Origin of the sequence: Legionella londiniensis (genome assembly GCF_001467825.1) — a bacterium.
GTDB classification, from domain to species: Bacteria; Pseudomonadota; Gammaproteobacteria; order Legionellales; family Legionellaceae; genus Legionella_A; species Legionella_A londiniensis.
On the sequence record NZ_LNYK01000016.1, the window covers coordinates 379917 to 423502 of the forward strand.

Here is a 43586-nt window from a genome sequence, read left to right on the forward strand (position 1 = left end):
CGTCTTCGGCTGGCAGGTTGCCAGGCACAACTACGGAGCCGGCAGGGATCCTTCCATAGGTAATTTCACCTGTTTTGCGATTGTAGATTCTGGTGCTTTGACCCAGATAGACACCCATTGATAATACAGAACCACGCTCAACGACTACGCCCTCGACCACTTCAGAGCGGGCGCCAATGAAGCAGTTATCCTCAATAATGGTGGGATTGGCTTGGAGAGGTTCAAGCACACCTCCAATGCCTGCTCCGCCAGAGAGATGCACGTTTTTGCCGATTTGGGCGCAAGAGCCGACTGTGGCCCAGGTATCTACCATGACGCCTTCATCAATATAGGCGCCGATATTGATATAAGAGGGCATCACAACGCTGTTTTTTCCAATAAATGCCCCTCGCCGTATCATGGCGTGGGGAACAATCCGTATCCCCATGCGGCGGAAATCTTCATCGTTGAATCCATTGAATTTAAGTGAAACTTTATCGTAAAACTGACAAAATCCGGCATCAATGACTTGATTGGGGTATATGCGAAAAGAGAGCAGCACGGCTTTTTTCAACCATTGGTGGACAATCCATTCACCCTCAATTTTTTCTGCCACACGAAAACGGCCTTGATCAAGTCCCATGATCACTTCTTCAACAGCATCAATGATTTCAGGGCTTGCTGAGTCAGGGGTTAGGTTGTGTCGGTTCTCAAACTGTTCTTCAATGATATGCTGTAATAAGTTCATTTTTTATCCAATATCTCAATTAATCAAGGCGAAGCTTGCATGGTAAGAAGTTTGAATGAGAATAATAGCGAGCCCTGATGAAATCAAGTCTTAGTCCTGTAGTCCGTATTAGCAAAGCGTAATACGGGGATTTGCAGCCGCCCTCCGGATTACGACTTCGTCTAATCCGGGCTTGTATCTTTAAATTGTAAGCAAGAAAGCTGCATAATTTGCTTTGAAGCTTTATGCATGCCAGCTATACTGCGAAAAATAATTCATCGTAGGTAAATCATGCAGTTATTGGTGACAGGGTGCGCGGGTTTTATCGGTTATCATTTTGCCAGGTTGCGGCTTGACAAGGGTGATACCGTCGTTGGCGTTGATAATCTGAATGATTATTATGATGTGCGTTTAAAACTGGCCCGGCTTGAGCAATTACGGGCGTATCAAAATTTTATTTTTTACTCTGATGACATTTGTAACCGTGAAAAAATACAGGAAATTTTTATAAAGCATCAACCCCAGCGGGTTGTGAATTTGGCAGCCCAGGCAGGGGTTCGCTATTCGCTTATCAATCCGCATGCTTATATTCAGTCCAATTTGGTGGGATTTACCAATATTATTGATGCCTGCCAAAAACACGGAGTTGAGCATTTGGTTTATGCTTCAACCAGCTCAGTATACGGCGCCAACGCAGCTCAACCTTATGCTGAGCAGGATTCCACCAATCACCCTCTGACTATTTATGCCGCTTCTAAAAAAGCGAATGAGTTGATTGCCCATTCTTATTCTCATTTATATCAGCTTCCTACCACGGGTTTGCGTTTTTTTACAGTCTATGGACCTTGGGGAAGGCCTGATATGGCATTTTTTTCTTTCACCAGGGACATTCTTGCTGGCAACCCGATTAAGGTATACAACTACGGAAAAATGCAACGCGATTTTACCTACATCGATGATATTGTGCAGGGGATTTCTCTGGCGCTCGATTCCCCTGCGGCATGCAATCCTGCCTGGTCTTCAATGACTCCAGATGCGGCAAGCAGCTTGTCTCCTTACCGTGTTTATAACATTGGAAATGGAAATCCAGTCAGCCTCATGGATTATATTCGAGCCATTGAAAAGGCGACAGGCAAAGAAGCGATTAAGGAATTTCTCCCCATGCAGGATGGGGATGTCTTATCTACGCACGCTGACACAACAAGCCTCATGAATCATTTTGGCTATGTCCCCAAAGTCAATATAGAAGAGGGCATCGAACGATTTGTTGCCTGGTATATCGATTTTTATGGAGATTCTTGAAGGGCATATCGGATATCTGCTTTTAAATCCTCAATATGCTCAATGCCTACAGAAAGACGGATAAACCCATCTTCAATACCCAATGCCCTTCTCTTTTCAGGAGGAATTGAGGCATGGGTCATAATGGCCGGGTGTTCAATCAGGCTTTCTACGCCGCCTAGGCTTTCAGCCAAAGTAAATAATTCGCAGCGGGATAAAAACCGCTTGGCGTCATTGAGATCTCCTTTGATAACCATGGATATCATTCCGCCAAATTCATGCATTTGCCTTTTTGCCAAATCATGCTGCGGGTGGCTTTTAAGGCCTGGATAAATGACTTTACTGACACGGGGCTGCCTTTCAAGCCACTCTGCAAGCAATAAAGCATTCTCAGAGTGGCGTTGCATGCGCAATGGCAAGGTTTTTAAGCTTCTTAAAACGAGAAAGCTGTCAAAAGGGCTTGCGATGCCGCCGGTTGAATTTTGCAAAAATGCCATTTGCTCGGCAAGCTCTGTGTTTTCGCCAGCGACCACTACACCGTTAACGACGTCGGAATGGCCGTTTAAGTATTTGGTAGCTGAATGTACAACGAGATCAAAGCCATATTCCAAAGGACGTTGTATCCAGGGTGTAGCAAAAGTATTATCCACCACCGTGATTAGCTTGTGCTGCTTTGCTAGCCGGACAATCGCTTCAAGATCAACCAGTTTCAACATCGGGTTTGATGGTGTTTCAATCCAGAGCATGCGGGTGTTGTCGCGAATGGCTTTTTCAAAATTTTCCGGGTGGAGAAGATCCACAAAAGAAAAGGACAGATTTGCAGTTCTTGTTTTGACTTTGTCAAATAAGCGGTAAGAGCCGCCATATAAATCATCCATGGCAATGACATGATCGCCTGAGTTCAGCAAATCAATCACCGTATTAACAGCAGCCATGCCGGAAGCAAAGGCAAACCCCCGCTTGCCAGACTCAAGGCTTGCAATGCAGGCCTCATATGCCGCCCTGGTTGGGTTATGTGTACGGGAATATTCATAACCCAGATGCTCGCCAGGAGCGCTTTGCTGAAAGGTAGAAGTCGCAAAAATCGGGGTCATCACAGCACCGGTTGCCGGATCAGGAGCCTGGCCTGCATGAATTGCCCTTGTATTAAAGTGTTTCTCATCCATAAAAAAATCCATTTACCAATAATCTGAGGGCAGGATAGCAATGTTTTAAAAAATGCTCAAATCAAATTTATTGCCAGTTTGCTACAATTAAAGAACAGATGACTGGCGCCGCTATATAGTTGAAAGCTATTTTAGTGAGGGATGAATGCGCAGGCAAGAAATAGACTACGAAAAGGTGGCAATAGCCGCATCGCGCATCAAAAAACGCGGGAAGGAACCATCTGTTACTGATATATGCAATGAACTGGGCCTTTTAAGTGCGACGCCGGAATTATCCACTTATTTGGAACGCTGGTATCACAATCAGCCTGAGTTTAAACGCATTAAAACATCGCCTTTGACAGAAAATATCAAGGTCAAGTCCAGCAAGAATGCCAAGCAAGTTGAGCTTGAAAAATCCCTTTCCCTGCTGCGTGCTACCCTGGAATCCACGGCCGATGGCATTATGATGGTTAACGGCAAAGGCCAGGTCGTTGACTGGAATCAAAAATTCATTGAAATGTGGCGCATTCCAAGTCATTTAATGGAAGCAGGGCCTGAAAAACTCAGTTTTGAATACATACTTGATCAATTGATTGATCCCTCAGAGATCATTGCCGATGTCCAGTTTCTCTATCAAAATCCAGAGTGGCAGGGGGAATTGCCCGAGCTTCACTTTAAGGACGGCCGCATTTTTGAACGGTATACCCAGCCGCAGCGGATTGGTTCAGAGATTGTCGGCAGGGTTTACAGTTTTCGCGATGTGACCCAAAAGCGCATTGCTACGGATGAATTGCTGATTCGAGAGCGGGCAATTGAGGCGAGTACCCATGGTGTTGCCATCATCGATGTTGCAAAACCCAATAAGCCGATTATATATATTAATCATGCCTTTGTCCGCATTACAGGCTACAGTGAAAACAACATCCTGGGTAAAAGCCTTGAATCCCTGCAAGGAACAAAAACAGATCAAGTCAGCCTGAAACGCATTGAGCTCGCCATTCGTGAACAGCGGGAAGAAAGCATTGAACTGGAGCTTTTGCGCCGTAATGGCGAAGCTTACTGGTGTGAATTGAGTGTGGCGCCGGTTAAAGATTCCTTCAAAAAAGTCAAGCATTATGTCTGTATCTTAAATGATATCACCGAGCGCCGGCAGATGGAGCAGCAGCTACTGGAGCAGGCAACCCATGACTCTTTAACCAACCTGCCGAACCGCGTATTGCTGTTAGACAGGGTGGAGCAGAGCTTGATACAGGCTAAAAAGAATAATTCCATGCTGGCATTTATTTTTCTTGATCTGGACCGATTTAAAATGATCAATGATACCCTTGGCCATTCCGTGGGGGACAGGCTGTTGCAAGCGGTTTCTAACCGCTTGTTGGTTGTTACCAAGGAGACGGATACAGTAGCGCGGTTTGGCGGAGATGAATTTATTATCCTGTTGCCGGATATCCACCGTGTGGATCAGGCCGAGCAAAAGGCGGAGGAAATATTAAAGACCTTGGTCAAACCGTTCAAAATTGGCCAGCATAATCTGAAAATAACCGGCAGTATTGGTATCAGCTTATATCCCAATAATGGCAATGATTATGAAACCCTGATGAAAAATGCCGATTTATCCATGTACCATGCCAAAGACAGCGGCCGCAATACTTACCGTTTATTTGATCCGGAAATGAATAAACAGGTTGTAAGCCATGTCCAAATTGATAATGCCTTACGCTATGCTTTGCAAAGAAAAGAATTCTACCTGGTGTATCAGCCTCTGATTGATTTAAAAAAACGTCGTGTCATTGGTACGGAAGCATTGCTTCGATGGCATAGCCATGTTATTGGCGCTGTCTCGCCATTCGATTTTATCCCCATAGCTGAAGAGAACGGCATGATTATTGATATCGGCACCTGGGTGCTTGAGGAAGCCTGCAAACAAACCATGATTTGGCATCAACTGGGTTTTAAAGATCTGATTGTCTCAGTCAATATTTCAGGGAAACAACTGCATCAATCTGATCTCCCAAAGCTCGTTAAGAGAATTCTATCTAAAACAGGCTTGCCTGCCCGCTGCCTCGAACTTGAACTGACAGAAAGCCTGTTGGTCGAAAATATCGAAAACGCGGTTGACATCATGCATCAGTTGAAGGGTATGGGCGTTAAGCTTGCCATCGACGATTTTGGGACAGGTTATTCCAGTTTGTCTTATTTAAAACAACTCCCTGTTGACCGCTTGAAAATCGATAAATTTTTCATTAAGGAAATGGTCAGCGATACCAATGATGCGGCGATTGTCAATGCCATTATCAACCTGGGCCACAGTTTAAACCTTGAAGTGCTGGCAGAAGGCGTTGAAAATGAATATCAAAAGGAATTCATTGAAAGCCATGACTGTGATTTTGCCCAGGGTTATTATTTTAAACCGCCGGATTCAGCAGACAGGATCACGGAATTTATCCAATCTTTTCAAAAATAAGGCGAAGTTATTTAATTTTATGGAGGAATGCCTTGTATAGTACAAACCATTTGTCCTTCCCGAAAAAGTGCTTTTTAGCCCGCGAAATGAACTGTCAACAGGCCTCAAGGGAGGAGCAATGAAAAAAATCACCATTATTGGAGCAGGACTTGCCGGAACCCTCTTGTCCCTTTATCTTGCCAGAAGAGGCTATGCGGTTGACGTGTATGAAGCAAGAAGCGATATTCGCCGTGTAGCCGATAATGGCGGCCGCTCCATCAATCTTGCCTTATCCTGCCGGGGGATAACAAGTTTAAAAGAAATAGGATTAATGGACGCGGTAGAAAAAATTATGGTTCCGATGAGGGCTCGAGCTATCCATGAAGAAAATGGCGAGGTGACGTTCCAACCTTTCGGCAGGCATAAGGATGAATATATTAATGCAATTCTCAGAACCGATTTAAACACCTTGTTGCTGGATCAAGCTTCTTCCAGTCCGTTGATTAAAATTCATTTTGACATGAAATTGCAGGAGATCGATGTTCGGCATAAGACCCTTGAATTGATGGATAAAGAAGGAAACCTTAAGCAAGCAGGGTATGATCACTTGATTGGCGCTGATGGCGCAGCATCGCTTGTCCGCGAAGGGTTGCAGAAAGCAGGCATTCTTCACTATCGCCGTGACTTTTTACCGCATGGATATAAAGAGCTTTCCATCAGCCGCGAGCACAGCGGTAACTTCATACGCGAGCATCTGCATCTATGGCCCCGTGATGCCTACATGCTTCTTGGCAACCCGAATCTTGATGACTCGATTACCGGCTCATTGTTTCTGCCCCTTGAAGGTAAAATTAGTTTTAAAAGTCTACAAAACGAAGAAGCGCTTCATTCTTTTTTTAAGCGCGCTTTTCCTGACGCCTATGACGCTATGCCCAATCTGGCGGGAGAATTTTTTTCCAATCCTACCGGAAATTTAAGCACAGTTCAGTGCTCAACCTGGTATTACAAGAATCAATGCTTGTTAATTGGCGACGCTGCCCATGGAATTGTGCCTTTTTTTGGCCAGGGAATGAATTGCGCCTTTGAAGACTGCCGCATTTTAGATGAAACGTTAGAGCGTTATCACGACGATTGGGGGCAGGCCTTGCCCGCTTTTTTTGCCAGCCGCAAGCAAAATACCGATGCAGTGGCTGCAATGTCAATGGATAACTATAGTGAAATTCAGCATGAAATTCGTGATAAAAAATTTAATTTAAAAAAACAGTTGCAGCAGGAGTTAATGCGTCGTTACCCTGAGCGTTATATCTCAAAGCACGTTCTGGTTATGTTTACCAATACGCCATATGCAAGGGCGCATGCCATCGGTGAAATCCAGGACAGATTTTTAGAAAACATTTCTTCAAATGCTGATTCACTGCAAGAAATAGATTGGCAGTATGTGGATAAGGCGATGCGTGAATATGATAAGAAACTGGCCGATTTAGGCGCATTTCCCACAGTGTCCTAACCCATCGCAAACTTGCCTCTTCCTCTTGTGGCGTAACTGACGAGGGAAGCAGGTGTCAAAAAATTGACGACTTGGCCAGGATGACTCAATTGTTTGGGAATCAAATTTAATTTTAACGTTATCCTGCGGCTGATCGATTTATTTTTTATGCTTTTTTCAACCATAATTTATTGATTTTATTAATTTTAAAAAATGATTGGCATGAAAAGTGCAGAATTAAAGGCGTAAACTCATTTTGCACTGGAGAAAATCATGAAAGCTATCGAAGCATATATTGAATCAAAACAACAGGAATTTATGGAGCATCCGTTTTTTGAGATCCTTCAAAATTTAAATACCCTGGATGAAATCAGCTGTTTTGTTCCGGAATTGACATTTTGGGCAATGACCTTTCAGGATATATTGCGCTTGAATGAAGAGCGGGTTCAAGATCCTTATTTGAAAAAAATTGCCCGCCACCATCGTCTGGAAGATGCCGGCCACGAAAAATGGTTTTTACAGGATAAAAAATATATGGGAAGCCTTGGCAATTCATATTGCTGCAAAGATGATGTAGCCTGGCTATACGGCAAGGAATCGCAAGTTACCCGTGATGCGGCTTATGCCATACTATCTGAGATATACAAAATCGATGATGAAATATTAAATATTGTCTTGCTGTTGACTCTGGAATCATCAGGACATGTATTTTTTGAAAAAGTGGCTAACCAGATTAAAAAAACAGGCGAAGATGAAAACCTGAAATATTTTTCAAGCACCCATTTGGAAGTTGAAATGGCGCACGCTATCTTTGAAGAAGAGATGGAGCGTAAATTGCATGAGCGCAAAATTTCAGTCAATACCAGGCGTGAAGCATTAAAGCTTGTGGATCGATGCTATGAAGCATTCAACCGCATGTTTGATGGCCTGGTTATTGTCTGCAACAGCCGCTTAAAAGCAGCTCAAGAAAGGAAAACAAAAAATGCCGCAACACATGTGGAATACAGAGAAAATCAAGCAGTGTGAGCTGGAAACCAACCAGGCCCTTTTGCGTGATGAGAAGGTGCTTCAAGAATTTAATCAGGACTTTGGCCGAACCCAAATTGGTTCGGCCGCTGCTGTTTATGTTGCCCAAAACTTGGATTCATTGCAAAAACTCCTCGCTTTTGCCTGCCGCGAAAAGTTGCCCTTAACCATCAGGGCAAATGGATTAAGCCAGGCAGGGCAGTCCCTTGCCCCGAAAGGTGCGCTGAGTGTAGATATAAGCAAGCTTAACTCCAGCGTCAGTTGGCAAGATGGCCAGTTAATAGCGGGCTGCAGCGCGTCCTGGAAAGATATCATACGAGCTTCATTACAGCGTCAGTTATTGCCTTATGTTTTTCCCTATAACACCAGCCTGACCCTGGGCGGAGTGTTATCCGTGGGAGGCCTTGGTTCTTCGACATTTAAAGAAGGTATTATTGCAGGCCATGTTGATCAATTGCAGGTAGTAATCGTTGAGGGAAAGTTGCTGCATTGCAGTGAAAGTCATAATTCTGAATTATACAGGGCCTGTCTGAGCGGCACAGGTCTTTTCGGCATTATTTATGATGCTGCAATTCAATTGCGCCCTTGTAAATCCAGAGTGCGTTCGCTGACTCTGAATTATGATGATTATGGTTTATGGATTGACGATCAGTTTATCCTGAAACATTACAGTGATTATCTTGAAGCTTTTGTAATCAATGAAAATCCAGGCCATGCCAAGCCTGTCTATGTGACTAATATCGCACTTGAATACGATGACATGCCGCCTGACTTCAATTTTATTAATAAACTGCGCCACAGGCGTTGCGGTGAAATGGAAGATAAGTCAATTTTAGATTACATCAACCGCCATGATCCGCGTTTAAACTTAATGAAAGAAAGCGGCGCCTGGTCATTGCTTCATCCCTGGTATGAATGCTATGTCGAAAGCAATGCATTATCCAGGCATTTGGATGAAGTCATTGCCTTATTGAGTGATTCTTTGCCAGGGATTTATCATATTTTCCCGGTAGCAAGAAAAAAACCTTATTTTTTTAAGCTGCCGGAAGGAGAAAGGATTTTAACCTTTAATGTGTTGCCTCCGGGTTTAAGGGAGGAGGAGGCAGCCAACGCAATGCAGGCATTACAAAAAGTGGATAAGTTATTACTTGGCCTTGGCGGAAAACGATACATCTCCGGCTGGTTTAGAGAAGATATGAAAAAGGATTACTGGATTACCCACTATGGGGATAAATGGATAGAGCGCCAGAAGATAAAAGCATTGTATGATCCCTGTAATATTTTTCGTACAAGGCTTTTCCCGGCTCTATAAAATATCAAAAAGAGTAGATTGTGTATAAATATTTAAACAAAGAATCATTTAAACCCATTGCTGTCCAAATAATTTGCGTGATTTTGCTTTTTTTGATTTTTTGGCAAATTGCATCCGGTATGAGGGCCGTTGCTCAATATCGGGATTTGGCAAGCGCAAAAAATATTGCTCTTGAGCAACCAATCAGCCAGGACAGTTTTGCAGTAGCCCCGGCGCTTAATGCGCCTCTCTTTGGCGAATACATTCCAGAAAAGCTGAACAAGATCCAGCAATCGATGCTGAACCTTGAAGTAGTGGGCATTATCCTTGCGGATCAAGAAGAAAACTCACAAGTTATCATTCGCATGAGTGATGGCGAAGAACAAAGCTTTCGCATGGGAGATAGCCTGCCTGGCGGTGCGCTTATTAAAAAAATTACCGAAGAAGGCATTCTTGTTATAAGAAACGGCACATTGGAGAGTTTAAGTTTCCCCAAAAATGAATTAATCTTTGAACCGCCTGCTAAAGCATTGGTTCATTAAGGTGGTTATTTATGCGTTTTAAATGGTTGATCCCTGTGTTTTTTGGTTTTTTTACTCTATATGGCTGCTCAATGACGCAGATTAATCTGCAAGAGGGCATTAAAAGCTTCCAGGAACAAAATTACAGGCAGGCTTTTATCCGTCTAAAACCTGAAGCAGAAAAAGGAAATCCAGATGCGCAGTATGCTGTCGGCTACATGTACTATTATGGAGAAGGGGTGACGGAAGATAAACAAAAAGCCATGTACTGGATAAGCTGTGCCGCAAAAGCAGGGCAGGCAGATGCGATTGAAGCCATGCACATCCTGCAAAATCCGCCGCCATTAACCAAATAACCTGTGTTATAGATCGGATGAGGCTTGAGGTCGTCATCCGATATGTGGATTTATTGATGCGTTCTTAGCAGAGGCGGGCTCCAGCAAGGATATGGCCGTATTATTTATTAGGGCCTTTCTTAACCAGGTCATCCAGAGCTTCTTCAACGGAGTTGATATTTTTCATGCTGTTAGTATCAGTAAAGAAAAATGTGGCTCTCAAGCTTGGAGATTTGCGGGTTGCCAGTGAGTGCACCAGGTGACCTGCGGCACGGGCTGCCATAATTGCAGCGCCTACGCCGGTTAAGGCCAGCATGATATTGGCAACAATCGGCTTCCAAACCTTGCGGTGGCGACTCATACTGCCATCCTCGCTGTGCAACATCTCCTTAAATTGATTCTGGAATAATTGGATATCGCGCTCATTTTTAAATGCATTTTTAATAGCTTTTATTTCACTAGGGCTACCATCCAGCCCATGAGCCTCAAGGCCAAGCCGCTCGCACAGTTTTTTATGTAAAGTTAAAATGGTCTTGCTTTTATCAACGCCTTCTTGCGCTAGTTTGTTACCATAGTCACGCATTTTTGCAAGGGCATGAATGAGTTTTTGAGCCGGTTTTTCAATTTCCTTATACAAGGCCTCTCCGCTAATCAAATCTTTTTTAAACTCCTCTATACCTTGACCGGTTTTTGCTGAGGTGATAAAAACCGCTGGCCGCTCTGAAGGTTTGGTGAATAGCTTATTTATCACTTGCTGCAAATCTTCATTGCTTTCCAGTGATAAATCATGTTTGGTACCTACCACAAGAATTTGCGCCTGGTCTTTGTTAGACTGACGAAACCACTCGATCTCTTCTTTTATCTTCTGTTCATCAATTTCTTTTGATAAATCAACGCAGTATATGCCAATGTTAGCGTTTTGGGCATAGACTCGAATTATGGGCTCGAAACGGGGGTTACTTGATGTGTCCCATAGTCCTAATCTTCTAGAACCAGTTTCAATGAAATCAAAGTCGACACCAACTGTGGGTTTTGGTTCATGAAATTCCTTTCCAGCTAAGCGATGAGTCAAGCTGGTTGTTCCAGCCCCCCAAAAATAACAGTTTAATGCTCCGCTCATGATAAATTATTTTTTAATCAGCATGCTAGTTATTTTAGCATAAAAAGATTAAGAAAACCTTATGCACTCATTTTGCTATTTTTTGTCATTCTCGCGCGGCAGCTTTGGTCGGGTCATTGACCCAATCTGCACATACTTGACTGGCTGTCTAATTGATTGGTTGCCTAGCTTAGTCCGGCATTGAGCAGTAAGGAAATCACATAGCAACAATAGATAAGCAGTAGAAGACCGCCTTGCCAGCGGCCGATTTTTCTTTTTTCCTGGTAATTGAACCATAAAAGGATGGCGGTGACAGCAAACATGACCGGTATGTCACGCCATAAAAGCACATGGCTGATGGCTTCGGGGTTAATGATGCTTGGGAAAATCAATACAGCAAGCAGATTAAAGATATTTGAACCCAAGATGTTGCCTACGGCAATGTCATCCTGCTTTTTGTAAGCTGCCCAAACTGAAGTTGCAAGTTGAGGGAGGCTTGTTCCGATTGCAATAACGGTTAAGCCAATCGTCAATTCATTAAGCCCCAGCCATGAGGCAAGATATGCCGCGTTTTCTACCAGAAAATGGCCGCTCACTGTCAGCAGAATAATCCCGAAAAAGAGACTGGCCATATTCATTTTTATTGAGCGCTTGCTGGCAAGCATCTTGTTGTATTCCCTATAGAAAACATCGCGTGCGGAGCTGCGTGCGAGGTAGATAAGATAACCAATGGTCAAAATTAAGGCAACCAAAAGCAGGCAGCCGTCAATAATGCCTAAATAGCCATCAATCATTAATGAATACGTAAAAAGCATGATCACAAAAATCAGGGGATATTCGCGTCTTAGCAGGGAAGATTGTAAAGTCAGAGGGCGCAGGAGCAATATAATCCCAAGAATTAAACCGATATTGGCAATATTTGAACCAATGGCATTGCCCAGCGCAAGATTGTTTTTACCCTCAAGCGCCGAAGTCAGGCCCACGATAATTTCAGGGGCGGATGTCGCCATGCCGACAATAGTTAAGCCGATAACCAATGGAGAAACCCGATAATATTGGGCAATGCCTGATGCGCTGTTGACCAGATGGTTTGCTGCCCAAAAAAGGCCGATAAAACACAATAGGGTGATAATGAGTGCACTCATAATAGTTCTCAGGTTAGCTGGTTTTATATCATACGTTATTCGCTCGACAACTCAACCATTTCAGGCTTTTTAGTGTTGATAAAATGTTGGATGATCCTGATAACCGGTTTTGCCAATCCGAGAGAGAAGATTTCATCGGCTCTGAAAAATCGCCCATTAACAGATGGATTGGGCGCGTGAAAGTTTACTGCGCATAAGGAAAATGCTTTTATATTGAGGGTAAAGTGTGTAAAGCCATGCCTGAATGCGGCTAATGCCCGCGGTTCATCAACGTGAAGCAAATAAGTTTCCAGAAGGTGGGTTCTGGCGCACTGATTTTCATCAATACTCGGCAAGCACCATAAGCCGCCCCAAATTCCTGATGGGGGGCGTTTTTCAAGAAAGATAAGATTATCTCTATTGTGGATGAGTAGAAATTGCTTTGTTAAGGCAGGTTTAATCTTTTTTTCTTTTTTTTTCGGTATGTTTTTGACTTGCTTTGTCAAAAAAGCCTGGCAGTTTTGCTGCAGAGGGCACAGCTCACAGGTCGGGTTTCTCGCAAGGCAACAGGTAGCGCCTAAATCCATAATCGCCTGGGTATAGTCAGCGCATTGTTGCGAAGGCATGCAGGCATCAGCAAGCTTCCAGAGCTTTTGCTTTACATGGGTGAGTTCGAGGGAGTCTGATATTAAAAAAAAGCGGCTAAGTACGCGTTTAACATTCCCGTCCAAAATAGGAGTGCGTTGATTGTAAGCGAGAGACGCGATGGCCGCGGCGGTAGATTCGCCAATGCCAGGCAGCCTTGTTAATTCAGATACCTTATCAGGAATGACGCCATTGTGCGTTTCGCATATCATCCTGGCTGTTTTATGGAGGTTTCGGCCGCGGCTGTAATAGCCAAGGCCAGACCATAAGGCGAGAACATCGTCTTCTTCTGCGCCTGCCAGGCTTCGGATGTCAGGAAACCGGTTGATAAAGCGGATAAAATAAGGAATAACCGTTTTGACCTGAGTTTGCTGCAGCATGATTTCGGACAACCAAACCCGATACGGGGTTCTGGGATTTTGCCAGGGCAAATCGCGCCGCCCGTGTTGCTGATACCAGGCGAGCAGGGGGAGCGCGAATTGTTGCAAAAGCGCCATAGCCTTAATTATTTATAAACGGCGATGCGATCATCAAACACAAAGCACGTGCCTTCCCAAAGGGATTGTTCTTCAGGAATTGTGTCAAGATAATTCAGAATCCCGCCTTTTAAATGATATACTTCCTTGAAACCAAGTTTTTTTAAATAGGCGGTTGATTTTTCACACCGAATGCCGCCCGTACAACACATGGCGATTTTTTTATCTTTTTTATCCATGAGATGCTTTTCCACATATTTCGGAAAATCCCTGAAGTTATCCGTTTGGGGATTAATTGCATTTTTAAATGTTCCCAACTGAATTTCATAACCATTACGGGTATCAATAAGCATCACTTGCGGATCGGAAATCAAGTCATTCCATTCTTCCGGAGACACGTAGGTTCCGCTTGATTCCAATGGATTTACTCCTTCTACGCCCATGGTTACAATTTCCTTACGGAATTTGATTTTAGCTTTAGCAAAAGGCACAAAATCATCAAATGTTTCTTTAAACCACAAGTCGTTAAAACGCAAATCCTCGCGCAGAAAGCTGTAGAAGTTTTCCATGTCAGAAGGAAGCCCGGCAACGCTGCCGTTAATTCCTTCTTCAGCGAGGATGATTGTGCCTAAAAGATGATTGTTGTTCATGGCTTCAAGCAACGGTGTTTTTAAGGCTTGAAAATCAGGAAGATGAACAAATTTGTAAAAAGAGGCAATAACGTAGTTTTTCATGCTTCACCTGGTTAATAAAAACTGCTCTGAAAAAGGCAGATAAGATACCATATTTTCAAGTATAGTGCTTTACATAACCTCTATAGATCCAAGGCCTGCGCATGAAAAAACTCTTGACTTCTACGTTCGGTTTATCCGCGGAATCCAGTGATTTTGAATCAAATGCTGGATCCCGCGAACAAGTCGCGGGACGTGGAACCAGGAGTCAAGTTGACCTCATCTAATTCAAGTTTGATTTTCATGCGTAGGCCCTGTCTATAGATATCCATTGCAGCCTGTATCAAGCTTCATGCGGGTATCCACTGTTTTCTTTTACATGACTCCAATCAATTTTTTAAACTGTTGATTCATTTCAGGCGCATCAAAAAAAGAAAAATCATGGCGCGCATTATGCGCAGGCCGCAGTGCCAGGAAAGCATCTTTCTTATTGCCGGCATTTTTTAATGCTGCCGTTTCTATTGTTGGATTATAGAGATTAAGAATGAAATCCTGCCAGCTATGTTGAGCTAAAGCCTTTGGTTGTTTTGGGCTTTCTTGATGTTTAAATTCCGGGGCGGACAATCCAAAAAACTGATGGATTTGCGCACTGGTTTGGACAACAGCCGCAATTTTGGCCTCAATGCTATGCCCTGCAATATGCGGCGTACAAATTTCGGCAAATTCGACAATACGCTCATCAACCTGAGGTTCTCCCGTGTATACGTCCGTGCAATAGGTAATGGGGGTTTTTGATTGCAGCAGGGCTTCTTCATGCACGATGCTTCCGCGCGCTGCATTGATAATGGCTGCGCCGGGCTTGATTTTAGCGAGAAAGTCCGCATCAATTAAATTGCGGCTGGGGTAAGGCTTGGTATCATGGAGATTTGCATGAATGCATAATAAATCGCAGGAAAACAATGCTTCTTTTGGGTAATAGGTTTCTTTGGGATTTTCTTCTGCCTTGATGGGATCGAAGCGCAGCACTTTGAAACCCAGCGTTCGCAGGCGTTTTGCGACCTCGCTTCCAACTTTTCCAGCCCCGATAATACCGGCTTTTCGCCCAGTAAGTTTTTTTGCCTTATCCAAATGAGCTATTGAGCTTACGACATAATCAGCAACGGCTACAGCATTTGAGCCATGGGCATTAAATAAAGCGATGCCGTTTTTTTTCAAATAATTGCTATCGATATGATCAATTCCGCTGCTTGCGGTAGCAACCGCTTGGAGGGAGGAGCCGTCTATCAGATCTGCTGTAACTTTCAGGGTCGAGCGGCAAAGCAGAACGTCTGCCTTTGGTAATAAGCTTTTCAACTCATCCTCATTTTTGTATCGCTCAAGAATGAGCGGCTTGGGAAATAACGGCCCTAATTCGGGTAAACTGGCATCTGCGAGTACTATCATAGATTAAACAGCATCTTAATGAGTGATAATGACCAATAAAGGGGAGGGCTGAGAATCCAGCCTAATACCCCTGTGATTAACAGGATAATCAAAATTAAAAAGCCGAACGGCTCAATACGAAGATATTGCATAGCCTGCCTCGGAGGCAAAAGTCCGGCCACAATGCGGCTTCCATCCAAAGGAGGAACAGGTATCAGATTTAAAATAGCCAGGACAAGATTGATGATGATACCTGCCTGGGAAGTCAAGAATAAAAATTGCGCAGGCATGGAATTTTGAGGGTTCAGCAAAATTGCCCCTTTTAAGCAAAAAGCCCAAAACAAAGCCATAATAAAATTGGCCCCGGGACCTGCAGCAGTTACAAGAATCATATCTCTTCTTGGGTTTTTTAACTGATTGTAGTTAATCGGTACTGGTTTTGCCCAGCCAAAAACAAACTGAAAGCGGGTTAAAACGCCAATAAGCAGGGGGACTATAACGGTGCCGACGAGATCAACGTGGCGCAAGGGGTTAATGCTTAGCCGGCCAAGCATTTTAGCCGTAGTATCCCCTAATCGGTTGGCTGCCCAGGCATGCGCAGCCTCATGCAGGGTGATAGCCAGTAAAACTGGTATTGCCCATACAGCTATCTTTTGAACAAGAGTCAAAGTCATATAGTTTCTCTAGTTGAAAAATGAAAAATAAGAAGAATAGCTGAGTATTGATACTCAAGACCATCTTTAATATCATGCCCCATATTCTACCCTCAATGCCGATTCTACAGCCAGGGATTAAACATTGCCAAAAATCAATCGCTATCTTTTGCTGACCGTTTTTTCATGTCTTTTATTTTTACCAGGGATAACAAATTTGCCTGTTATTGATAGAGACGAAGCGCATTTTGCCCAGGCAACAAGGCAAATGCTCCAAACCGGCCAGTTTTTTCAAATTCGCTTTCAGGAGAAAACCAGATTTCAAAAACCGCCGGGTATTAATTGGCTGCAGGCTTTAAGTGTGCAAATATTCAGCCATCCCGATGCGGCGCGAATCTGGCCTTATCGCTTGCCTTCAGCACTGGGCGCGCTGCTTTCGGTCTTGCTGACTTTTTTCTTTGCGAAACGGTTTGTCAATCGGCGCGCCGCTCTTGCAGGTTCGGCATTCCTTGCGTCATCAATGCTTTTGGTGATAGAGGCGCATATGGCTGTCATTGATGCTTCCCTGCTCGTTTCGGTAATTTTAATGCAGGGAGCCTTATGGTTTATCTATGATGCCGGCATGAACTCTAAGCCCTTGCATTGGCGATGGCCGCTTTTATTCTGGTTGGCCATGGCTTATGGATTTTTGCTGAAAGGGGTGACGCCTTTGATTGGTTTTCTTTCTGTGTTCACCCTTTGCATTGTAGAGCGCCGCATCGATTGGCTCAAAAATCTTCGCTTTTTCTCAGGTTTTGCTGTATTGATTGCATTCACCCTGATTTGGGTATTGCTGGTTAACGCGGCTGAAGACAGCAATTATCTCATGCAAATGTTTCATAAAGATCTCTTGCCCAAGCTTAAAGGCGGGCACGAATCCCACGGCAAACCTCCCTTGTTCCATCTTGCCTTGCTGCCGCTGACTTTTTGGCCTGCCTCACTTTTTTTATGGCAAGGGATTCGTTATGCCTATTATGAGCGCCGAAGCCCTGTGGTAAAATTTTTATTGGCCTGGATTTTGCCGATATGGCTTTTTTTTGAAATCATGCCCACCAAATTGCCGCAGTATGTTTTGCCCACATTCCCTGCAATAGCATTGCTTTGTGCACTCGCCATAACCACTGACTATGGCAAAGAAAAACCTGGGAAATGGTTGCTTTTTCTACAGGCATTATGGGTTTTGCTGTCTCTTGGGTTAGCGGTAGTCTTTTTAACCTTGCCTTACCTTTTGCTGCATCAGCTTACGCTTGGCGCAATAATTTTATTTATTTTTTTGAGCTTCATGAGTTTTATCTGCGGTTATCTTGCCTCCCACGGCGCATACCGCAAGGCGAGCCTTGGTATTTTGTTGACGGCGGCCATTGCTTTTCCAATTATCTTCTCAGGACTGCTGCCCCGACTTGAGCCCCTCTGGATATCGCGTAATCTGGCTTTACAAATTCCGGAAAACAAAATTTCTAAAGACAATCCCTTGCTGGTGGTCGGTTTTTCTGAGCCGAGCCTTGTGTTTTATCTTAATACCCATCATGTAAAATTTACCGATATCAATACCGCTTTAAGCTTGATGCGGCAAAATAAAGAGGCGCTGTTGCTTGTAGAGCGCGGCAAGTTCATCAAAATGCCTAAGCGGGGGATGGATGTTATAACAAGAATCAAGGGATATAACTACAGCAAGGGAAAAACAGTCAAACTATTACTTATTGGTCAAAATCCACCGGAGGATGATGAATCATGACTCCTTTTCAACGCTTATTTTCTACATTGACAAATCCTTGGGTTGCCACAATATACTGGGGATTCATTGCCATCTCTTTTATTTATTTTGATTTACCGGTGGCGAAATATCTTCATCAATTAGATCTAAGACATAATTTCCCGCTCCTGAACTGGCTGACCAAACTTGGTATTGGCGGCATCTATTTTGTTGGTTTTTTTCTTCTGGGATTATTTTTCCGCTATGTCTATCCCAAAAAACAATGGGAATATAAGGCATGGTTTTTGTGGTTTTGTGTTGTAATACCAAGCACCATCTGTCTTTTTCTGAAAGTGACTTTGGGACGCGCCCGGCCAGGCCTGTATTTTGATGACCAGCTATACGGGTTTTACTGGCTGCAAAAGAATGCGCCTTTTTGGTCTTTTCCTTCAGGGCATACCACAAATATCATGGGCCTTGTTTTTGGTTTAAGCATTATTTTTCCAAGGTTCGGTTACTATTTTATTGTGCCTGGATTTTGTATTACTTTGACTCGGGTTCTGCTGACCCATCATTATTTAAGTGATGTTTTAGCAGCGGCGTATCTTGCCATGTTGGAGATCGGGCTTTTTTATATCTGGCTTAAGCGTAAATATTGGCTGATTGCGAGGACTTGTTATTAGTTCCACTTAGCTTAAGGTGCATGATTCAGAAATTTCGGCTAAATTTTTTTCGATCTGGCGTGTCCGCTCCATACGCCCTGAACGGTCATAGAAAAACATAGCCCTGTTCTCTGGCGAAAACAATTTAGTCACAAGAAGCCTGATGCCAAGCGCAAGCCCAAGCGTGAATACGGCCGCTGCAATATTGATAATTAGAGACTTCGATGTCTCATGCTTCGACATCAAATCATCCTGGCTGTGTAAATGGATTAAAAAATCATCTTTGAAATTTTTTACTGCTTCCTGGCTTGGCGGGTTATTGCCATTGGCAAGCACAAACTCATCAACTTTTTGCTCAAGTTCCTGTGCCAGTTTTATGGCTACTTCACCTTCTATTTCCAGTTGCTCTTTTTTTAAATCCTCGCCATAATTTTTTAAGTCATTTATTTTTAAATATATTTGTTTCATAGCCGTTTGATAATTTGAACGGCAGTTTTCTAACGCCTCTAATGCCTCCTGATGAGAATTGCCTCTTTCAGGCTGAAGTGTTTCGCAGTGCCTGCCTTCTTCTTTTAGTTTGATGATCAAGCGGTTTAAGATAGGCTTGAAATTTAAGCCCGGGAAATGGGCATGGCCAATAAAATTCAAAATCGGCGCTTTGTCTCCTGTTTTGGCAAAGCTTGCCAGTTTTTCTTTTAATTGAGCGATGGCACTTTCTCTTACGCGCCTGTCAGCGCCGCTTAGCCAATCTTTAACAAGATATTTCCGGTTTCTTCTTGCCAGATAGTTATCAAGTTCTTTTGTGGTTGCGGCACACAGTGTATTCCGTAACACAAGATTATTTTTAACCTTAATTTCCCGCTCTAGATCGTTATATTGCCGAATGATTGAACCAAGTTGTTCTTCTCGCTTTTTATTATTCACTAAATGCGGCGATTGCAGTGCGGTTTCAAGATGTTTAAGCTCTGATTGGGTTATGGTGTTAATGAATTCGGTGGCTGAGTCAAGTTGTTTCCTATTGCGGTTAAGTTCGCTATTATCATCAGTAAAGGCAACTTTTCTTACTTCTTGTTCATAAAAGCGAAGTTGAGATGCATAATATTTCAGAACTTTATCTATATGCACATAAATTCCTGAATGACATTTGTCATCTTGTAATTCTTGAAGAGGCTCATTGAATTGCCGGATATCAAATCCATTAGATTGCAGGCGTTCTAATTTGCCTTTAATCAATTCCAGATGATTGCGAAACCTATCATATGCCTGAATTGTTTTTGTAAGCCCTGATGCTTTGGAGCTTCGGTGTTCGGTAGCTGAAGTGATGGCTTTTCTGAGATCTTCAGCCATCATTGCCGCATCCCTCAGCATGTTTTCAATATGTGACGCTTCTTGATTGGTGATGTCATTTCGGACCTTATCAAGGCGTTCCCGGGTACCTGCGTATAATTTTTCACAGTTTGCCTGCAAGGTTTTAAAAGCAGGCTGGTCAGCACATGTTTGTATGCCATCGCTTATTTCGGCAATATAGCTGCCAAGCATTTCCGTATCGGCAAGATGCCTGTCAAGATTTTCTTTAAGGCGCGCATCGCGCTCATGATCTTGGGCGCTAAAATTTTCAAGCTCGTCTAATTGCTGTTCGACTTTTTCATGGAGCTCTAAAAAATCACTTATTTTACTTAAGATCTGTATTTGATGATTGGCGCTGATGATTTGCGATTGATTGTCGTTATGTAATTGTTCATAAGTCTCGTTTTTGCCAGATAAAACCTGCATTTGAATACTTTTTAATTGCCCAAGAGTTGAAGCAATTGAATGAAGTGATTTTTCACTGGCGCGATAAGCTGCTACAACTTCTTTTAAGCTGTTCAAAGCCTTTAATTTCTGATGATATATTTCTAGTTTAAGGGCATACTCTTCGCCGCCATTCACTCCTGTAAATTGGTCGCGCTGCGGTGGGTTGAATTCTTCTACATGGGTTAGTGTATCTTCAAGTCCCTTTTTATCTTCAAGTAGAATATTCATCAGGTTTAAGGCCTGATCCACACCTTCATTGGTCATTAGTTTATTTAGATTAAATATGGATTGTATGCTTCCGGATGGTTGTTTTTTGTGAATCACGGCGGTCAGGATTGAATTTAAATTGGCTTGCGGCTCTTTAAGCAAATCAAGGACATTTTGAGCAAGTCCACGGCACAGATTACAGGCGTCCTCTATTTGCTTTTGCCTCTTTTGTAATGCTTTGGATTCCTCTTCCTTTTCTTGCCGTATTCGTTTAACCAGTTCTGGTTTGCAAGATTCCAGGAGTTGGTTTTGCCTTGCTTTTGTTAATGCCTTTTGAAGCTCAGTTGAAAAGAACTTTAATTGCCTGGAGGCTGATTGCAATCCTTCCTCACATTCAAAACACAATAAACCGCAATTATCTTGATAAATTTTGCAAATCTCTTCTTCAATACCGTCTTCCTTTTGTAATAACAATTTTGGGCAGGGGGCAGGATTTTTAATGTTCTCTCGTATAGCGCTCAATGCATTCTGAATAATTGTTAAAGTTCCCTGGTCTTCCTGCAATGAATTGAGTTGAAACTCCAAGTCCTCGGCGGTGGTTGTAATATCAAATTTTTTTGTAGTGATATTGTGTATTTTTTGAATCAATTCCTTGATTTTTTTGGCATAGTCCTCGGCTTTAATCGTATGCCCTTCAATGACTTCATGTTTCCATCGCTTAATCGCTTCTTTCTCTTCTTTTTTGAGCTGTTGTTGTTTTCGCTGCAGGATTTCTCGTGCTTCTGCTAAATTCTTGATCTGTTCAGCGATTGCTGCCTCAAGTGTTTTCTGCACGTTAATCACTTCGCATGCATTTTCTCCAATGCTCAGTATGGCTTCGGGAAGGGGGGATTGGCCGTAAGAAATATCAAGCTGATTTTGCTCATTTTCTTCGTATTTTTTTTTCAGGTTTTCATGCGTTGAGAAAAGAGAGGATGCATGGCTGGATTGATAGGCTTGCCTTTTTTGTTCAAGCCGGTACACTGCCATGCTAAGCTCATCGAGCAATTGTTCGATGTCTTTATTGAGGGAGTCCAGCGACTCGATTCTATTCTCATTCGAAACCGCGTCCTTACTTGCTTGCTCCATTAGCGTTGTATACCGTTCTTTATAGTCTGCTAATTGATTGGCTAATAAAGAGCGTTCCGCTTGAATGAATTCTTTCATTAACAATGTTTTGCTTATTTCACTTTTAACATATAAACTGCCGCTGTTTTCTTGAAAATAAGTTTTGATTTCTTGCGCTAGAAAATTAAAAGGAAACCTCTTGAATTCCTTGTAGGATCGATCTGCATCAATCCTATGGTTAAAAACTGTATAACAAAATGGTTTTGTTTCATGTTTGATGTGCTTTATTCTTAAGATAGAACTTTCAATTGATTTCGGATTAAAAAATGGAATCAATTCCTGTAATGACTCAGGAAGCTTATCAAGCTCCAGGATAAGCTCTTTGATTAGGTGATATATTTCAGGATGGGTAATTTTAATGTACGGATGGCCATCTAAGAATTTATCGCCAAGGTTTCGAGCGAAAACACCATAATCTTCTTCATCAGGCGGGTTTAAGATATCCGTTTGCAAAAATGCTTGATAATCATATTCTTCAATGCATTTTTCCAATTCTTTTAATAAATGATGATAATTTTCAACTTCCGGTATTTTTTTTAAATAATTCAGATACTCTTTTTTTCTAATTTCCAAGAGCAGATCGGATTTTAAATCCTGAGCCAGTTTTTGAGAATCTACAAAACTACGTATATTTTTAGTGAATAATGATTCCGCATTTTTCACAAATAAAGATAAGAGAAAAACGCGAGGAGAAACGAGGTTATTTGCCTCATCTGCGCAAGATTTTATTTTTAAACCCAAGATTGGGAATTCAGCCAGATATAGTTCACGTCCATTATCGAAGTAACTGACAATATCGGCCAGATTTTTCATAATTTTTTGTATGCAATTCACTTGATGTACCGCATACAACTCTTCAGGAGACAGGTTTGATTTATTTTTATTTAAATTAATTTTTTTTATTGCACTTGAAATTTTGTCAAAAATTTGTCCAAACCGAGAAGACTTAAAAGACACATATTTCATATTTGAGTGAGCAATTTCATTAAATGAGGAAGTATACAGCCTGCACCTTAAGTAAACCTTAATTCCATTATGTATTTTTTTACTGCTGGATGTAAGATGCGTTATAATGATTCATTTTTAATGCGCCAGGTGTCAGGAATGTCATCAAGAGACAAAAATCTTTCTATCATCATCCCTGTATATAATGAAGTCGATAATGTGTCGCGGTTGTACCAGGAAATTGAAGCTGTCCTTACTAAGCTGCCGCTTGATTATGAGGTTATTTTTGTTGATGACGGCAGTACGGATGGTACAAGGGAGCGTTTACAGCATTTAACCAGGCAATATCAAAATTTGCAGGTTGTATCTCATAAGAAAAATTACGGACAAAGTGCCGCTTTGCTGACAGGCGCGCGGGCGGCGCGTCATTTGTTACTTGTAACAATGGATGGAGATGGTCAAAATGATCCGGCAGATATCCCCTTGCTTCTTGAGAACTTGACCGATTTGAATACAATAGTACTGGGAAACCGCAAAAAGCGCGATGACAGCTTGCTGCGCATTCTTTCTTCCCGCATAGGGAACGGCATAAGACAGAAGCTCCTTCATGATGATTGCCCGGATACTGGCTGCAGCCTGAAGCTTTTTACCCGAGAGGCTTTTTTGTCTTTGCCCCATTTCAACCACATGCACCGTTTTTTGCCTGCCTTATTTAAAAGAGCAGGCTATAAACTGATTAATGTCCAGGTTAATCATCGTCCTCGCAGCTTTGGGGTTTCCAAATATGGCGTCATGAACCGTTTATTTGTGGGTATTCATGATTTAATAGGCATGCGGTGGCTTTTGAAACGCCCCTGTGCTCCGGAGGTATGTAACCATGAACATTGATTATATCTGGCTTTCTGTCGGCTTACTGGGACAGGCGATTTTTTCGGCGCGGTTTATTGTCCAGTGGCTGGTCAGCGAAAGGGAAAAACGAAGCGTTATTCCCGTTGCATTCTGGTATCTCAGTTTATGCGGCGGCATTACCTTATTGATTTATTCCATATACAAAAAGGATCCGGTATTTATACTTGGCCAGTCAACAGGGGTTTTAATATATTCCCGAAACTTGCTGTTGATACACAGAGAACGATTGGCGCGTAATGGTAACTTAAAGCAGGCATAAACCTGGCATGGGAAACCCCGTCTAAAATGGGTGGTTTCTGTCTGTGCGGAAAGGTGCGATATGGCGTTAAACCGTCAAAATGCTCTTGGTCGTTTGGCAGGTGAATACAGCGCGCTTGAGGGATGATTTCATATCAATGAATTCTTTCCCTATGCATGATATAGTTTATTTTATTATCAACTGGGATGCCTCAGCCATGAGAATTTTGCCAGGATTCATCCTGCTTGCCTTACTGGTGGTAAGTGCTGCTTTTGCAAGGCATGATATGCCCAATGATGCTGGTTTGGGGATTCAGCTTGCGCGGAATAGCGTTTCAACGCCGGAAATGACAATACAATCCCAACTGCAGGGGAATAAAAAAGACCCTAAGGTGTATGTTGATTTGTTTTTAACCACATCCTGTCCGCATTGTCGGCAGGCCGATGAATTTTTTACCGAGATAGAAAAACAGTTGCCCTGGCTTCAAGTCGACCGATTTTATATCGATAAGGATAAAGCGTCACTTGTTACCTTCGGGGAACGTTTAAGGCAAGAAGGTTCTCAGAATTTTTCGGTTCCGGCTTTTCTTTTTTGCGGATCCCATTGGGTAGGTTTTTCGGAATATGTGGACTCGGGGAAAAGATTATTAGACGCTTTGCATTATTGTCATCAGCAAATTATCAAAGAGGGATTGTTGACATCCGGGACCATTAATGTATTGCGCCAATGGAGTATGGCGAGCCAGTTTAATCTTGATCCGGCAATCACCAAATCTCCTGTAAAATTCATTACTCTTGCGGCGTTCACCGATGCATTTACGCCGTGTTCTTTATTTATATTCGCAGCATTTATAGCATTTCTTTGGCTATATACCGCAAGCAAGCGCGAACAATTAATCTCAGGAACCGCTTTTATCCTGTTTTTGGGTTTCATTCATTATTTAAACCTCGCATTCTTTAAGCGCTATTATTATCTGGTGCCTGAGCTTCGTTATGCTGCGGCCATTGTTGGCGTGCTTATCCTCTTTTTTATTGGTTACTATTATAGAAAAACCGTCCTTCGCGGCGTGCCTGCCAGGGTTTTGCCAGGCCTTTTCTTCATTCCTTTGACAATATTTGCGGTGTACGCCTACCAGCAAAACTGTCTGATGAATGTGGGATTAATGTTTCAACAATGGTTAATCAGACAAAATATTTCCGATGCTGCTGTCGCGATTTCCCAGTTTTATTATCAGCTATTATATGTTTTGCCTTATATCATCTTGCTGATTTTTTATGTCTTCTTAAGCCACAAGCCACGGATTGTTTTATACCATAAGGCGCTCAATATCGCGGGCGCGTTGATTCTTGCGATGATTGCAACCTTATTAATGGTTTATCCGCATTTATTGGCTAATTTTCTGGTTTCCTGCACGATGCTTATTTTTGCTCTGCTCATTGGCTGGTTGATTGCGAGGGTGTATGGAGGAAGATGATCTTGTGTTAAGATTCCTGCCAATTGCTGTTGATGTCGAAGCAGGCAAGATCTATCGCTGGTGCGGCTGCGGCAAGAGTCTTACCCAGCCTTTTTGCGATAGGGCCGATTGCAATCAATCCGTTGTTTTTCAAGCTGCGAATTCAGAGACCATTTACTTCTGCCGATGCAAGGAAACCAAAGATCCGCCCTTCTGCGATGGTTCGCACGCAAAAGTGATGTTTGAGTACCTTAAACAACATCATCATAAATAGCTTGATCTGAAAAGAATCATTTGGGATCATCATCGAAACTGAAGCAGTTAAATATCAAGCATGAGCAAATTAACCGATATTCCAGTAATTGTTGAAAGCGGCCATAAGTACAAAACAAGCCAGGGCATTGTAGCTATTAAAGACGGCATCAAACATCAAAATACTGAAGAGCCCAGGCTTTCCAAGCCAAAATGGCTGCGGATAGTAAATCACACTTCTGCCAACTATTTAAAGGTAAAAGAACAGGTTAAAGAGCATCGGCTGGCGACCGTTTGTGAAGAAGCCAAATGTCCTAATATCGCTGAATGTTGGTCGCACGGCACAGCCACCATCATGCTGATGGGGGAGGTTTGTACCAGAGCATGCCGCTTTTGTTCAGTGGATACCGGAAACCCCCGGGGCTTGCTGGATGAAAAAGAGCCTGAAAATGCCGCTAAAACTGTGTCGCTTATGAATCTTGACTACGTGGTATTAACTTCAGTAAACCGTGATGATTTGCCTGATGGGGGAGCGAAACATTATGCGGATTCTATCCGTGCAATTAAGGCGCTTTGCCCACAAACAAAAGTAGAAGCCCTGACTCCTGATTTTCAGGGAAATCTCAAGGATGTCGCCATGCTCCTGGACAGCGGGGTTGATGTATTTGCGCAAAACGTGGAGACCGTTGAGCGCTTGACTCATCCCGTACGCGACAATCGGGCCGGATACTGGCAAACGCTAAGCGTTTTAAAATTTGCCAAAGAACACCGCCCTGATGTTTTGACCAAAACGAGCCTGATGCTTGGGCTTGGCGAAACGGATGAAGAAATAATTCATACCATGGATGATTTGCGCGCCTCACATGTTGATATTTTGACACTGGGACAATATTTGCAACCAACTAAAAATCATCTGCCGGTAAAGCGTTATGTCACGCCCGAGCAATTTGCAAAATTTCGCGAAATAGGCCTTAAAAAAGGCTTTTTTGAAGTTGCCTCTGGTCCTTTGGTACGCTCAAGCTACCGTGCTGACCGCATATTCAAGCGAGACAATCTGGGCTTATAACAATTTTTTCTCAAGGAAGAACGAATGATCACTTTGCGCAATTGGGTTTTCCCGATTATGGGGAATCATCAATAGCCATAACCTGGCCGGTTTGTTTGCCTCACAGTATTGGCACGGTAACGCGGATAGTCCTGATGTTATTTTTTTGCAAGCACCACATCAATGATATGGCTATCTTCAAAAGGAAAAGTGAAGATTTTGCTGAATAAGCGTTTCAGGCGCTGAAGAAGAAAATTTTTAGGCAGCAAACGAATCGAGAGGCTATTTAAAAACCATGTACCTTCGATGCCAAATAAAGCCAGATCATCAATATTATTAAAAACAACAGGGATGATAATACGCTCATGATCAATCACTTCAAACTGATGCTCTGCAAAAACCTGCATCAATTCTTCCTGTCCCGCAGCCACCGTTGTATTTTTTAGAATAGCCTTATAATAATGCCCGACAATTCGGCTAAGCAGCGATTCATTGGCAATAAATTCAGCCAATTGTTTTTGTGCTAGAGGAAAAGAGTCATAGGTTGTGGTGATTAAAGAAAAATAACCATTCACTCTCGTGAGCAATTTAGCCTGTTTAAAGAGCGTGTTAATAGGAATATAGGCATTGATAAAGTGAGCAAGCACCAAATCTTGGCTGTGGTGGGGAAGGTAGTCGCTTGCTTCAGTGGCGCTTGCTTCTATTGTTTTTAAAGGCAAGAGGTTACGTGCGTGTTTTAACATTTCCGAGGAAACATCAATGCCTGTGAATTCAGCATCGCAAAGCAGCTCGCTTAATTTTTTTAGAAAGGCACCATTCCCAACGCCTAAATCTAAAACCTTGGCATGCGATTTTTGGGGAAGGGGGGTTTTTCTGATCTGCCCAATTGCGCATTCATGACTCTTGCTGATTGAGCCAAAACGATTGGCAACGGCATAATGACCGGCGATTTTATCGTACATGGCCTTTATGGTCATGCAGTTTTTCCAGGTTTGTTCATTCGCTGAGTATAACGTGTATTATGCTTAATGCGAATATCGTTATAATAAAAAAATAATTTAGATTTTTATTATTTCATATTGGCTCAATCTTGACTAAGGCATTGATCAACAATTGTAACCAACGGCCTCTGTGTTTATAATAGCGCGATGTTTATCAACCAGGACGGGTCAGCGGGAGTCCCTATGCAATTCATTGATTTAAAAACCCAAACAAGCCGCATTGAAAGCGAGCTCGTGGCACGTTTTCAAAGTGTGTTGAACCATGGTGCCTATATTATGGGGCCTGAGGTGACGGAGCTTGAAGAGGCATTGGCCAAATTTACCGGCGTTGAGCATGCGCTGGCAGTTGCCAGCGGTACCGATGCCTTATTAATCGCCCTTATGGCGCTTGGCATAGGCGCCGGCGATGAAGTCATTACAACTCCCTTTAGTTTTTTTGCTACCGCTGAAGTAATAGCGCTTTTGGGAGCTAAACCCGTATTTGTGGATATTGACCCAAATACCTATAACATCAATGCCGGCTTAATTGAAGCAGCGATTACTCCGAGAACCAAAGCAATCATGCCTGTGAGCCTCTATGGGCAATGTGCTGATTTTGATGCCATTAATGCAATTGCGGAACGGCATAATTTACCAGTTATTGAAGACGCAGCGCAAAGTTTTGGCGCGACATACAAAGGCCGAAAATCCTGCAGTTTGACAACCATTGGCTGCACAAGCTTTTTCCCCTCAAAGCCTCTGGGGTGTTTTGGCGATGGCGGAGCCTGCTTTACCCATGATGCCGAGCTTGCAAAACGGATGAGTGAAATACGAACTCATGGACAATCAAAGCGTTATTGCCATACCCGCCTTGGCATTAATGGCCGCCTGGATACTTTGCAAGCTGCGGTCTTGTTGGAAAAGCTGGCCATTTTCCCTGAAGAAATTCAATTGCGCGAAAAGGTTGCCGAACGCTATGCAAGGCTGCTTCCTGCCGGTTTAAAAAAGCCTTTTATTGAGTCCCATAACACCAGCGTATTTGCTCAGTACACCATCGAAGTTTCTGACCGTGAGGTAGTGCAGCAAAAATTGCAGGAAAGAGACATTCCCACTGCGGTTCACTATCCAATTGGCCTGCATGAGCAGCCTGTTTTTAAGGAATTATATCCTGAGCCGCAAAGCTTCCCTGTGGCTGAAAAGGCTGCAAGCCGCGTGATGAGCATTCCCATGCATCCTTATTTGACATTAGAAGACCAGCAAAAAATATGCAAAGCACTGGCTGAAGTGCTGATGAGAGAAGCGGAACCAGCTTAAAACAGGATTTGCGCGCCTTGCGTCGCGTTCATTTTACATAAAAAATAAGGGAACATTATGCTAAATAGCTTCATCGAAAAAGTTAATAATAAAGAAGCCATTATTTGTATTGTCGGGTTGGGATATGTAGGTTTGCCGCTCATGCTGCGCTTTGCCGATGTTGGTTATCGGGTTATCGGCATTGATGTGGATGAGCAAAAAAATGCATCCTTAAATCAAGGCAAATCCTATATCCAACATATTCCCTCAAGTGAAATTGCAAAAGTAAAAGGAAGAATCCATGCCACTTCCGACTTCTCTAAAAGCTTTGATGCAGATGCGGTCATTCTTTGCGTACCGACTCCTTTAAACAAATATCGCGAGCCTGATTTAACTTATGTCCTGCAGACTATGGATTCTCTGCTTCCCCATATCCGCAAAGGGCAGCTGATTTCCCTTGAAAGCACAACCTATCCCGGGACGACTGAAGAAGAATTAAAGCCGCGTATAGAAAGTACTGGCCTGACCATCGGTGAAGATGTTTTTCTTGTTTACTCCCCTGAACGCGAAGACCCGGGTAATGCGCACTATACAACGGCAACTATCCCCAAGGTTTGTGGCGGTGATACCCCTAATTGCGCTAAAGCAGGTCATATTTTATATTCCGCTATTATTGAAAAAGTGGTTAAGGTATCTTCGGCCAAAGTCGCTGAAATGACCAAGCTTTTGGAAAACATTCATCGCTCAGTCAACATCGGTCTTGTCAATGAGATGAAAATTCTGGCCGATAAAATGGGCATTGATATTTATGAAGTAATCGATGCGGCAGCGACCAAGCCTTTTGGCTTTGTTCCCTATTATCCGGGGCCTGGAATTGGCGGGCATTGTATTCCTATTGATCCATTTTATCTTACCTGGAAAGCACGTGAATATGGCCTGCATACCCGCTTTATCGAATTAGCCGGCGAAATCAATAGCGCCATGCCCCACTGGGTGGTCAATAAGGTAAGTGATGCGCTCAACAAGAGAGAGCTTGCCATCAAAAACAGTAAAATTTTAATTCTTGGCATCGCATACAAGCGGGATGTGGATGATATGCGCGAATCGCCATCAATTGAGATCATGGAGCTTTTGCAGGAAAAGGGTGCTAAAGTCGCTTATTCTGATCCGCACGTGCCTTTTTTCCCAGCCATGCGCGTGCACCATTTTGACTTGCACAGTGTATCTCTTACAGCAGAAGAATTACGCAATTATGACTGCGTAATCTTGGCCACAGCGCATCGGGCTTTTGACTATTCCCTCATTGCGGCAAATGCAAATCTTATTGTTGATACCAGAGGTGCATTTAAGCAGTTTAAACAGGACAATATTGTGAGTGCCTAAGATGAATAAGACCCCCTGGATTATTAAAGACAGAACAATCAATATTGCATTGGTAGGCTGCGGGCGCATTTCCAAAAATCATCTGCAGGCCATAGAGCAGCATAAAAACCGCCTAAACCTGACCGCTGTATGCGACACGGACAGGGAAGCCTTACGAAAAGCAGCAGATGAATATGGCGTTGATGCTTATAGCAACCTTGATGAGATGCTTCGCTTTGTCAATGCTGATATCGTGACCGTATGTACGCCAAGCGGGCTTCATCCCATACAAACAATGAAGATTGCAGAATCCGGACGCCATGTGATCACTGAAAAGCCTATGGCGACGCGTTGGCAGGACGGGCTTAACATGGTCAATGCCTGTGATGAAGCGGGTGTTCGTCTTTTTGTGGTAAAGCAAAACCGCATGAATGCAACGCTAAAACTTTTAAAAAATGCGATTGATGAAGGACGCTTTGGGCGCATTTATATGGCCAATATCAATGTGTTCTGGACAAGGCCACAGGATTATTATGACCAAGGCGGCGGTTGGCGTGGTACCTGGGAGCTGGATGGCGGCGCCTTTATGAATCAGGCCAGCCATTATATTGATTTAATTCACTGGCTTTTAGGCCCGGTACAATCCGTTCAGGCCATGATGGGAACTCTAGCAAGAAAAATTCAGGCAGAAGATTCAGGCGTTTTAAACATCCGCTGGCGAAATGGCGCTATGGGATCTGTGAGTGTCACCATGCTGACTTATCCTAAAAATTTTGAAGGCTCAATTACCATCCTCGGTGAAAAAGGCACGGTTAGAGTCGGCGGTTTGGCAGTTAATGAGATTCAGCACTGGGAATTTGCCGACAAGCGCCCCGAAGATGAGCAAATTCAAAATGCCAGTTATGAGACAACTTCTGTATACGGGTTTGGCCATCCGCTCTATTACGATAATGTCATCAACTGCCTGCAAGGCAAGGAAACCGCTCTGGTTGACGGCCGCGAAGGATTAACCTCGCTGGAGCTTCTGATTGCCGCCTATCGCGCCGCTCGCGATAACCAGACTGTGCATTTACCTTTGGAGTTATAAGATGACATCATACCAGGCACACGAATCAGCTATCATCGATGCGGGTGCGCAAATAGGGCAGGGCACGCGCATTTGGCACTGGGTGCATGTGAGCAGTGGGGCGAAAATTGGTGAGCGTTGCAGTTTGGGACAGAATGTGTACGTCGGTAACCGGGTGGTGATCGGCAATAATGTGAAAATTCAAAATAATGTTTCGGTTTATGATAACGTTACTTTGGAAGATGATGTGTTCTGCGGCCCAAGCATGGTATTTACCAATGTATACAATCCGCGCTCTGCAGTATCCCGCAAAGACGAGTACCGAAATACGCTTGTCAAGCAAGGTGCGACGCTGGGTGCAAATTGTACGATTGTTTGCGGTATCACCATCGGCAAATATGCGTTTATTGGCGCAGGTGCTGTGGTTAATCGCGATGTGCCTGATTATGCGCTCATGGTTGGCGTGCCGGCACGGCAAATCGGCTGGATGAGTGAATTTGGCGAACAGTTGGATTTGCCGTTACAAGGCATTGCTGAAACAGTTTGTACTCATACAGGGTTAAAATATAAGCTGAATCAGCAGCAGATAATACGTGAATAAGCGGCTTTGCTGGCATTAGTGCAGCCTACGCATAATGCGGGAACCAGAAAGCAAAAATCCCAGATTACGACTTCGTCTAATCTGGGTTACTGATCTATTACGTGCTGGGCAACATTCTCTGGATTTTGTAATACTATCAAACAATAATCCTCCCTATATTTATAAAGGGGGGATTAAGTTTTTAAACCAGTGACAAGTGCAGTGACTAAGCATTACTTATTTTTATTTGCCCAGTAAACTTTCCAAAAACACCCTTGCCCAAATATATTTCATATTCTGGGATATCTTTAAGTATTTTGGGATCAATTGAAGTTGATGCAATTTTCTTCCCATCTTGCCAGATGGCCATCTCATTCCCCTGGGCAACAAATTTAAGCTTAACAGGCTCATCTTTCCAAACAAACCCACCTACTATGCTACCTGGCATCTTTAGCCGGTGGAGTGCTCCGTATTCATCACGTTTACTTTTGCTTATTAAGCTAAATTTATATTTATCAATTGTATTTTCCCCAGTTTTCCAGGAAGTACCCATGAGCAGGCTATCCCCAAAGGGAATCATTGACGTAATTCTCTGGCCAAGCTGGTTACGTGTTGCTCCACTTGCGCTAGCTTCTTGCTCATAGGGATGAATTGGATTCATGGTCACTGAAGGTGATTTAAAAAGGCGGCCCATTGCTATCCATTTATTGGTATCGGGATCAAGGCGCCATAATTCAGCCCAAGGCCATACGCCTGCAAAAAGTTCGCCGCGATAAATTGCAGTTGTTTGTAATTCTCTGGCGCTAGGTGATGCATTTTCCGGAACTGGAGGCCAATTTTGGTGCGTGATAATATTTTTGCCATCATATTCAAGTAAAAAACCGCTTGGATATTGTCCCATCAGAAGGCGGTTATTATAGGTAATCATGGAGTATACTTGATAACTATTACCATCAGGATTTCGCAGGATTTTCCATTTTTTATTCTTAAATGAATAAATTCCGCCAGTGTTGGTGCACGCCACCACTTCACTATTTAATTGCCCATTACTGTAAATCAGTGAAAATCTCTTTGTGTTTAATGTAATTGCGCGTTCAATGCTGGGAAGAGATTCTGAATAGGGAGTCCAAGGAATGGCAATGAGCGAGGCATTTTTCTTTGAATGACGAGAAAGAAAAATATGTCCCTGAGCGTAGTATGAAAATTTGTATTCTTCATCATTTTTCTTAGACTCAGAGAGATCGAGGATAATTTTTTCATCATACAGTAACTTGTCATCTTGGAATGTAAGCGTTTTCCCTCTTAGGGTATAGATATTGTTCGATCCCTGCCTTAGATGTGTTTGTTCATCCACCCACGATTTACTTTTTTTATCAAATACAAGATCATCATGTTGAAAATATGCCATGCGAAGGTTGTTATTGATGCTATATAAATAACTCTGGGCATACATGTTTGAAGGCCTTGGAAAAGTTGAGAGTTTATGCTGCTTTTTAAATTTTTGAGTCCGTATAAAAAACTGCATTTGATACCGATCATTCTGAAAACGTGTATTATAGGTTGCCGGAAAACCTGCGCCGAACAGCAACTTGCCAGTTTTGACATCCCGCGCTTCAAAAAACGTGCCGAAATTTTGACCGAGATCCTGGCCAAAATTAACATCTACTTCAACAGTAATTTTATTAGAGCTTTGTGTGGATTCAATGTTATGACTAAAAGAAAGAACAGGGCTAAATATGAGACATATCGGTAATATTATTTTTTTCATATTTCCTTAACTCCATGGTGAAAAATCCAAATTGATTATTCAATACTAAATCATTCATATCGCGAAGGCTGGAATCCATAGCTCAGCTTCATTCCACACTTCGCTAAAGATGGATTCTCGCAGGGGCGACAAAATGGAGAGCATCAGGGTTTACCTGGGTTTGAGACAAACTGCCTTATAGCGCAAATTCAATTAGCTTTTTCCAAAATGATACCAATTAAATGCCTTAGATCCCCGGATCGTATATTTGTGCAAACTCTTGATGCGTTGTAATTATTAAAACTTTTTTTAATCCTTTGAAGAATTCTGTCAAAAGAAAATGGCTGTAAAAACCAGGCTGCCATGCACTCCGGGAACATCCACTTGTATAATAGATTTTTTTCATACTCAGTTTTTTCAGTGAAAGCTTTGTCCAATACAAATAAATCAATCATAGCTTGGGGAAGATTCATGCCTGCCTCAACGGTTAATCGTGTTGTTCCCCATATTTTGGGGTTGATTTCAAGCAAATAGTACTGGTTGTCCTTTGTTTTAATAAAATCAAAAAGAGCAGGCCCATTCCATTTGAGTTCCCTAATTAAGCCCTTGGCATATTCCATCATTTCTGGTTCATACGTGGTCAGGTTGATGATGCCGCCGCCGCCAAAATCCCGAAGCGTCATCACGCGCTGTTGGCTCAGCATCATGGCTGGTTTTCCCTCGTATGCGCAGAGGGCAACATCATGCAAACTGCCCTGGATGACTTCTTGAATAATGTATGGCTCATGAATATCAGAGCCTGGATCTTGAAAGCCAGTTAATTTATCAATTGAGGCTTGAAATTCACTGATTGTATTAAAAAATAAAACTCCATGAGACGCGTAGGAAATTCTCGGTTTTGCAATTATTGGAAAGCTCAGTTGTTTAATTTCTTCGATGGTTTCAGGTTTGTTTGCAAATAAAACGGTTTTAGGAACTGGTATACCTATTTTTTTACATAAATTGTAAGTTTCCCATTTGTCTGTTAATTGGCTGAATGTGTCATAATCCTCTACAAGAATTCTGGCTTTAACTTGGTTTTGCAAGTCTTTTTTAAAATAGGAAAGATAATTTGTCGCAGTTGTACCGGTGGGGAAAATGGCATCAATTTTGTGCCGGTTACAAATTTTAATTAAATCTTGAAAAAATTGGTTCTTGTCTTCCGCGGGATTGGCATATTCTTCTATCTGGGAGAGCCGTTTGCTGTAAAATAGATTTTTTTGCATCCATTTTCGGTAACCTTTGCTGTGGTTCACACCGCCTATAATGGTATAACTGGAATCAATACTGTTAATGACAGCAAGGGCATTACGACTAAAGCAGTTTAAAATTAAAATTTTCATGATGTCCCTTTTCGTAGTTTTGCAGGTATTTTAGGTAAAATTTCGTTTGGTTTTTCAAACAGGCTGTTGTATTAATTGTTTAATGCTTAGATTTATCCATTTCTAATTGTTTTGACTGGTATATAGTTTTGTTTTATCCATTTTGGATATTGATTCACTGCCAGATAATTTTTTTCTTCTTTTCCTCGAAAAATTCGACCGCGCGTATAAAGGTAAACATATAAGTTATTTGGAAGTATTAATTTGGCGTTATCTATGCGATCCACATCTGGAATGTAAGGAAATAAATGGTAATCAATCTGTTGATTAAGGCTCTGGTTTAGAAAATTTTGATTGGTTTGCCTGGTATAAAAATTAAAAGTTGGGTCAAAAATATAATTTTGGCCATCGATACTTGCCTCTATATAGACATGATCGCCTGTGCCTACCTGTTTTGCCGGTATCCCGGTAGAATTAAATAACATGTAGAGCAGCATTGCATAATCTTTACAATCTCCATGCTCTGCTTTAAGGTAAGTCTCAGGATGCATGTTCTGTTGATTTTCCCTTGCGTTGCGATGCCCTTTGGGACTGGAAACATATTCGTGGTAAAGGTTATGCACTGTATTCATTAAATAAATTCCTTTGGATAAATTTCCATCTATATGCCATGTGGAATTTAAATGATCTTTGTAAATATCATATTGCCTGATAGCCGAGTTTTTTAAATCTTCCCAGGTTTTTTCCTGGAAAGTAAATATCTTGTGCTTGTTAAAGATTTCAGGATATTCAGGAAAATACGCATATGAGTAAATACGCAGGTTTGCTGTTGCATCTACCAGTCTATTTTCAATGTATGCACCGCGCTCTCGTTCTTCGATAACGCGATTAACTTCTGACTTCCAGTAGGCAATTTTATCTTCATAATTCGAGTCAGGTTGGGAGGTATACAATTTTTTTATTAAATCTTTATTGAAGGTGAAAATGGCAAAACTAATGAACAGCAATGTTATTAGTAATAATAATAAATTCTTTTTCAATTTTATATCCATAACCGCCTTAAGGCTTTGAGAAAATGATTGATGCAATGATTAAAAAATATATTTAGCAGGTTTACATAAATTCATATTCACCAACTATTTCAAATATAATTTTGGCATGGCATTAATTACCCTTAATGCGTCATCGCAATCAAAACCAATAATACGGGCATATTCCAATAAAGATTGATAACGAGGCTGGTTTTCAATTTTTGCGGTTTCCAAAGCCTCTTGCCTCGTAATTAACCCCTCACGGATTTGGTTGCTGCGGAATGTGTCAATTTCAGAAAATCCGGCGACGGTATAATAAATATAATTATAAAAAGCAGCTGTACCATCCCCAATTCGCCAGCTTGAGCTTGTATCTGTAGCAAATTCCCAGTTGTACTCATCCTTTAAGGTATTATTAATCAGCGTTTCATCCCAATCCAGGTAATTAAATAACTGGACATAGTTGGTTCTATCTACAAAAAAGGAATGATATACTCCGGCGAGTGTGTCTAATAAAGAGCTATTAAAATAAGACCAGTTGGTCATGTATTCTTTTAAGTAGTAAGATATGATTTTTAATTTATCCCTGGCTGATATTTCATAATACCATTTACCTGCTTCATTCACGCCGCAAAAGCCGGTTTTAAAATTGGTTTTTTCCATTTGGTTACGGCAGTAAAATACAAGTTCTGTGTTTGTGCGCTTTCTGAGCTCGCCAGGGTACGATATATATTGTTTATCCCCGGCCATAAAGATAGGGACTGTTCCCAGAGAAGGTTTTTTGAGCCATGCGTGAATATTTTTTCGAATGTGGCTGCGTTTTTTCTTAATATCAGCAGAAATTAAAATATGCTCTATACCCAATTTGCCGCACATTCTGGCTTGGTTTCGTCTTGCTAAATCTGTTACCATCCCCCAGTCATAGGTAAATGCAATGGGTTTCATTTTTAACACATTGGTAATGTAATGAAGTCCATAAGAGCTGTCACGGCCTCCGCTAAAGGCTAATATGCAGTCTGGATCCCCATTTTTTTTGCGAAATGGCTCAACTCGTTCGAATAATTTTTTTTCTCCATGTTTGCTTATGGGGCGGTAATTTTCACAATAATTACATATGCCCTTTGCATTAAAGCGGATAAAAGGCATCGTTTCAGGCAAAATGCAGCGCTGGCATCTTCTTAGACTGTTCCTGGCTTCCTCGGCCTGAATGGAATGATCTTTTATATTGAGCTTTTGGATATAAGCCGATGCCTGAAAAGCTGGTTGTTCAATATTTTTTGCAAACTTAAAATGCTGCAAATTAAAATCATTGATGCCAAGTATATAACCTTCAAACGGTTTGATTTGCAAAACCTTGGCATCCAATTTACCTTGAAGAAATTTTTTTGCTTCTTCCAGAATATAGGACTCTGATGCAAATAATAAAATGTGGCGCGCTTCGTCAAAACAAATATAAAACGACCCGGTATTTGTGCTGAGAAGCAGGTAATCTTCATCGTTAGAAAAAGCTGCAAAGGATGCAGCACCTTCTATCTCGCTAAACACATCCTGAACAGCCTCAAAAAGATTTTTTTTCTGCTGGTAAAATTTATTAATCAATGCCAGTAAAACTTCAGAATCCACATCGCTATTGCGTTTAAGATCAGTATGTTTTTGCCATAAATCATCTACATTGACAACAATGCCGTTATGGATCCCTATCAAACCGTTATTCATAACCGGTTGATTATTATGATTATTAGCCTGAATGCCATTTGTTACCAGTCTTGAATGGGCAATAAGGGCAAATGGTTTTATCAGACGATTGTTTTGAGAAGCTTGAAGCAACACGTTGCCCATCAGCTTGCGATACTCGGCTGATTTAATCAGTTGACTGGCTGAGGTAGGCTGTTTGTAGATCTGTATATCTTCTGTGCGGACTGCAAATCCAGATGCTTCTTTTCCTCTTGATTCAGATAGTTTAAACATTTTTCGGATAAGATTATCCATCAATTTGGTGCTGAACTCAGAGCTTTGATCGGCTACAATTCCAAATATCCCGCACATAATTCCTTACTCATAATGAATTAAATCATGCAATCGCAAGAGAATGCTTGATCCAGTTTATTTTTGCAAGACTGAATTATGCCATAATAGTGAAAAAATACCATCCGATTATGCTTAGATGGCCAAGGCTACAACTGATTAGGCTGTGCGCATATTATTGTCTTGATTTGTACCAATCGCCTTTCAATATACGGGCGCAAGTTCGAATGATTCTTAAGATATCAGGCCTTGGATCGGATGGATCAAAGTCGCGGTAAAGTGTTTTATGCTTTTCGGAATAAGATTTAAACTGGCTTTTTAGCAGCAATTGTAAAAATGCCAAAGTGTACTGCGGAAAATAAAATTTATAGACAACATCGGCGGGATAAGGGATATCTTTTTTTAATTTTTCTTCCAATAAATAATTTCTAATTAAAACTGGAAAATTAACCCCCGCTTTAATAGAGAGATCCAATGTTCCCCATAATTTAGGATTAATTTCAATCAGCTTATATTGTTTGTCGCGAGGATCAAATTTAAACTCAATTTGCGCAGGCCCATGCCAGTTTAAAGATTCTAATAATCTCTTACTTAACTTTGCCAGGGATGGGTTGTGCGTTGTAATATTAAGCGCTCCTACCCCACCAGAGACAGGATACATCATTTTTCTGCATTGAGTTAATACAGTAATCACTTCACCCTTGGCAGATAAAGTGCATGCATCATGTATTTCTCCTGGAATATATTCCTGGATTAAAGGGTTTTTCCATTCAAACCCTGGGGTCTTATCCTGATTATCAAATAAAATCTGATAATAACGATACAATTCCTGCCTGTTATTTGCATAAAATACCCGATTGCGTACGCCAGAGCCTGAACGAGCCTTGATGACGACAGGGTATTGGATCTGGTTGGCAATGCTTGCTAAATCCTGTTCTTCATACTCGGAATAAGTGTTTGGAGTTATGATGCCGAGGCTTGCGCAATGTTGGGCAGTTTTTAATTTATCATTAGCTATGGCAAAGGAAGAAAATGGACTAACCATGAAACGGGTATAGGGTTCGAGCTCTTTGGCATGCTTTGCAACAGCGTAATAGGACGAGAGCCCAAAGGGTAAAATGAAAGCAAATTCCTCTCTGCGGTTTAATCCTATAATATCTTGAATATATTGATGGCTATCTACGGAGCTTGGCGTGATATCGGCAAACCGCCAAATCGCCCGACTTTTAAAAACTTTATCTAAAAAACCGTGTGAGCGGCCTGCCAGGATGCATTTGTCGCCATTTCTATATAAGCTTCGGATTCCAGATAAAACCTGCTGCCCCAGGTATTCCGGGATTAAAACCTTAACCATTAATACTTCATCTCTGGGTCAAGATAATACTTAAACTCCAATAAATTATTTGAAGGATCCTGAAGAAAAAAAGTATAGTGTTCTTCCTTTCGGCCAGGAAATCTAACAAACAAATCCTGAAAGAAATGCGCTTTATTCTCTTTGGCCTTACTGTGTAACTCATCAAATTTCGATTTATCAACAAATGTTATGCCGAAATGGCGTGGATACATTTTAGGTTGCGCATCAATTTCTTCCGGGGCTAAATGGCAAACCAGCTGATCGCCAAAAAAATTTACTGTAATGCGATCGTGATAGCGCCTGGCGAGCTTGCACCCTAATTTATTGATATAGAAATCCTGTGCTTCATCCAGATCGGAGCAGGGTATGGCCAGATGAAAAACCTGAATAGGGTCTCTCATAGTAAAACACTCCTTAATTATAATGTATCGGAACGTAAACCAAGGCGTAAGGTTTCAAGAGCAATGATATCATCAAAGGCAATATTAGCCAGGTTCACTTCATGGTTGATGTGTTTTATAAAATAAACCTGTAAATCCTTATTGGGTGCTTCAAAAATAAGAGAATTTAAATCAATTCCGGAATGGATGATTTCTTCAATCAAGCCATAACGCAACTCCCCATTACTGCGGCAAATGCCGCTGGCTCCTGATTCCCGCGCTTCAGTGATGACTTTTGAAGCGCCAGCATTTAAATCCTCATTGATAAACTCAATCCATTTAGCGGGGTGAAGTTCTTGCGATCGAGTTTGGTCTTTATATCCAACCTCACTGAACACTTCAAATTCAGATGCAAAGTCTGCGATAAACATCGCTTTTTCATGGTTGCTCATTTCTATTGTGCCATTAGATATCTCAACCAGTGTGCACCCAAGAGCTTTTGCATACTTTACAAAATCATCGATTTTTTTCTGTAAATAGGCTTTTTCAAAAAATGTGCCGCCCAGAAAAATTTCTATATTATTTTCTCTGGCTACTTCTGCTTTTTTAACAATATCCTTGGTGACATAGGCGGTTCCCCATCCAAATTTTATGTAGTCTATCAGATGGCCATGGCTCGATAATACATCTGTAAAATAGGCAAGCGGATACCCGTTATCAATCAGGACAGTGAGCCCCTTTGTTCTTGGTTTGCCTTGCCTTGAGGCTAGTTTTAAAAAGCTGTCCATTTTGACCTCCGGTTATATCACTGCATGTTCTTGGTAAGTTAATTCAACAAGTTGATTATTTAAAACCTCTACCTGGTTCATCATTTTAAGATTTCCGAATCGGACAAAGGATATCATGGCCCGAGTCCAGCTCCCATGAGCAAATATTAATAGCCGACCGATATGCTGATATTTTTCTAAAAAGGCTCGTATACGCAACTCAAGGTTATGAATAGACTCGCCTAAAATCAATTCCCTTGGATCATCAAACCATTTTTGACCGAGTTCTTTAATTAATAGTTCGCGCGATTTTCCCTCATATTTTCCAAAATTTAATTCGTTGGCCAGCGGTTCAACGGAAAAATTTGAAAAGCCATATTCCAGGGCTGTCTGCTGGGTGCGGCAGAGGGAGCTTGTTAACACCAAATCAAAAACATTACTTTTTTCTTCCAGGATTTTTTTCTGTTTCTGAACGGCAGCGGCAACATCCGGAGCCAAAGGTAAAATACTGAGATCATGGCTGCCTTGCAAGAGGCCTTTTTTATTCCAGTCAGTTTGTAAATGGCGGATAATATATAAATGCATAGGTTTTTTAACCACTAACACAAGCCAGGTATAGTTCTTTATCCTGATATTTTTGCAAGGTAGAATTATGCCACAACAGCGTAAAATTGCCATGATAAAGTTTGCATATCTAACCAAATGTCCCATCAATCCGTCTCTTCATATTTAATTTTTGCTTAGCACAGAGATCACTTTAAGATTAAAAATCACACTTTATGGCAAAATTAAAGTCATATTGTATGATATAATTAATATTATTTATATGCGCATGTGTTTGTTATGAATAACCATCTTGACAAAGACAGTAAATTAAAACAAAGCTTGCGCCGCAGATTAGATAAAAGTAAGAAGCAAGAAAATTTACCCGTTTTTATAAAAGATTTGGTTGTTTATCCGGAAAATCCAAGTTTTTCTTATGGTGAATCAAAGAGTCATACAAATCATTACTCATCTCACAGCATGATTAACCGCTTGGTTGATCATATCCAATCCTTAGCCGATATAGCCAACTGTTATCATAAAAAATCTTACTGTCTGCATTTGAATGACCGTAGTTATAAACTGAAAGAGGATAGTTTGAATAAAATCACCAGGCTGTCGTTAAACGAATTTTCATTGTATGGCAAAACGCCTTTGACTCAAGACGAGTTTAATTTGGTATGCAAGGAAGTTCAGAAAATAGCCAAAAATCTACAGGATAATGTTCATCTTGTATTAAGTTCTTTTTCAGTTGTCAATGAAAAAAAAGAGATTCTTAATGTTTCACTTTATGTGCAAGGAGGACAGGACTCTAAAATAGAGGTCATTAGCAAGTGCACTGCTTCTTCAATCGATGTCGTGTATAACAACACATCAACTTTTTCTCAGAGGCCTAGCGATCAGGTAGGCCGCTATGTAGTAGATGATAATGGAAGTCTTGTTCCTGTCTCGAATAGTAGTGTTTTCGAAATCCAAACAAAAGGTGGCGCCAAATATATTCAGGCCTTAGATGTCTGTCTCGATCATGCAAACCGGCATTCCAAAAAACAACTGCAATCCCAATTAACACGTGATAGAGTCGATGTAACGTATTTTATACCTGAGCAGGTTGATCATATTGTTACCTCCAATTCAATTCGGATAGAGAATTCTTCCCTGATTTCTCAATTCGTACTGCATGTTGACCCAAGAGTAGAAACAATCATGCCTGCGGCAATTGATTGTAATCTTGATAAAAATCTATTATCCGAAATGGAACTTTCTAATTACAAAAATATGAAGATTATGAATCAACAGTACGGATTAAAAGTGATAGCTCCTCCTTTTGGATCCAACTATAGCGTAAAAGTGCATGAAGAAAGGCAATTAAATAAATTTGTTCCTTTCCTGGCATCTTATATTGATAGAGAAAATTACAGAATTATGGAAGAACGTCTTGATACCATCATGATGATGCATTCCTCAGATGAAGTAGCTTTCGCTAAAGCGTATGCTGCAAAAAATTCGAAAGCGATTGCAGAAATTTATGCGAAATATCCTAATGTTGATTACGTTACCGTAGTTGAGAAAATCATAAGTGGACTTGATAAACAAGCCCGATCCGCAGCAAAAGAATGGTTTTATCAGGAAGTAATAAAAAACGAACTTAATAAAAGATTAAGTGCCAATATCCATACTGTATTGACCGCCTTACAATATGGAATTGATTTTTATCAGCCATTTGGGAGTCTGCATCTTGGCGAGCAAATTATGGCACAAGCGTATATGACAAGAGAGCCAAGAATAATTGCTGAACTTTATGCCAAGTTCCCCAATATTCACCTTATTGGATCAGTGAATAAAATAGCCGCCACCTTTTATCCACAAACCCAGGAAGACGTGAAGAAATGGCTTTGCCAGGAAATCATTAAAAATGAACTTAATAAAAGACTGGGTGCTAATACCAATACTATATTAACCGCCCTACAATATGGAATTGATTTTTATCAGCCATTTGGGAGTCTGCATCTTGGCGAGCAAATTATGGCACAAGCGTATATGACAAGAGAGCCAAGAATAATTGCTGAACTTTATGCCAAGTTCCCCAATATTCACCTTATTGGATCAGTGAATAAAATAGCCGCTACCTTTTATCCACAAACCCAGGAAGACGTGAAGAAATGGCTTTGCCAGGAAATCATTAAAAATGAACTTAATAAGGGACTGGGTGCTAATACCAATACTATATTAACCGCCCTACAATATGGAATTGATTTTTATCAGCCATTTGGGAGTCTGCATCTCCCGCCGTGTCAGGATAGTTGTCCGGTCTTCTATTCACAATAACTAGAGTCAGACGGCGGGTGGTTAGTAGGTTGAAGTGGCTA

General features: G+C 41.7%; 37 protein-coding genes (1 of these 37 only partly in view). 19 read left to right on the forward strand and 18 right to left on the reverse strand.

Annotated features, from left to right (window positions below; translation table 11 throughout):
• A protein-coding gene (gene dapD, locus Llon_RS07515; RefSeq protein ID WP_058529433.1) for a 2,3,4,5-tetrahydropyridine-2,6-dicarboxylate N-succinyltransferase crosses the window boundary here: on the reverse strand, positions 1 to 727 show its 5' portion. The gene continues 101 nt to the left of window position 1, outside the view; the window shows 727 of its 828 coding nt (coding positions 1-727); its start codon is at positions 725 to 727; its stop codon lies beyond the left edge, outside the window.
• Positions 728 to 997: 270 nt separating this feature from the next.
• Here dapD and Llon_RS07520 point away from each other — a divergent pair, with 270 nt between their 5' ends.
• Positions 998 to 2008 (forward strand): NAD-dependent epimerase, encoded by a 1011-nt coding sequence (locus Llon_RS07520; protein WP_058529434.1) that lies wholly within the window; start codon positions 998 to 1000, stop codon positions 2006 to 2008.
• Here the strand turns inward: Llon_RS07520 and Llon_RS07525 are convergent.
• Positions 1993 to 3153: a trans-sulfuration enzyme family protein gene (locus Llon_RS07525; RefSeq protein ID WP_058529435.1), complete on the reverse strand. Its 1161-nt coding sequence runs from the start codon at positions 3151 to 3153 to the stop codon at positions 1993 to 1995. The genes Llon_RS07520 and Llon_RS07525 overlap by 16 nt on opposite strands.
• Positions 3154 to 3298: 145 nt before the next feature.
• Between Llon_RS07525 and Llon_RS07530 the strand changes: the two genes are divergently transcribed.
• The 6 genes from Llon_RS07530 to Llon_RS07555 all read left to right on the forward strand — a co-directional run bounded on the left by Llon_RS07530 (position 3299) and on the right by Llon_RS07555 (position 10258).
• Positions 3299 to 5599, forward strand: a complete 2301-nt coding sequence (locus tag Llon_RS07530) for a bifunctional diguanylate cyclase/phosphodiesterase (RefSeq protein ID WP_058529436.1) — start codon at positions 3299 to 3301, stop codon at positions 5597 to 5599.
• A 118-nt stretch (positions 5600 to 5717) separates the two neighbouring features.
• Positions 5718 to 7085 (forward strand): FAD-dependent oxidoreductase, encoded by a 1368-nt coding sequence (locus Llon_RS07535; RefSeq protein ID WP_058529437.1) that lies wholly within the window; start codon positions 5718 to 5720, stop codon positions 7083 to 7085.
• Positions 7086 to 7337: 252 nt separating this feature from the next.
• Complete coding sequence (locus Llon_RS07540) at positions 7338 to 8090, forward strand: hypothetical protein (RefSeq protein WP_058529438.1); 753 nt, start codon at positions 7338 to 7340, stop codon at positions 8088 to 8090.
• Positions 8047 to 9402 carry an FAD-binding protein gene (locus Llon_RS07545; protein ID WP_083503286.1) on the forward strand — a complete coding sequence of 452 codons (1356 nt, stop codon included), beginning with the start codon at positions 8047 to 8049 and terminating at the stop codon, positions 9400 to 9402. The genes Llon_RS07540 and Llon_RS07545 overlap by 44 nt, the downstream gene beginning before the upstream one ends.
• A 20-nt stretch (positions 9403 to 9422) precedes the next feature.
• A complete protein-coding gene (locus tag Llon_RS07550; protein WP_058529440.1) occupies positions 9423 to 9923 on the forward strand; it encodes a type II secretion system protein N in 501 nt (166 codons plus the stop codon).
• 11 nt (positions 9924 to 9934) lie between these two features.
• Entirely contained in the window at positions 9935 to 10258 is a 324-nt protein-coding gene (locus Llon_RS07555; RefSeq protein WP_058529441.1) for a tetratricopeptide repeat protein, read from the forward strand.
• Between the two features lie 100 nt (positions 10259 to 10358).
• Here Llon_RS07555 and Llon_RS07560 read toward each other — a convergent pair whose 3' ends face one another.
• The 6 genes from Llon_RS07560 to Llon_RS07585 form a co-directional block, all read right to left on the reverse strand.
• Positions 10359 to 11357, reverse strand: a complete 999-nt coding sequence (locus tag Llon_RS07560) for an ADP-ribosylation factor-like protein (protein WP_058529442.1) — start codon at positions 11355 to 11357, stop codon at positions 10359 to 10361.
• Between the two features lie 164 nt (positions 11358 to 11521).
• A complete protein-coding gene (locus Llon_RS07565) occupies positions 11522 to 12481 on the reverse strand; it encodes a calcium/sodium antiporter (RefSeq protein ID WP_058529443.1) in 960 nt (319 codons plus the stop codon).
• Positions 12482 to 12516: 35 nt separating this feature from the next.
• On the reverse strand, positions 12517 to 13602 hold the full coding sequence (gene mutY / locus Llon_RS07570; protein WP_058529444.1) for an A/G-specific adenine glycosylase: 1086 nt from the start codon (positions 13600 to 13602) through the stop codon (positions 12517 to 12519).
• A gap of 8 nt (positions 13603 to 13610) precedes the next feature.
• Positions 13611 to 14315 carry an oxygen-dependent tRNA uridine(34) hydroxylase TrhO gene (gene trhO, locus Llon_RS07575; RefSeq protein ID WP_065238292.1) on the reverse strand — a complete coding sequence of 235 codons (705 nt, stop codon included), beginning with the start codon at positions 14313 to 14315 and terminating at the stop codon, positions 13611 to 13613.
• Positions 14316 to 14627: 312 nt separating this feature from the next.
• Positions 14628 to 15695, reverse strand: a complete 1068-nt coding sequence (locus tag Llon_RS07580) for a 4-phosphoerythronate dehydrogenase (protein WP_058529445.1) — start codon at positions 15693 to 15695, stop codon at positions 14628 to 14630.
• A complete protein-coding gene (locus tag Llon_RS07585) occupies positions 15692 to 16348 on the reverse strand; it encodes a site-2 protease family protein (protein WP_058529446.1) in 657 nt (218 codons plus the stop codon). Before Llon_RS07585 ends, Llon_RS07580 begins: the two co-directional genes overlap by 4 nt.
• A gap of 124 nt (positions 16349 to 16472) precedes the next feature.
• Here Llon_RS07585 and Llon_RS07590 point away from each other — a divergent pair, with 124 nt between their 5' ends.
• Both Llon_RS07590 and Llon_RS07595 read left to right on the forward strand, forming a co-directional pair.
• Positions 16473 to 18101, forward strand: coding sequence for an ArnT family glycosyltransferase (locus Llon_RS07590; protein WP_058529447.1), 1629 nt, complete (start codon positions 16473 to 16475; stop codon positions 18099 to 18101).
• Entirely contained in the window at positions 18098 to 18742 is a 645-nt protein-coding gene (locus Llon_RS07595; protein ID WP_058529448.1) for a phosphatase PAP2 family protein, read from the forward strand. The genes Llon_RS07590 and Llon_RS07595 overlap by 4 nt, the downstream gene beginning before the upstream one ends.
• A gap of 6 nt (positions 18743 to 18748) precedes the next feature.
• On the opposite strand, the gene Llon_RS07600 is transcribed toward Llon_RS07595, so the two are convergent.
• Complete coding sequence (locus tag Llon_RS07600) at positions 18749 to 22702, reverse strand: hypothetical protein (protein WP_131754653.1); 3954 nt, start codon at positions 22700 to 22702, stop codon at positions 18749 to 18751.
• Between the two features lie 249 nt (positions 22703 to 22951).
• On the opposite strand from Llon_RS07600, the gene Llon_RS07605 reads away from it, so the two are divergent.
• The 5 genes from Llon_RS07605 to lipA all read left to right on the forward strand — a co-directional run bounded on the left by Llon_RS07605 (position 22952) and on the right by lipA (position 26752).
• Entirely contained in the window at positions 22952 to 23722 is a 771-nt protein-coding gene (locus tag Llon_RS07605; protein ID WP_237758285.1) for a glycosyltransferase family 2 protein, read from the forward strand.
• Complete coding sequence (locus Llon_RS07610; RefSeq protein WP_058529450.1) at positions 23712 to 24002, forward strand: lipid-A-disaccharide synthase N-terminal domain-containing protein; 291 nt, start codon at positions 23712 to 23714, stop codon at positions 24000 to 24002. The genes Llon_RS07605 and Llon_RS07610 overlap by 11 nt, the downstream gene beginning before the upstream one ends.
• Positions 24003 to 24153: 151 nt before the next feature.
• Complete coding sequence (locus Llon_RS07615) at positions 24154 to 25455, forward strand: glutaredoxin family protein (RefSeq protein WP_131754652.1); 1302 nt, start codon at positions 24154 to 24156, stop codon at positions 25453 to 25455.
• On the forward strand, positions 25442 to 25708 hold the full coding sequence (locus Llon_RS07620; RefSeq protein WP_058529452.1) for a CDGSH iron-sulfur domain-containing protein: 267 nt from the start codon (positions 25442 to 25444) through the stop codon (positions 25706 to 25708). The genes Llon_RS07615 and Llon_RS07620 overlap by 14 nt, the downstream gene beginning before the upstream one ends.
• A 60-nt stretch (positions 25709 to 25768) precedes the next feature.
• The gene (gene lipA / locus Llon_RS07625) at positions 25769 to 26752 is read left to right on the forward strand and encodes a lipoyl synthase (RefSeq protein WP_058529453.1); all 984 of its coding nucleotides are present in this window, start codon (positions 25769 to 25771) and stop codon (positions 26750 to 26752) included.
• Positions 26753 to 26889: 137 nt separating this feature from the next.
• On the opposite strand, the gene Llon_RS07630 is transcribed toward lipA, so the two are convergent.
• On the reverse strand, positions 26890 to 27708 hold the full coding sequence (locus Llon_RS07630; RefSeq protein WP_058529454.1) for a class I SAM-dependent methyltransferase: 819 nt from the start codon (positions 27706 to 27708) through the stop codon (positions 26890 to 26892).
• 207 nt (positions 27709 to 27915) lie between these two features.
• On the opposite strand from Llon_RS07630, the gene Llon_RS07635 reads away from it, so the two are divergent.
• From Llon_RS07635 to Llon_RS07650, 4 genes are read left to right on the forward strand one after another with little or no spacing between them, the layout of a single operon-like run.
• Complete coding sequence (locus Llon_RS07635; protein WP_058529455.1) at positions 27916 to 29025, forward strand: DegT/DnrJ/EryC1/StrS family aminotransferase; 1110 nt, start codon at positions 27916 to 27918, stop codon at positions 29023 to 29025.
• A 57-nt stretch (positions 29026 to 29082) separates the two neighbouring features.
• Complete coding sequence (locus Llon_RS07640; protein ID WP_058529456.1) at positions 29083 to 30387, forward strand: nucleotide sugar dehydrogenase; 1305 nt, start codon at positions 29083 to 29085, stop codon at positions 30385 to 30387.
• A 1-nt stretch (position 30388) separates the two neighbouring features.
• Complete coding sequence (locus Llon_RS07645; RefSeq protein WP_058529457.1) at positions 30389 to 31453, forward strand: Gfo/Idh/MocA family protein; 1065 nt, start codon at positions 30389 to 30391, stop codon at positions 31451 to 31453.
• Position 31454: 1 nt separating this feature from the next.
• A complete protein-coding gene (locus tag Llon_RS07650) occupies positions 31455 to 32033 on the forward strand; it encodes an acyltransferase (protein ID WP_058529458.1) in 579 nt (192 codons plus the stop codon).
• Between the two features lie 205 nt (positions 32034 to 32238).
• On the opposite strand, the gene Llon_RS07655 is transcribed toward Llon_RS07650, so the two are convergent.
• The 8 genes from Llon_RS07655 to Llon_RS07690 all read right to left on the reverse strand — a co-directional run bounded on the left by Llon_RS07655 (position 32239) and on the right by Llon_RS07690 (position 41262).
• Entirely contained in the window at positions 32239 to 33780 is a 1542-nt protein-coding gene (locus tag Llon_RS07655; protein ID WP_058529459.1) for a Kelch repeat-containing protein, read from the reverse strand.
• 188 nt (positions 33781 to 33968) lie between these two features.
• Complete coding sequence (locus Llon_RS07660; protein WP_058529460.1) at positions 33969 to 35141, reverse strand: ATP-grasp domain-containing protein; 1173 nt, start codon at positions 35139 to 35141, stop codon at positions 33969 to 33971.
• 92 nt (positions 35142 to 35233) lie between these two features.
• Complete coding sequence (locus Llon_RS07665; protein WP_162261948.1) at positions 35234 to 36160, reverse strand: transglutaminase domain-containing protein; 927 nt, start codon at positions 36158 to 36160, stop codon at positions 35234 to 35236.
• A gap of 96 nt (positions 36161 to 36256) precedes the next feature.
• The gene (locus tag Llon_RS07670) at positions 36257 to 38197 is read right to left on the reverse strand and encodes a hypothetical protein (RefSeq protein ID WP_058529462.1); all 1941 of its coding nucleotides are present in this window, start codon (positions 38195 to 38197) and stop codon (positions 36257 to 36259) included.
• Positions 38198 to 38351: 154 nt separating this feature from the next.
• Positions 38352 to 39530, reverse strand: a complete 1179-nt coding sequence (locus Llon_RS07675) for a carboxylate--amine ligase (protein ID WP_058529463.1) — start codon at positions 39528 to 39530, stop codon at positions 38352 to 38354.
• The gene (locus tag Llon_RS07680) at positions 39530 to 39931 is read right to left on the reverse strand and encodes a VOC family protein (RefSeq protein WP_058529464.1); all 402 of its coding nucleotides are present in this window, start codon (positions 39929 to 39931) and stop codon (positions 39530 to 39532) included. Before Llon_RS07680 ends, Llon_RS07675 begins: the two co-directional genes overlap by 1 nt.
• Positions 39932 to 39948: 17 nt before the next feature.
• Positions 39949 to 40698, reverse strand: coding sequence for a phosphosulfolactate synthase (locus Llon_RS07685; RefSeq protein WP_058529465.1), 750 nt, complete (start codon positions 40696 to 40698; stop codon positions 39949 to 39951).
• 12 nt (positions 40699 to 40710) lie between these two features.
• Positions 40711 to 41262: a histidine phosphatase family protein gene (locus Llon_RS07690; protein ID WP_058529499.1), complete on the reverse strand. Its 552-nt coding sequence runs from the start codon at positions 41260 to 41262 to the stop codon at positions 40711 to 40713.
• 249 nt (positions 41263 to 41511) lie between these two features.
• Here Llon_RS07690 and Llon_RS07695 point away from each other — a divergent pair, with 249 nt between their 5' ends.
• The gene (locus Llon_RS07695) at positions 41512 to 43545 is read left to right on the forward strand and encodes a VirB8 family type IV secretion system protein (protein ID WP_162261949.1); all 2034 of its coding nucleotides are present in this window, start codon (positions 41512 to 41514) and stop codon (positions 43543 to 43545) included.
• Positions 43546 to 43586 lie beyond the last annotated feature (41 nt).

Bases quoted from the DNA above. Each gene is read 5' to 3' on its own strand.
- Llon_RS07630 (WP_058529454.1), bottom strand. From the start codon at position 27,708: ATGACCATAAAGGCCATGTACGATAAAATCGCCGGTCATTATGCCGTT.
- Llon_RS07620 (WP_058529452.1), top strand. From the start codon at position 25,442: ATGGAGGAAGATGATCTTGTGTTAAGATTCCTGCCAATTGCTGTTGAT.
- Llon_RS07675 (WP_058529463.1), bottom strand. From the start codon at position 39,530: ATGGTTAAGGTTTTAATCCCGGAATACCTGGGGCAGCAGGTTTTATCT.
- Llon_RS07660 (WP_058529460.1), bottom strand. From the start codon at position 35,141: ATGAAAATTTTAATTTTAAACTGCTTTAGTCGTAATGCCCTTGCTGTC.
- Llon_RS07605 (WP_237758285.1), top strand. From the start codon at position 22,952: ATGCGTTATAATGATTCATTTTTAATGCGCCAGGTGTCAGGAATGTCA.
- Llon_RS07685 (WP_058529465.1), bottom strand. From the start codon at position 40,698: ATGGACAGCTTTTTAAAACTAGCCTCAAGGCAAGGCAAACCAAGAACA.
- Llon_RS07680 (WP_058529464.1), bottom strand. From the start codon at position 39,931: ATGAGAGACCCTATTCAGGTTTTTCATCTGGCCATACCCTGCTCCGAT.
- Llon_RS07635 (WP_058529455.1), top strand. From the start codon at position 27,916: ATGCAATTCATTGATTTAAAAACCCAAACAAGCCGCATTGAAAGCGAG.
- Llon_RS07560 (WP_058529442.1), bottom strand. From the start codon at position 11,357: ATGAGCGGAGCATTAAACTGTTATTTTTGGGGGGCTGGAACAACCAGC.
- Llon_RS07610 (WP_058529450.1), top strand. From the start codon at position 23,712: ATGAACATTGATTATATCTGGCTTTCTGTCGGCTTACTGGGACAGGCG.
- Llon_RS07525 (WP_058529435.1), bottom strand. From the start codon at position 3,153: ATGGATGAGAAACACTTTAATACAAGGGCAATTCATGCAGGCCAGGCT.
- Llon_RS07540 (WP_058529438.1), top strand. From the start codon at position 7,338: ATGAAAGCTATCGAAGCATATATTGAATCAAAACAACAGGAATTTATG.
- Llon_RS07585 (WP_058529446.1), bottom strand. From the start codon at position 16,348: ATGACTTTGACTCTTGTTCAAAAGATAGCTGTATGGGCAATACCAGTT.
- Llon_RS07545 (WP_083503286.1), top strand. From the start codon at position 8,047: ATGCCGCAACACATGTGGAATACAGAGAAAATCAAGCAGTGTGAGCTG.
- Llon_RS07670 (WP_058529462.1), bottom strand. From the start codon at position 38,197: ATGTGCGGGATATTTGGAATTGTAGCCGATCAAAGCTCTGAGTTCAGC.
- Llon_RS07555 (WP_058529441.1), top strand. From the start codon at position 9,935: ATGCGTTTTAAATGGTTGATCCCTGTGTTTTTTGGTTTTTTTACTCTA.
- Llon_RS07520 (WP_058529434.1), top strand. From the start codon at position 998: ATGCAGTTATTGGTGACAGGGTGCGCGGGTTTTATCGGTTATCATTTT.
- Llon_RS07640 (WP_058529456.1), top strand. From the start codon at position 29,083: ATGCTAAATAGCTTCATCGAAAAAGTTAATAATAAAGAAGCCATTATT.
- lipA (WP_058529453.1), top strand. From the start codon at position 25,769: ATGAGCAAATTAACCGATATTCCAGTAATTGTTGAAAGCGGCCATAAG.
- Llon_RS07530 (WP_058529436.1), top strand. From the start codon at position 3,299: ATGCGCAGGCAAGAAATAGACTACGAAAAGGTGGCAATAGCCGCATCG.
- Llon_RS07645 (WP_058529457.1), top strand. From the start codon at position 30,389: ATGAATAAGACCCCCTGGATTATTAAAGACAGAACAATCAATATTGCA.
- Llon_RS07615 (WP_131754652.1), top strand. From the start codon at position 24,154: ATGCATGATATAGTTTATTTTATTATCAACTGGGATGCCTCAGCCATG.
- Llon_RS07535 (WP_058529437.1), top strand. From the start codon at position 5,718: ATGAAAAAAATCACCATTATTGGAGCAGGACTTGCCGGAACCCTCTTG.
- Llon_RS07565 (WP_058529443.1), bottom strand. From the start codon at position 12,481: ATGAGTGCACTCATTATCACCCTATTGTGTTTTATCGGCCTTTTTTGG.
- Llon_RS07600 (WP_131754653.1), bottom strand. From the start codon at position 22,702: ATGAAAAATCTGGCCGATATTGTCAGTTACTTCGATAATGGACGTGAA.
- Llon_RS07690 (WP_058529499.1), bottom strand. From the start codon at position 41,262: ATGCATTTATATATTATCCGCCATTTACAAACTGACTGGAATAAAAAA.
- Llon_RS07655 (WP_058529459.1), bottom strand. From the start codon at position 33,780: ATGAAAAAAATAATATTACCGATATGTCTCATATTTAGCCCTGTTCTT.
- Llon_RS07650 (WP_058529458.1), top strand. From the start codon at position 31,455: ATGACATCATACCAGGCACACGAATCAGCTATCATCGATGCGGGTGCG.
- trhO (WP_065238292.1), bottom strand. From the start codon at position 14,315: ATGAAAAACTACGTTATTGCCTCTTTTTACAAATTTGTTCATCTTCCT.
- mutY (WP_058529444.1), bottom strand. From the start codon at position 13,602: ATGGCGCTTTTGCAACAATTCGCGCTCCCCCTGCTCGCCTGGTATCAG.
- Llon_RS07580 (WP_058529445.1), bottom strand. From the start codon at position 15,695: ATGATAGTACTCGCAGATGCCAGTTTACCCGAATTAGGGCCGTTATTT.
- Llon_RS07595 (WP_058529448.1), top strand. From the start codon at position 18,098: ATGACTCCTTTTCAACGCTTATTTTCTACATTGACAAATCCTTGGGTT.